The 57,671-nt window shown below is 54.5% G+C and carries 50 protein-coding genes (2 of these 50 cut by a window edge); 22 read left to right on the plus strand and 28 right to left on the minus strand.

What is annotated here, in order from left to right; translation table 11 throughout:
* Window positions 1-23: the 5' portion of a GGDEF domain-containing protein gene (locus CQ011_RS04005; protein WP_105674812.1), read on the minus strand. The gene continues 955 nt to the left of window position 1, outside the view; only the first 23 of its 978 coding nucleotides appear in the window; the start codon lies at window positions 21-23; the stop codon falls past the left edge of the window.
* 1,658 nt (window positions 24-1,681) lie between these two features.
* Here CQ011_RS04005 and CQ011_RS04010 point away from each other — a divergent pair.
* Window positions 1,682-1,891, plus strand: coding sequence for a hypothetical protein (locus CQ011_RS04010; protein ID WP_105674814.1), 210 nt, complete (start codon window positions 1,682-1,684; stop codon window positions 1,889-1,891).
* Between the two features lie 1,433 nt (window positions 1,892-3,324).
* The gene (locus tag CQ011_RS04020; protein WP_105674818.1) at window positions 3,325-3,765 is read left to right on the plus strand and encodes a hypothetical protein; all 441 of its coding nucleotides are present in this window, start codon (window positions 3,325-3,327) and stop codon (window positions 3,763-3,765) included.
* Between the two features lie 141 nt (window positions 3,766-3,906).
* On the opposite strand, the gene CQ011_RS04025 is transcribed toward CQ011_RS04020, so the two are convergent.
* Window positions 3,907-4,185 (minus strand): hypothetical protein, encoded by a 279-nt coding sequence (locus CQ011_RS04025; protein ID WP_105674820.1) that lies wholly within the window; start codon window positions 4,183-4,185, stop codon window positions 3,907-3,909.
* 1,003 nt (window positions 4,186-5,188) lie between these two features.
* On the opposite strand from CQ011_RS04025, the gene CQ011_RS04030 reads away from it, so the two are divergent.
* From CQ011_RS04030 to CQ011_RS04050, 5 genes are all read left to right on the plus strand, one after another.
* Window positions 5,189-6,355, plus strand: a complete 1,167-nt coding sequence (locus CQ011_RS04030) for a YihY/virulence factor BrkB family protein (protein WP_105674822.1) — start codon at window positions 5,189-5,191, stop codon at window positions 6,353-6,355.
* A gap of 946 nt (window positions 6,356-7,301) precedes the next feature.
* Window positions 7,302-8,153 carry a hypothetical protein gene (locus CQ011_RS04035; protein WP_105674824.1) on the plus strand — a complete coding sequence of 284 codons (852 nt, stop codon included), beginning with the start codon at window positions 7,302-7,304 and terminating at the stop codon, window positions 8,151-8,153.
* A 9-nt stretch (window positions 8,154-8,162) separates the two neighbouring features.
* Complete coding sequence (locus CQ011_RS04040; RefSeq protein WP_105674826.1) at window positions 8,163-8,591, plus strand: phage holin family protein; 429 nt, start codon at window positions 8,163-8,165, stop codon at window positions 8,589-8,591.
* On the plus strand, window positions 8,588-9,160 hold the full coding sequence (locus CQ011_RS04045; protein WP_105674828.1) for a DUF3618 domain-containing protein: 573 nt from the start codon (window positions 8,588-8,590) through the stop codon (window positions 9,158-9,160). Before CQ011_RS04040 ends, CQ011_RS04045 begins: the two co-directional genes overlap by 4 nt.
* Before the next feature lie 433 nt (window positions 9,161-9,593).
* Window positions 9,594-10,097 (plus strand): DUF3253 domain-containing protein, encoded by a 504-nt coding sequence (locus CQ011_RS04050; protein ID WP_105674830.1) that lies wholly within the window; start codon window positions 9,594-9,596, stop codon window positions 10,095-10,097.
* Window positions 10,098-11,838: 1,741 nt separating this feature from the next.
* Here CQ011_RS04050 and CQ011_RS04055 read toward each other — a convergent pair.
* From CQ011_RS04055 to CQ011_RS04070, 4 genes are all read right to left on the minus strand, one after another.
* The gene (locus tag CQ011_RS04055) at window positions 11,839-12,564 is read right to left on the minus strand and encodes a glycosyltransferase family 2 protein (protein ID WP_105674832.1); all 726 of its coding nucleotides are present in this window, start codon (window positions 12,562-12,564) and stop codon (window positions 11,839-11,841) included.
* A 2-nt stretch (window positions 12,565-12,566) separates the two neighbouring features.
* Window positions 12,567-13,046: a DUF2238 domain-containing protein gene (locus tag CQ011_RS04060; RefSeq protein WP_146112558.1), complete on the minus strand. Its 480-nt coding sequence runs from the start codon at window positions 13,044-13,046 to the stop codon at window positions 12,567-12,569.
* Window positions 13,047-13,277: 231 nt separating this feature from the next.
* Entirely contained in the window at window positions 13,278-14,399 is a 1,122-nt protein-coding gene (locus tag CQ011_RS04065) for a ferrochelatase (RefSeq protein ID WP_353616156.1), read from the minus strand.
* A 745-nt stretch (window positions 14,400-15,144) separates the two neighbouring features.
* Window positions 15,145-15,345 (minus strand): helix-turn-helix domain-containing protein, encoded by a 201-nt coding sequence (locus CQ011_RS04070; protein WP_105674837.1) that lies wholly within the window; start codon window positions 15,343-15,345, stop codon window positions 15,145-15,147.
* Between the two features lie 487 nt (window positions 15,346-15,832).
* Here CQ011_RS04070 and CQ011_RS04075 point away from each other — a divergent pair, with 487 nt between their 5' ends.
* The 5 genes from CQ011_RS04075 (at window position 15,833) to CQ011_RS04095 (ending at window position 21,464) form a co-directional block, all read left to right on the plus strand.
* Entirely contained in the window at window positions 15,833-17,335 is a 1,503-nt protein-coding gene (locus CQ011_RS04075; RefSeq protein ID WP_105674839.1) for a fumarylacetoacetate hydrolase family protein, read from the plus strand.
* On the plus strand, window positions 17,335-17,994 hold the full coding sequence (locus CQ011_RS04080; RefSeq protein WP_105674841.1) for a GntR family transcriptional regulator: 660 nt from the start codon (window positions 17,335-17,337) through the stop codon (window positions 17,992-17,994). The genes CQ011_RS04075 and CQ011_RS04080 overlap by 1 nt, the downstream gene beginning before the upstream one ends.
* 64 nt (window positions 17,995-18,058) lie before the next feature.
* On the plus strand, window positions 18,059-19,546 hold the full coding sequence (hpaE, locus tag CQ011_RS04085; RefSeq protein WP_105674843.1) for a 5-carboxymethyl-2-hydroxymuconate semialdehyde dehydrogenase: 1,488 nt from the start codon (window positions 18,059-18,061) through the stop codon (window positions 19,544-19,546).
* A 46-nt stretch (window positions 19,547-19,592) separates the two neighbouring features.
* Entirely contained in the window at window positions 19,593-20,690 is a 1,098-nt protein-coding gene (gene hpaD / locus CQ011_RS04090) for a 3,4-dihydroxyphenylacetate 2,3-dioxygenase (protein ID WP_105675059.1), read from the plus strand.
* A 189-nt stretch (window positions 20,691-20,879) separates the two neighbouring features.
* Window positions 20,880-21,464: a GNAT family N-acetyltransferase gene (locus CQ011_RS04095; protein ID WP_105674846.1), complete on the plus strand. Its 585-nt coding sequence runs from the start codon at window positions 20,880-20,882 to the stop codon at window positions 21,462-21,464.
* 214 nt (window positions 21,465-21,678) lie between these two features.
* Here the strand turns inward: CQ011_RS04095 and CQ011_RS04100 are convergent, their stop codons facing one another.
* Complete coding sequence (locus CQ011_RS04100) at window positions 21,679-22,392, minus strand: FadR/GntR family transcriptional regulator (RefSeq protein ID WP_286161082.1); 714 nt, start codon at window positions 22,390-22,392, stop codon at window positions 21,679-21,681.
* Between the two features lie 153 nt (window positions 22,393-22,545).
* Between CQ011_RS04100 and CQ011_RS04105 the strand changes: the two genes are divergently transcribed.
* From CQ011_RS04105 to CQ011_RS04130, 5 genes are all read left to right on the plus strand, one after another.
* Complete coding sequence (locus CQ011_RS04105; protein ID WP_105674848.1) at window positions 22,546-23,907, plus strand: SLC13 family permease; 1,362 nt, start codon at window positions 22,546-22,548, stop codon at window positions 23,905-23,907.
* A 73-nt stretch (window positions 23,908-23,980) separates the two neighbouring features.
* Entirely contained in the window at window positions 23,981-25,174 is a 1,194-nt protein-coding gene (locus CQ011_RS04110) for a CaiB/BaiF CoA transferase family protein (protein ID WP_105674850.1), read from the plus strand.
* A gap of 2 nt (window positions 25,175-25,176) precedes the next feature.
* Window positions 25,177-26,685: a carboxyl transferase domain-containing protein gene (locus CQ011_RS04115; RefSeq protein WP_105674852.1), complete on the plus strand. Its 1,509-nt coding sequence runs from the start codon at window positions 25,177-25,179 to the stop codon at window positions 26,683-26,685.
* Between the two features lie 713 nt (window positions 26,686-27,398).
* On the plus strand, window positions 27,399-29,039 hold the full coding sequence (locus tag CQ011_RS04125) for an ABC-F family ATP-binding cassette domain-containing protein (protein WP_105674856.1): 1,641 nt from the start codon (window positions 27,399-27,401) through the stop codon (window positions 29,037-29,039).
* A gap of 175 nt (window positions 29,040-29,214) precedes the next feature.
* Complete coding sequence (locus CQ011_RS04130; RefSeq protein ID WP_105674858.1) at window positions 29,215-30,312, plus strand: fatty acid desaturase family protein; 1,098 nt, start codon at window positions 29,215-29,217, stop codon at window positions 30,310-30,312.
* A gap of 80 nt (window positions 30,313-30,392) precedes the next feature.
* On the opposite strand, the gene CQ011_RS04135 is transcribed toward CQ011_RS04130, so the two are convergent.
* The 7 genes from CQ011_RS04135 to CQ011_RS04165 all read right to left on the minus strand — a co-directional run bounded on the left by CQ011_RS04135 (window position 30,393) and on the right by CQ011_RS04165 (window position 38,156).
* Window positions 30,393-30,758 carry an META domain-containing protein gene (locus CQ011_RS04135; protein ID WP_286161083.1) on the minus strand — a complete coding sequence of 122 codons (366 nt, stop codon included), beginning with the start codon at window positions 30,756-30,758 and terminating at the stop codon, window positions 30,393-30,395.
* Window positions 30,759-30,871: 113 nt separating this feature from the next.
* Entirely contained in the window at window positions 30,872-32,314 is a 1,443-nt protein-coding gene (locus CQ011_RS04140; protein WP_105674860.1) for an MFS transporter, read from the minus strand.
* Between the two features lie 113 nt (window positions 32,315-32,427).
* Window positions 32,428-33,159, minus strand: coding sequence for a TetR/AcrR family transcriptional regulator (locus CQ011_RS04145; RefSeq protein ID WP_105674862.1), 732 nt, complete (start codon window positions 33,157-33,159; stop codon window positions 32,428-32,430).
* 87 nt (window positions 33,160-33,246) lie between these two features.
* The gene (locus tag CQ011_RS04150; protein WP_146112559.1) at window positions 33,247-34,218 is read right to left on the minus strand and encodes a DUF1700 domain-containing protein; all 972 of its coding nucleotides are present in this window, start codon (window positions 34,216-34,218) and stop codon (window positions 33,247-33,249) included.
* Between the two features lie 105 nt (window positions 34,219-34,323).
* Entirely contained in the window at window positions 34,324-35,217 is an 894-nt protein-coding gene (locus tag CQ011_RS04155) for a sugar ABC transporter permease (RefSeq protein WP_105674866.1), read from the minus strand.
* The gene (locus tag CQ011_RS04160; RefSeq protein WP_105674868.1) at window positions 35,217-36,797 is read right to left on the minus strand and encodes an ABC transporter permease subunit; all 1,581 of its coding nucleotides are present in this window, start codon (window positions 36,795-36,797) and stop codon (window positions 35,217-35,219) included. Before CQ011_RS04160 ends, CQ011_RS04155 begins: the two co-directional genes overlap by 1 nt.
* Before the next feature lie 90 nt (window positions 36,798-36,887).
* Entirely contained in the window at window positions 36,888-38,156 is a 1,269-nt protein-coding gene (locus CQ011_RS04165) for a sugar ABC transporter substrate-binding protein (protein WP_105674870.1), read from the minus strand.
* 232 nt (window positions 38,157-38,388) lie between these two features.
* On the opposite strand from CQ011_RS04165, the gene CQ011_RS04170 reads away from it, so the two are divergent.
* Window positions 38,389-40,077 carry a glycoside hydrolase family 13 protein gene (locus tag CQ011_RS04170; RefSeq protein WP_219844179.1) on the plus strand — a complete coding sequence of 563 codons (1,689 nt, stop codon included), beginning with the start codon at window positions 38,389-38,391 and terminating at the stop codon, window positions 40,075-40,077.
* Window positions 40,078-40,158: 81 nt separating this feature from the next.
* Window positions 40,159-41,166 carry a LacI family DNA-binding transcriptional regulator gene (locus CQ011_RS04175; protein ID WP_105675068.1) on the plus strand — a complete coding sequence of 336 codons (1,008 nt, stop codon included), beginning with the start codon at window positions 40,159-40,161 and terminating at the stop codon, window positions 41,164-41,166.
* Window positions 41,167-41,213: 47 nt separating this feature from the next.
* Here CQ011_RS04175 and CQ011_RS04180 read toward each other — a convergent pair whose 3' ends face one another.
* Complete coding sequence (locus CQ011_RS04180; protein WP_105674872.1) at window positions 41,214-42,548, minus strand: MFS transporter; 1,335 nt, start codon at window positions 42,546-42,548, stop codon at window positions 41,214-41,216.
* Between the two features lie 242 nt (window positions 42,549-42,790).
* Here CQ011_RS04180 and CQ011_RS04185 point away from each other — a divergent pair, with 242 nt between their 5' ends.
* A complete protein-coding gene (locus tag CQ011_RS04185) occupies window positions 42,791-43,483 on the plus strand; it encodes an IclR family transcriptional regulator (RefSeq protein ID WP_105675070.1) in 693 nt (230 codons plus the stop codon).
* A 78-nt stretch (window positions 43,484-43,561) separates the two neighbouring features.
* Here CQ011_RS04185 and CQ011_RS04190 read toward each other — a convergent pair whose 3' ends face one another.
* The 3 genes from CQ011_RS04190 to CQ011_RS04200 form a co-directional block, all read right to left on the minus strand.
* On the minus strand, window positions 43,562-44,761 hold the full coding sequence (locus CQ011_RS04190; protein WP_286161084.1) for an MFS transporter: 1,200 nt from the start codon (window positions 44,759-44,761) through the stop codon (window positions 43,562-43,564).
* A 187-nt stretch (window positions 44,762-44,948) separates the two neighbouring features.
* Window positions 44,949-48,014: an AAA family ATPase gene (locus CQ011_RS04195; protein WP_105674876.1), complete on the minus strand. Its 3,066-nt coding sequence runs from the start codon at window positions 48,012-48,014 to the stop codon at window positions 44,949-44,951.
* Complete coding sequence (locus tag CQ011_RS04200) at window positions 48,011-49,174, minus strand: exonuclease SbcCD subunit D (RefSeq protein WP_105674878.1); 1,164 nt, start codon at window positions 49,172-49,174, stop codon at window positions 48,011-48,013. The genes CQ011_RS04195 and CQ011_RS04200 overlap by 4 nt, the downstream gene beginning before the upstream one ends.
* A gap of 50 nt (window positions 49,175-49,224) precedes the next feature.
* On the opposite strand from CQ011_RS04200, the gene CQ011_RS04205 reads away from it, so the two are divergent.
* Window positions 49,225-50,166: a hypothetical protein gene (locus CQ011_RS04205; RefSeq protein ID WP_105674880.1), complete on the plus strand. Its 942-nt coding sequence runs from the start codon at window positions 49,225-49,227 to the stop codon at window positions 50,164-50,166.
* Window positions 50,167-50,272: 106 nt separating this feature from the next.
* On the opposite strand, the gene CQ011_RS04210 is transcribed toward CQ011_RS04205, so the two are convergent.
* The 5 genes from CQ011_RS04210 to CQ011_RS04230 all read right to left on the minus strand — a co-directional run bounded on the left by CQ011_RS04210 (window position 50,273) and on the right by CQ011_RS04230 (window position 54,104).
* Window positions 50,273-50,737, minus strand: a complete 465-nt coding sequence (locus CQ011_RS04210; RefSeq protein ID WP_181147980.1) for a GtrA family protein — start codon at window positions 50,735-50,737, stop codon at window positions 50,273-50,275.
* A gap of 82 nt (window positions 50,738-50,819) precedes the next feature.
* Complete coding sequence (locus CQ011_RS04215; RefSeq protein ID WP_105674884.1) at window positions 50,820-51,827, minus strand: 3'-5' exonuclease; 1,008 nt, start codon at window positions 51,825-51,827, stop codon at window positions 50,820-50,822.
* A gap of 276 nt (window positions 51,828-52,103) precedes the next feature.
* Entirely contained in the window at window positions 52,104-52,802 is a 699-nt protein-coding gene (locus tag CQ011_RS04220; RefSeq protein WP_105674886.1) for a hypothetical protein, read from the minus strand.
* Window positions 52,790-53,719, minus strand: coding sequence for an ABC transporter ATP-binding protein (locus tag CQ011_RS04225; protein ID WP_105674888.1), 930 nt, complete (start codon window positions 53,717-53,719; stop codon window positions 52,790-52,792). Before CQ011_RS04225 ends, CQ011_RS04220 begins: the two co-directional genes overlap by 13 nt.
* Window positions 53,712-54,104 carry a GntR family transcriptional regulator gene (locus tag CQ011_RS04230; protein ID WP_105674890.1) on the minus strand — a complete coding sequence of 131 codons (393 nt, stop codon included), beginning with the start codon at window positions 54,102-54,104 and terminating at the stop codon, window positions 53,712-53,714. The genes CQ011_RS04225 and CQ011_RS04230 overlap by 8 nt, the downstream gene beginning before the upstream one ends.
* Before the next feature lie 317 nt (window positions 54,105-54,421).
* Between CQ011_RS04230 and CQ011_RS04235 the strand changes: the two genes are divergently transcribed.
* A complete protein-coding gene (locus CQ011_RS04235; RefSeq protein WP_105674892.1) occupies window positions 54,422-54,730 on the plus strand; it encodes a hypothetical protein in 309 nt (102 codons plus the stop codon).
* Between the two features lie 112 nt (window positions 54,731-54,842).
* Here the strand turns inward: CQ011_RS04235 and rdgB are convergent, their stop codons facing one another.
* The 5 genes from rdgB to CQ011_RS04260 form a co-directional block, all read right to left on the minus strand.
* The gene (gene rdgB, locus CQ011_RS04240) at window positions 54,843-55,478 is read right to left on the minus strand and encodes an RdgB/HAM1 family non-canonical purine NTP pyrophosphatase (protein WP_105674894.1); all 636 of its coding nucleotides are present in this window, start codon (window positions 55,476-55,478) and stop codon (window positions 54,843-54,845) included.
* On the minus strand, window positions 55,475-56,209 hold the full coding sequence (gene rph, locus CQ011_RS04245) for a ribonuclease PH (protein WP_105674896.1): 735 nt from the start codon (window positions 56,207-56,209) through the stop codon (window positions 55,475-55,477). Before rph ends, rdgB begins: the two co-directional genes overlap by 4 nt.
* Before the next feature lie 107 nt (window positions 56,210-56,316).
* Window positions 56,317-56,757 carry a PACE efflux transporter gene (locus CQ011_RS04250; RefSeq protein WP_105674898.1) on the minus strand — a complete coding sequence of 147 codons (441 nt, stop codon included), beginning with the start codon at window positions 56,755-56,757 and terminating at the stop codon, window positions 56,317-56,319.
* 195 nt (window positions 56,758-56,952) lie between these two features.
* Window positions 56,953-57,405, minus strand: a complete 453-nt coding sequence (locus CQ011_RS04255; protein ID WP_105674900.1) for a carboxymuconolactone decarboxylase family protein — start codon at window positions 57,403-57,405, stop codon at window positions 56,953-56,955.
* Window positions 57,406-57,487: 82 nt separating this feature from the next.
* Window positions 57,488-57,671, minus strand: partial view of a cupin domain-containing protein gene (locus CQ011_RS04260; RefSeq protein WP_353616157.1) — the final stretch only. Its footprint extends 236 nt past the window's final position; only the last 184 of its 420 coding nucleotides appear in the window; the start codon falls outside the window, past its right edge — the gene reads right to left on this strand; it ends in the stop codon at window positions 57,488-57,490.

Genomic DNA, 57,671 nt, shown 5'->3' on the forward strand with positions numbered 1-57,671 from the left:
GTATCTTCCGCGATGAGTGTCATCTTAGGCTTTATCCTCCATACGGCTCTGACGAGAACATGCAATTAGGGTCATGAATTGAATCCAACATACCCTCTGCTTGGGAAAGGGATTCGGGTGCTATACCCAATCCAACTACCCGAATAGCAATTATTAGGATTTTACTCGATGGTGACCGTTGGATTGGCGAAAATTCCCATACGCCGATACGTTCCCGTTCACGGTTGACGAGGCAGATCTGTTGCCCCCCAAAAAAATACCTAATATGCAGATTGACCCGCTGAGATAATTTTGTGAAGAGAGTAGGCGAGCCAGAGATAAATGTATGAGTTTCAACGGTAGCTCGCTTCGCAGGATGTATCTGAGCTGGCCGTCGCAGTCGGCCCAACAACGGTTGGCGTCCTTGCAAGGCTAATAATAGGGTTGCGTACTTCGCCTGCGCCGGGACCGCAAACACCATAGTAGTGAGCGTTAGATGTCTGAAGAGGAAGTAGTCGACCTCGGGCCAGAAACTGGTCCAGGAAACACTAAACGATCCGGTGACCTCGCCGACTCGGACCGTGGGCAGCCTTGGCATCAACTTCCGAACACCGGTGTTGAGTCTCTTTCCGACTTACCGGCCAATATAGGCCGCATATTCCTGCGCGCTGCCGTATTGTTCATGAGAATTTCCTGAATTTATAAACTCCTTTGCACATGCGAAGTCCACCCTGTGTGATCGGTCAGAGTTATGACAGCGCTTCACCTGTCCGCTCTACCAATGCTTCGACAATAAATTTGACGATTTCACGGCACCATGTAATTCCCAGAAATCACCTATGTAGTGGCACTCTTTCTTGTTCAAGCTGACGATTGAGCGTGTCGGACGGTTATTGCATTCGTTGCAACTTGACCTCTGTCATTCCCCTGAGCTGCATAGAGCACGCCTTTTTGTTCCAGATGCTCGGTTTATGATCGAGATGTGAACTCATACGGCGTACATAGTTGAATAACCTTTTCGCGAGGTAGAGTAAAGCGTTCCGGGGATTCCCCGGAACGCTTTCTCACAATTTCAGCCATCTAGGCCCAAAAACTAGCTGGATTTATGAAGTTGGCGGTTATCTGGTCGCTCGTGCTTTGTGGTGGTGCCTACCGGATTCAGAGCACCCCATTTCACTTGACTGACTCTGGGTCGACTCGGCGAGCCCCAATCCAGGCTCAATCGCAGGTGACCTGGTTCGTGCCGGAAATTCTGCATTCCTCGCGGCGGGAATCCTTTCGCTCCCGGACTTGAACATGGATGCGCCGCAAACTGGAAAGAAGACCCGACGCCGTTACCGCGGTCCGATGGTGCATTCACGCAGCAGCCTCGGCGCGACGTTCGGCTGAGGTTCAAGCCCGCGGATGATGACACAGTTCTAAAAGTGTTTGCCACCGTCGCTCATTGAATCCTTGTCATCAACACCCAAAGGGACCTTACCGAACTGGGCACGGTAGCCAGCCTGGTGATGATCTCTAGTTTTACCAGAGTCTTCCCGGCAAGCGAGAGATGTGGCGGCTAGCGTAGAACGACTAGGAAGAATGCGTCGGGTTCATCATTGCCTCCCGCAGCGCATACAGCACTAGCGTAAGTTATCTCGGCGTCAGTCCGAAGTACCACGGGCAAGACCTGGTAGATGATCTTCTCGCAGAGATCACGATCATGCACTTTGACGATGGTGATTCACAGATTGCCGGAACGACAGATACCACCAATGCCCCTATGGTCGCGCCCTTTCGGCGTGCCGGATACAAACTGACCGTGACCGGCGTTGTCGTGTTCGCACAGACCAACGATCCACCCGCGTTCTTATTGGTGGACGTTGAAAACTCCATATGGCTAAAGACGCTCAAATGCTGGGGAGGTTTCTGACTATTCGCCAGTTCTAACAGCCTAAACAACTCAACGGGCGGTCCGAAGCAGGATGCTAACAGGATAAAAACCACCGGCGTAGGCCGAAAAACTTTCGCGGCCTTCTGGCTGACGCAGTAAAATGCTTGCCCTCCGCATCGGAAAAGTGGAGGGCAAGCACTATCAATAATTTGGTGAAGCCAACAGAAAGAACTGCTCCCAGCTATTAGGAGTCCCTGGTCTCCGAGTTCGCACGATCACCTGTTTTATCGCCGCCGCCGTAAGATTGCTGAATGTCGGTGGCATCCTCCGAAGTTTCCACGTCGCCTGTGGCATTTGAAGAGTCTTCTTGGTTGTTAGATCCCTCCGCGCCGTAAGATTGCTGGATGTCGGTAGGCTTTCCAATGTTCTCTGAACCATTGGAGTCCTCTCCATCGCCGGACCGTTTCGTTTCTTGACTTTCAGCATTGCCGAAATTCCCGAGTTGCTTATTGGCGTCGTGCTCAGATATGGTGTCCTCCCTTGATCGTTGGTTCCTAACGTGGTCAACGCTAGGTATGCCCTGTAGGAGATACAAGGTGCCAATCAATACTCCTAGCAAAGGCTGAGGAATGACCTTTCACCGGACCTTTGCACTTCAGCATGATTGATCACCGTCTAAAGGTCGCACAAGGCACACGGATGAACGTCCGCGGCCCGAGTGCAGCGAAGAATCAGACTCCATTCCTCTAGCAGTCAGTGCTGCCTCGTGCCTGCTGCGTATTTCTTGTCATCTGAAAATGATGGAGGTTGGCGGCGCATTGCCAATGACATAGATCTGATACTTCGCGCATGGTAAGTCCAGCGGTATACATCATGTTCTATTCGGGATACCTCGACACTTCCCATCCAGCCGCAGCATCAAAGCTACTCTGGCGCTACACGACACTGAAGAGGCTAGAGCTGCGTGCTTGTGTGGACAGAAAAGCATAAATTGGCCCACTACCGTGCACTCAACCGTTTGTGACAACCAGACTTAACTAGTTTTGAAATTATTTAGCGCCGTGGCGAGACATCACATCTTTAAGACAAGGATTGCAAATGTAAAACCAGTGGTCGTAACCCTGCTTGGCAACTAGTTAGAGCATGCTTCCGTGTCGGTTCACTTGGAAGATCCCTGCCCGTTAAATAGTTAGAGCGAGGGAGATCTTCCACACACCTTCTACACCAATTAAATAGCACCTTTCCGTGTTGATTAGGTCATTCGTAGGAATCTACTTCAACACGGCCTAGTTCCTCGCCAAAATTTGCGAGGCATGAGACTTTATTAGATTTCGCCGGGAACATATCCTTAGTAGATCACTCCACGAAGATCACCGAGCGCCTGAGGCGACACACGGGGAACGCGCCTGAATAGGTTTCAGGAAAGCTCGTGGTCCAGCAGCTATCGATAGCTGCTGTCAACGGAGGAAGATATGAACACACCTGAACTACATGCAAATACCATCCAGCGCTTCAATGGGCTCATGCAGTGTCCCGAGACCAAGCGACATCTCATCGCCTATGGATGGGTCGAAGGCATGCCAGCAGTCTTCGCGCACAGCGCTGAGCTGGTAGAAGATGTCATGGGTTTTGTTTCCGTTCATGGACGGGCCGTGATTCTGGTTCTCACCGGTACTCCATCTGAGGAACTTCAGCTTTGGCATATCACGGTCCCCAGCCCTATCTTCGCGAAAGTAGCTCCGGTGCCGGTCGGGACTACGCTTTCAGAGCTCTGTGTCAGGCACAGCGAAAACAGGCTTACGACTTTCCGGGTTGCTTTTTGGGCTCACAGCGCCGGCATCCACCAGATCCCCCTATACGTCAGTAGCGATAACTCTGGTTCAGAGCATCCACTGACACCCCGCAATCGCTAAATTCAAATGTCGACCCGATAGGTCTACTTTAAACTCTCCAAGATTCTTGACCAATTGCCAGCTACCCTCATGGCATTTACAGCCTAAAAACCTAATCCGGCGCAGTTACTAGGTCGAGGTACAGTATCCCAAGGGTACAGATTACGAGCTTGGATTCTCGTGTGACTCGGGAGGTAGATTCTGCAGGTCTTGCTTCACCGCGTCGGGATTTTCTCCTGCCGCGAGGCGATGCACTGCCTCTAGCAGGTCTTGGACCTCTACGACGCGGTGAGACCAATAAGCGGTGTCTAAACCGAAACCGTTAACCGACTCCAGGGCGAACTGCTGCAACCTGTCGCGGTGGGTTTCCAAAGCGCTGGTCAGGTCATCATACTGGTCATACGAGAGCGACAGATGAATGTTTTTACGGTGAGTGTTCAAAGTGAATTCCTGGGTTGTCCGATAGCCCTGCGGTTGATTGACACTACTGCCGGGTAATAGGTATACGTCAAGTCCGGAGTTGATTCCTCAGCAGCCCCACAAAATCCGACACCAGCTAGGCTAAAGTACACCATGCTCAATAACAGTCCCCGCGCCGGGAAACGCATGAAATGAGATTGTACTGGGCAAGTCTAAACGAAAGTCTTCCGGCTTCACCATGACGCAGGTCTCCCAGGGAGAAAAATTCCCCGAGCCAGCCTCGCTGTTACTGAAGTCAAGGTAGGCAAAAACGTTGCATGGCTTGCAAGCAGTTTGCACGCCTAGAAGACTCTTCAACCAGTTTCGACGCCTATGCCTTGCACGGCATGGGGTATTTCAACGAATAGTTTTCCTCCGAGTTAGTCATCCTCACGCTGAGGATGAAGCACACCTAAAAACTACACGCGAAGGTGACTGCTGTTGGAACGAGCTTTACCTGCAATGAACGGATAAAAGGCAGAACAGTTCACGAGCAACTGCACTCGAAAAATGCACTCTGTCCGAGAAAATGGCGGTTCTGTAGCTGGTTTCTAGGATCCCGAGAACCTACAAATTTTCTGCTCCTAGTCAGCACATGAACGGATCCGTGTATTCCATAAACGTTCGATATCTAATGTTCACGCGGCAGTTAATGGTCGTGAGGATGCAGTTTGTAAGGTGGTTCTGTGTTTCGGAATGCCGCGTAGCTGTGTACTGCATCAAGGTGAGGCTGGGCCAACATTCCCGAGTATTTCAGTATCATCTCGGGAAGCAAGAAACTGGCAACCATCCGCCCTGTTGACTTTAGCTTTGATCGGAAGCGATCGAGATGGACTTATGGAGAGTGCCGGTACGCTACCTGGCTTCAACGAGTGGTTTTGTACTACCTGAGCATTCCAGCTAAACCATTGATACGGTTCTCTTGCATCTGTTTGAATATTGAAAAATCGACATGTGCTAGTAACGACGTTGCGGAGGTATTGGAATGTCCAGGTCAGATTCGGCAAAGCGACGTCCGACGGAGGATCATCCTCAAATCAATGAAGGGACCGCCGTCGATACCCGCAGAAAATATGAGTATGCGCCGGACCCGGAAGACGATTCAAAAACCGATTCACCGACGCAACTGCACGCTAGCTCGTGGAAATACATTTTCAAGCGGTCGGTACACGAGTTTTCACGCAACAAGTGCACGGACCTTGCAGCATCGCTAACCTACTTCGCAATGCTGTCCATCTTCCCGGGGCTCTTGGCTATGGTCTCTCTGCTGGGAATTGCAGGTCAGGCGGAAACCACCACACGGAATATGGTCAGTATCTTGGATCGGTTCGCCAGCGATCAGGTAGTCGACACACTTAAACAGCCAATTGAGCAACTCTCTTCTGCCCCGTCCGCAGGTCTCGCTCTGGCCGTAGGTCTGATTGGCGCACTGTGGAGCGCTTCCGGTTACGTAGGAGCTTTCGGTCGCTCAATCAACCAGATCTACGATGTTCAAGAAGGTCGATCAGCGTTTAAACTGAAGCCGTTGATGCTACTCATTACGCTGGTGTTACTTCTATGTGCTGCGCTCTTGGTGGTTCTACTTGTCGTCTCGGGACCGCTAGCGCGCACCTTGGGCGATCTCATAGGCCTCGGTGAAACGGCAATCCTGATTTGGAATATCGCTAAGTGGCCGGTCATTGTCTTAGCCGCGGTCTTCATGATCGCTCTGCTCTACTACGGCACACCCAATGTTCGGCAACCCAAAATCCGCTGGATTAGCCTCGGCTCAGCGATCGCTCTGCTGATCCTTGGCGTAGCGACCCTTGGGTTCTTCTTTTACGTCTCGAACTTCTCGAACTACAACAAAACCTACGGCGCTATTGGTGGTGTCATCGTTCTGCTCTTGTGGATCTGGATCGGAAATCTTTCGTTGCTCTTCGGTGTTGTCTTCGACGCGGAAGTTGAACGTGCACGCCAACTGCAATCAGGCATCCCCGCTGAAAGTTCAATTCAGTTACCACCTCGCGACATCAAGGCGAGTGAGAAACAACTTGCCAAGGAAGAAAAAGATGTCCGACAAGGCAAGGAATTACGCATTTCAGCAGAGCTCCAACATGAGGAAGACGAAGACAAGGAGCAGGCTAGGGACAAACCCGACACCAGAAAGTAAGGATGAGCTGAGATTGCCATACTCCTACGCCGACTATCGTTTGCGGCAGTACCTTGGCTGCGCAGGTGTCACCTCGCTTCGAGGTATGCAATCACTCTGGATAAGACACAACAGGTCAGCTTAGCTCGATGCAGTCTTTAGGGCCGGGACGCACCGAAACGGGACGATATTGGTTTTCACCGGTAATGCTTAGCCAGGTGGAACATGCGCCCCAGCAAGAGATTCCGTCAGTAAACAGCGAATACGTGCTCTAAATGACTCGGTGCGGTGATGCCACTTGAGAAAACTATTAAATTCCTGAAAGCAAAGGAAAATCGTGTCTTTGAGACATAACCTGATCACTAGGTTCCGCGGTTGACCGACGAGCGTGGGGACGTTCAGGAACGTAGGTTACCTTCGTGTTCGACGGTGGTTACGTTCAGACCGCTTGCAGGAGCCCTATCGCAGAAATGTGAAAGGGCTCCTGCAATTTTCCATCTAAACCTCTGTCGTTTGGCAGTCGACCTTTTCGTTTTCTATAGCGCCAGCGAACTCGTGGTAAACACGAAAAAACGATATAGACCCAGCTCTTTCTTACTGACGTTCTTCGAGCAGGTTAGTGGGGAGATAAGAGGCAACGCCGACGACTGATGCGTTCTAGAAATATATGTTTGAGGATCTGGAATAACCTTAGTCAAAACCCCATTTAATTCACTTGATTAGCTTTGCATATCGAGCGATAACGCTCCTTAGCAAGCTACAACTCTGTGTCGTCTGGCCTTTTTTGTGTTGCAATTTCGCTCGTACATTACGCATTGCCTCGGCTTTTGAGATCAATGATCGACGTTGCCCAGATCTCGAAGCTGAGAGAATCCTTACGATTTCGAATAACACCTTTCTGGATAATCAGAGGTCTCTAGTCTTGCTCACGTAAGGGCAAGTTCTGGACACTAGTGGAAGGCACGAAATGAGCAACGACAATTTTTCAAGCTCCAGCCCATCACCATATTTGCCGGAGCCGGCATCTGGGCAAGAAGCTCTCCCATCAGCCACACCCATCCTGCGCAATGATCAGTTCCTCCCGGAACATGTGGACATCTCCGATGATCTAGACATGCAGGATTCGACGTCACAGTCGAACCAAAACAATGTCACTGACACGGCTAAGGATCTTGCACAGGAAGGTCAGCACTCAGCTACCGAGGTCCTAGATACCGCCAAGCAAGAAGCATCCCTCATCGGTGGACAGGCCAAAGAGCAAGCCGCGGACCTATTTGAGGAGCTCAGCTCGGATCTGCGCGAACAAGCATCGCTTCAGCAACAGAAAGTCGCAACAAATCTACGCGACATTAGTGATGAGTTCCGCTCCATGCTGGATCAGTCCCAAGCTTCCGGAACTGCAGCCACCCTCGTTGACCAGGCCTCCAATCACAGTGGACAGATCGCGAATTGGCTCGATCAGCGAGAACCTGGCGACGTAGTCGACGAGGTCAAACAGTTCGCGCGTAAACGCCCGGGAGCCTTCCTAGGTATTGCCCTAGGCGCAGGGCTCTTAGCAGGACGAATCACGCGCAATGCTAGCGCCTCGAAGCAAGGTGACCGTGGCAGTGAAAACACTTCAGCGAACAGCTTGAAAACCCCGCAGGGTTCCAACCCCGCTACGGGCTCGCCTACAGGAACTGCCGGGAACCTATCTCAAGCGACAACACCACAGTCAGTCCCAACAGAGCCACAGTCGCAGGCCCCTGACGAAACAATCGACGTCGATCCACTGCGCTCCTATCCCCGTGAAGATCCACGCTCCGAAGACTACAAATAGGAGGAACTGATGACTCATTCGTCTTCAGATTTCGAATCAGACGATTCGCGTAACGAAGAGCAACACACGCTTGGCGCTCTCTTTAGCGATCTCACGCAAAATGTTTCGGTTTTGGTTCGGCAAGAGATTGAGCTTGCGAAAACCGAACTGAAAGAATCAGCGAGCAAGGGTGGCCAAGGCGCAGGGATGTTGGCTGGAGCCGGAATCGCAGCGCACTTCGTATTGCTTTTCCTCTCCTTAGCAGCCTGGGTGGGAGTAGCGCAGTGGCTTGGTTACGGATGGTCGGCACTGATTATCGCTGTTATCTGGGCACTTATTGCTGGGATCCTGTCCGTCTTAGGACGCAAAAAGATCAAAGAGATCAAAGGGTTGCCTGAGACGGCTGGCACAGTAAAGAAAATTCCTTCAGCTTTTACTCCGAAAGAGGAAAACTCATGAACAAGGACGCAGATGAACTCAGGGCCGAGATTGCTCAGACCCGAGAAGAACTACGCAATGACGTTGATGCCATTGTGGATAGGGCAAGTCCAACTCGCATTGCCCACCGACAAAGCGAGAAGTTCAAAAACTCTGTGACCAAGGTGAAGGAGTCAGTGATGGGAAGCGGCGAAAGCGTAAGCGATCATACCCAGCGTTTGACGCACGAAACGTCGGAAGCAGTGCATGATGCGCCGCATAAAGTCGCTGATCGAACTCGCGGAAACCCGCTGGCCGCGGGATTGATGGCTTTCGGTGCCGGTCTACTTGCGTCCTCACTGATTCCCGCGACTCAAGCCGAGGAGGAACTGGTTCAAAAAGCTAAGGATAAGGCCGAACCGCTGGCCGCCGAACTCAGCGAGGCAGCCAAGAAAATTGCCAGTGATCTGAAAGAACCAGTAACTGCCGCAGCCGAAGAGTTGAAAAACTCGTCAATGCAGTCCATGGAACGAGTCAAATCCGAGGCTTCTGATGAGACGGAGCGTCTTCGGCAAGAGGCCAAAGGCAGCACGGACGAATATAAAAACTAAAGATAGCTAGCCATCTTTAGAATGCCGGCCGGTGAACGCAAGTGGGTTCAACGGCCGACCTATGGAATAACGCGATCTTTATTGGTCCCGCTCGCCACTTGTTGCGATGGTAAATGACGCTCGTTAGACGCAGTTCAACGATTTCAGCGCAAATAAGTGCTGGTGGTCCCAATCACCTGCGGCGGACAAAGATCCTCAACTTCAGAATTTCGATCGTTTCTTGGTTATGTCTTAAATCAAGAATCCAGTCTGCCCGCGCCCGCTGCTCCACGACGATTGGTAGCATCCGGATTTGGTCGGTGTTGCCAGAGAAACTGTTAATCAGAACGACCATACTCGTACATTATAGTGCTGACAATTGCTTCCAAGTAGCATGGAGCACACCTAAAATCGGCATCTTCACCGATGAACGAATCTGATAAAGGGGAACTAGATGGCACCGCCGGAGAACTCAACTGAAACCACAACCGACGGACGTTACCTCATCATCAAAGGGAGGAAATGGCGGGCTAGTAATCCATCAATTCCTCCAAAGCTTCGCCAAGAACTGGTCGATGAACTAATGTCCGCCCGCCGGGCCGTCAAGGACGGAAAACCTGGCGCCAGAAAACGAGTTAACGACGCAAAAGTCGCCCTTGGAGAACGTGGCCAACCCTGGTGGGAAGATCCCGATCCGACAGCACTGAGTGAACGTATTAGGGCGACAATTCGCGCCTTACTGAGTAAACGAGCCGGTGCTTCAATCTGTCCTAGCGATGTGGCACGCGTAGTAGGTGGACCGGAAGATGCTTGGCGCAAATATATGAACAATGTACGTCAGATTACTGCAGAAATGGCCGCCGCGGGTGAGGTCACGGCCACCCAAAAAGGCAAAACAGTAGAAGCCGACAACGTTCGCGGACCAATTCGAATCAACCGCACAAACCCAGAAATATGAGCGGCTGGCGAAATCTAAAAACCTACACAGTCAATCACGCCAATCCGGCAGTTACTCAACAATTCGAAACCGCTTTCATAGATCTCATTCTCTGAATCGATCAATCTGTAAGTAATGTGACGGGGTCGGCGTGTGACTGATGATGGAACATCATTTCTCTCGATTATCGATTGATACTTGCGAGTCACGGTTGTGTCCCTTTTCGAGTTTATGTATTGAACGCCGCGAGAAATTGGATACCTGCCAAATTTGACTGCGTGGCGACGAATTTTTCCTGAAGCTACGCCACTCGTTGTGGCCGTCTATATCAGCCATAAAGATCAATAAGGATGAACCCTGACAGAGAACCGGATCCTCGCAACTTTCGAACGACATTCTACGAGTTTCCTGAGTATTCTCTACCCTTACTATCGGGGCTCCAATTCTTCAGATTATTATGAAAAAGCGAACTCACAAAGCGCACCTAACTAAAAAACCTTTTCGCGAGGTCGAGCTAAGCGTCCCGGGACACCCCGGGGCGCTTACTCATTTCTTGCGCCAACATTGTCGGTCGTGGGAATAGTAAAAGATCCAGAGAGGAACCAATGCACCCCATTGAAATCAGTACTAATGGGCAAACATGGGACGTAAGCCTCGACGGTTGGTTCCAAGGCACTTTCAAATCACTGCAAGACGCTTATCAAGCTGCATGCGATCTTAGCCTCGAGCACGAAAACACTGAGATCGTGGTGCACGGCGAAATACCGTGAACCGAAAACGAGGGCACTCAAAAATCGGCCTCTGAGGATGGAACACCACGTGCCATATAGGCATTTCCATTGGACACTCGGCGTCCGACAAAGGGTCTAGCGCATCTGGACAACATTGAAATAAATTGGTGTTTTTCCACAACTAGTGCATTTGGAGAACAGCATGTGCCACTGCACTGTATCGCTAATGCCGATTCTGACATCGCACCCGCAACCCAGGTTGTACACGCTCAAAGGCGAACTGTTTTGCGCCTTAGCGCGTTGTGTGAGCCATTACCGGAAAAGTCGGCCAATGTAGGGTCCAATTCGCATCACGCGCAGACCATAGACTCAACCTGCGAGCCACCCTGACGACAATAGAAGCTATGTTCTGCGCCCATTATCTTTGTCGTCAGCTGAACGCTCCAGATCCCCCAAAATACAATCCATCAGGCCGGCGAAACTACTGAACGATATGTAGCCAGACAAGCCGTTGTCAACGACTTGAGCGAGAGACCGTAGTCCCCCAATGTGCGGTGCGCCGTCCTGCCTTCATCCACGGATCTTGCTTGACCTAGTATGTGCGAACGGGAACGCTTCTTGCTACGGAAAAGAAAGGCTTCTAGTTTCTTCAGCTCAAGACCTCTTCACTTTCAAATAATTTGGCCATTTTGAACCGCAATGCGGAGGAATGAACCCGACGCTTGCTTGTGAAATTCACACAACTCACACGTTCCGAATGCCTTCAACTTTTTGATCCTTCTCAAGCCGTCGTTGTAATTCAAGGAGTGGGTTCCGATAATTTCCAGCGGTTCTCAGGACACTAGACATCCATCAGGTGTGATCAGTACCTAAGGGGCTGGGAGTGTTCGACACCGTAGCTGGCGGCTGGGTAGGTTTAAACAACAAAGTAAAGGCACCTACGTGCTGCAATCGTGAATTCCGATGGTGAGCGAAAACTCTTGGCTCTACCGAATCTGGCCTGGGTTTTGAGCTTCCGCCACTTTTTGGCATTACTTCAACCCTAAAACAGACTGCCAGCGATTGAATATCCCATTCATACCTCCATGCCTCGCCAATGTATTCAGGGCAAGACGACTGGACCTTCGAAAGCCCCGTGGCCGGAGGAAAACGCGTCCAGCCGCGCCCACACGAAGTGTCGGCAGGAATTTCAAGACAAAGCTCTGCTGCGCGGCGCAGCTCAGATCCAGGTCATCATGAATTTTGGTTCCGGTACGGCTGACTCGTTCTCTTACTCCATTCCAGAGTGCGCTTCGAAACGCCATGTTGGATCCCCATAGTGGAATCGTGGCCAGAGCAGAACCGAGCAAGAAGAAATACCCCAGAGCGTAAAGAGCTGAACCTATCCAGCGAGTTCCTAGGGGTAAATCATAAAAGAAACCGGGACCGGTCAGCGCACTGGTAGCCGGATCCTCCACGAATTTCTTATCGATTTTCTCAAGCCAGTCCCCCGGTGGCCGAGAATCAGCATCGCAACGCACAATGATCTCGCCAGTGGCATGGTCATATCCCCTGGCTACGGCTGCAGGAATGCCGATATTTTTCTCGACAATGACTACAGCGCCGGCAGATCTCGCGATTTCGGCGCTGCCATCTGTGCACCCATTGTCCACCACGATAATCTCGTCTGCCGGTACGGTCTGATGTGCGAGATTATCCAGAAGAACTTTCAAATACTCCTCATCGTTCAGCACAGGAATCACAATACTGATGCGCATAGTTACTGAGACTTTCTGTTCGAACTGATCCAAAATACGGTACCGAGGATGCCTAAAATTCCGGCGATAAAATCAGTGAAACTGTCTAAAATCCCCACGCCAATCTCGGGTGAAATTAAGAAATAACCGCCCCATTCCCCCAACTCCCAGAGCACCGCGGCTAAAGACCCGTACGTGAGAAGCTCACGGGCTACATGTCGCTGCTGGACCCGGCTAGCCACCTGGGTGAGGCTTCTTCGCCGCATGAGGATTTCGTAGATCAATGCGGTGATTACTGCCATGAGGATCAGATGCACTACGAGATCCAACCACCAGACAGCTTGGTAGAGTCCAATTGAGCTAAAAATCCCAGCGGAGATGAAGGCTAGCTGGCCGGTCACGTCTTGCACACGAGATCTTGCATAGTAGCGAAGCAACCACGTGCCACCGAAAACCAGGGCCATTGCGGCAGCGGCAGCGGGGCCTGCATCTATCCATGCCAAGGGCACCAAAAATAGCGCGATAAATCTCAAAAGATCACTCGCGTGAAATCTGAAAGTAGCTTCGTAAGCAGAAACGACCACGCTTGGTACACCGCCCCTTCCCTGCTGTTGCACCGTGGAAAATTGTTGCGATCCTCCTGAATAAGGATCACTTGTAATCTGCGCGGTATTACTTATCGCAGAGATTTTTCGACGGGCGTCCGCACACAAGGAAGTAGCCACGCTGATGGCTCATTCTTGAGGTACAGACCGGCTCCAATTTGGAACCGTATTTTTCCACTTTGCTCCCTCGCAGCATGTCAACGAACATGCTCCGCTACCCGGACTCAGTGCCGTCCCAGCATTGATGACTGCCGGATCAACCTGTTCTCCTCTGACCTGCGCTACTCGTTCAATTACCAAATCAACTAGTCCACTAACAAACAGTGAAGAAGTCCCCACGCTTTCAGCGCGAAGAAAGGACATACCTAGCTCTTGGGCTGTTTCGGCAGCCTCGGTATCCAAATCGAATTTGACTTCCATATGATCAGAGACAAACCCGATAGGGACTACGAGTACACCCTCTATACCTTCGTCGGAAAGCTCACGCATACGATCATTGATGTCTGGTTCCAACCAAGGAGTATGTGGAGAGCCCGAACGGGAACAGAAGACCAGTTCGGCATCAAGCTTTTCGCCACCGTCGAGTTCCTGTCCGATCCACTTGATCAGTTCCTCGTGCTGCGCTTGGTAACCCTGCGTAAAACGTTCTGAGGTACTTTGCATTGTGGAAGGGATCGAGTGGGTAACGTACAGGATCTTATGACGGGTCGGATCCAGCTCGCCGACTATTTCCTTAAAACGTGACAGTCCGTCGCGCACGCATTTAAGCTCTGCACCAGCGAATCCGGGGTGGTTGTAGTATTGCCGAATCTTTTCGAAGGTGATCTTTAGCCCCTCGCTGTCTAGGGTGTCCACCGTTTCAGCAAAGTCTTCACGATATTGTCGGCATGACGAGTAGGAGGAGTATGCCGAAGTATCAATGGCTAAGAAATTCCGCGCACCAGTGCTAGTAGCATGCTCCCGAATAACGTCGGTAAGATATGGGTTCCAATTTCGATTTCCCCATAATATCGGCGTGAGAATTCCGCGAGAGCCGAATTCGCTCTTCAGCGCCTCTAGCAGGGCTTGATTCTGTTCGTTTATGGGTGATTTGCCGCCAAAAAGGTAATAATGCTCCCCGACTTCCTTCAGACGTTCATCGGGGATTCCGCGTCCACGAGTGACGTTTTGCAGGAACGGAAGAACGTCTTCCGGCTTTTCCGGGCCTCCAAACGACATCAGTACAACGGCGTCAAAAGGCTGTAGATCCATATTTTCCATCGGCTTCACTCACTGATTCGTCGTCTGAATTTGGTATTACCTTCATAAATTTCGAGGTCATGTTGCAGTATGCAATCAATGTGGACAGACGCTCCGAAAGTCTGAATCCTTCGTGTCCGACTGTTTTCCGCAGAAATTTATCAAGCTCATCAAAGTATCTTACCAAGCTAACAATACACTCAGTGAACAAAACCAACGTCGACTGTCATTTCACAGGAAACTTCAAGAGGACTAAAAGGGACTCTGCGCTCAGGTACTTCGTTTGAGTCGACAGTTTTCTCTACGTAGCCCTTCGAAGGATATGTCGGAACCGCTAGAGCCACTCGAACTACTCGAACTACCGAGTCGGAAATGCCAGGTGCAGCGCATGGGCAACATGCCACCCCGCGCGCAGTAAATTCCTTGCCGATGAGAACCGACTTGAGGATGTGCGTCTAGATGGCGCCGTCAGTTAGGTTGGCTCGACCGTGGTCCAGTCGGCAAATAATTAACAACTAAACGACCGATGAGGATACTCCACCTTCGACCAATCCCATGTGGAGGAGTATATTTCGGTTGAGCGAGTCTTCAACAACTCCTCTGCCTCCAATTACCGCTCGTTCGCTGGGACAGATCTCCCCATAGACCCAATTCCGGAATATTCAAGTCCACAAACAGACCCGTGATAGCAAGCGCGACCAGGGCAGAGGTTTCATTCCTTCCATCTAGGTAAAAACCGTGGAGGTCGATTGGAAACTTAGTCATCGCGCACTTTAAAACCAAGTTCAATTCCGAGCTGGTCGAGCACATCTAATGTGCGAGTATTTAGGCTGCTCGTTTTGCCGTTTTCAAGTTCGGAAACATAGCGTTGCGTCAGCCCGAGTTCAATTGCCATTTGGGTTTGGGTGTATCCCAACTGCCGGCGGCGCGCGGCCACCACCCGACCGATATCAGTCATGGACGTTATTGCTCCGTGCACTGCAACCTCCCGAGATCCCCTTGTTTATCGGATTCTATCCAACCTATTACATTTTTCGGATACGGAGTCAGCTATACGAAAAATGGAATAATTCAGCGCTAAGGCAGGGCTCCGTCAATAATCCCCAAGCGGCTGAAACCCACTACCCCGCGCGACCAATGCCCGGTGTAGACCCGTAGTGCCCCTCACCAAAACCGTCGAATCGTATATACGATCTCGCAACTTCAGCCTCCGACAGGGAGCTATTTCTCCCACCAATTCGGATTCAGAATAATGGTTGTTTATCTTGTCCGGCAGGGGAAGAGTCAGGGGTAAGTTCCCCGGAATGGCGGGATATTTGCGCTTACCGAAAGCCCCAACATGAATCCTGAGAAGCAATCCACTTCAATGACTTGACAGTGATTGAGATTGAGAGCACACTAGATCGTATACGATTTGATGTACGACGAAAGTGGGAAAATCAAAGATGAGTAATCCGATTCCGGTTAGCGAAGAAACTTTCGCTCAGGCTGGCAAGGTTCTTGCAGTTCACCTCAGCTACTCCTCGCGAGCAGCACAGCGTGGACGCACTCCTAAATTCCCGAGCTACTTCATGAAGGCTTCTAGCTCACTGGCAACCACCGGCTCCACCGTGGAACGCCCAGCGGGTACCGAATTGCTCGCCTTCGAAGGCGAAATCGCACTGATCATCGGCAAGGCCGCCCGCCGCGTTTCCGTTGAAGAAGCCTGGAGCTACGTCGGTTCGGTCACCGCCTCCAACGACTTGGGTGTCCATGACATCAGGTACGCGGATAAGGGATCAAATATCCGCTCGAAGTCCGGCGACGGTTACACCCCGATGGGTCCAACCGCTCTCGCGGCAGCGGATCTGGATCCTGCCAAGCTACGCGTTCAGACCTGGGTCAACGGCCGAATCGCCCAGGATGCAGATACCTCGGAACTGCTCTTCACCTTCGCGCAGATCGTTGCAGATCTTTCGCAGCAGATGACCTTGCAGCCAGGCGACGTGATCCTCACCGGTACCCCAGCAGGCTCCTCCGTATTCTTCCCAGGCGACGTCGTCGAGGTTGAGGTCACCGACCTCCTCACCGGCGCTACCACCGGACGATTGAAGACCACCGCAATGGAAGGCACTTCCACTTTCGCGGACTTCGGCAACCAGCCAAAGGTCACCGACAAGGATAAGGAAGACGCTTACGGCGACCGCGAAACCGCAGGTATGCCAGCACTGGTCACCGGCAAGTCGGTACTCACCGATGAAGTCCGCGAACAGCTTGCTACCGTAGCTACCGCAACCTTGTCAGCTACCTTGCGCAAGCGCGGACTGAACAACGTCAACATTGAAGTACCAGGTGCTACCAAGGGCATGAAGCGTGTCATCGGTACCGCCCGCACACTGCGCTACATCCCAAACCGCGAAGACCTGTTCAAGGCTCACGGCGCCGGATACAACATGCAGAAGCAGTCAATTGATTCCTTGAAGGATGGCGAAATCCTGGTCATGGAAGCCCGCGGGGAAACCGGCTCGGCAACCTTGGGTGACATCTTGGCACTGCGTAGCCAGCAGCTTGGTGCCGCCGGCATCATCTCCGACGGTGGAGTACGTGACCTTGACGCGGTCTCCGGCCTGGAAATCCCAGTCTTCTACAACGGTGCCCACCCAGCAGTCTTGGGTCGCAAGCACGTGGCATGGGACAAGGACATCACCGTGGCTTGCGGCGGCGTCTCCGTCCAGCCGGGGGACGTCATCGTTGCAGACTCTGATGGCATCGTAGTGATCCCACCGGCAATGGTCGCCGAGGTCGCCGCGGAAGCCATGGTCACCGAGTCCAATGACGAATTCATCTTCGCCATGGTTCAGCGTGGCCACGGCATCGAGGGCTTGTTCCCAATGAATGCCGAGTGGAAGACTAAGTACAACGCCTGGAAGGACGCCGGATCCCCGGATCTGGCCACCTGGGAGCTGTAATGACCACCTCCAAGTCAGAGGTCGCCTACGCGCTGGTCTCCGAACGAATCGTCAACGGGGCGTACTCCCCCGGATATCGACTCGTTCTGGGAACCATCGCCGATGAACTGGGCTGCTCCGTAGTCCCGGTTCGCGAGGCGATCCGACGCTTGGAGGCCGAAGGTCTGGTGCACTTCACCCGCAACGTAGGTGCCACCGTGGCGCAGGTAGATTCAACTCTCTACCTGCACACCATGCAGACCCTCGCGGTCATCGAACCAGCGGCCACCGCGTTGGCCGCGTCCGCCATGGACGAGGCTTGGTTGGCCAAAGCGCAGGATCTCAATGATCAAATGCGTCAGTGCTTGGAAGCGTTTGACCCGGTGGCCTTCACCGAGTTGAACAACGAATTCCACCAGCAGCTCTACAGCCAGTGCCCTAACCCGCACATCTTGGATCTGGTTCAGCGTGGATGGCGCCGACTCGCAGCTATGCGAGCCAGCTCTTTCACCCACATCCCGCACCGCGCCAGGCAGTCAGTGGAAGAGCACCAGCATTTGCTGGAACTCATCCGGGTCCACGCTTCTCCTCGGGAAATCGAAGAGGCGGCCCGAGCTCACCGCACCAACACGCTTAATGCCTACCTGGCTCAGGCCAATATGGATCCCAGCGTTATCTAGTTCCCATAAATTTTCATCAGTTCAAGACTTTCATTGTTGAAAGCCACGCGAAAGGAAAACATCCATGAGCAACGTTCCGGAAAATCTCCCAACACACCTGCAGCACTACATCGATGGAAAGTTCGTCGATTCCATCTCGGGTAAAACCTTTGATGTACAGGAGCCTGTCAAGAACGAAAACTACGCCACCGTAGCTTCGGCCCAGCCCGAAGATGTGGATCTGGCAGTTATCGCCGCCAATAAGGCCTTCAAGGAAGGCCCATGGTCCAAGATGTTGCCACGTGAGCGTTCCCGCGTGCTGCACAAAATTGCTGACATTGTTGAGTCCCGTGACGAAGAGCTGGCATTGCTGGAGTCCTGGGACTCCGGTCTGCCAATCACCCAGGCCAAGGGCCAGGCTCGCCGTGCAGCTGAGAACTTCCGTTTCTTCGCTGACCTGATCGTCGCCCAGGTGGATAACACCTTCCGCGTTCCAGGTCGCCAGATGAACTACGTGAACCGCAAGCCAATTGGCGTGGCAGCACTGATCACCCCATGGAACGTTCCGTTCATGCAGGAATCATGGAAGCTGGCTCCTGCCATCGCTACCGGCAACTCGGTAGTACTAAAGCCTGCCAGCTACACCCCACTGTCGGCAGTACTGTGGCCAGAGATCTTCCGCGAAGCTGGCCTGCCAGAAGGCGTCTTCAACTTGATCTTCGGGTCCGGCGGCGTAGCCGGCGATTACCTGGTCAAGCACCCGGATGTGCCACTGGTGTCCTTCACTGGCGACAGCTCCACCGGCGCTACCATCTCCACCGCAGCAGCCCCACAGTTCAAGGGCTTGTCCCTGGAACTGGGTGGCAAGTCCCCAGCCATCGTCTTCGCAGACGCTGACCTAGACGCAGCCCTGGATGCCACCGTGTTCGGTGTGTTCTCGCTGAACGGCGAGCGTTGCACCGCAGGCTCCCGCGTACTGGTACAGCGAGAGATCTACGATGACTTTGTTGCCAAGTTCGCAGAACGTGCAAAGAACATCCGCGTTGGTTTGCCAAGCGATCCAAAGACCGAGGTCGGCTCGCTGGTCCACCCGAACCACTTCGACAAGGTCATGAGCTACATCGAAATCGGCAAGAAGGAAGGCCGTTTGCTCGCCGGTGGCGGCCGCGCAGAAGGCTTCGAGACGGGCAACTACGTTGCTCCGACCGTCTTCGCCGATGTTGCTCCAGAAGCACAGATCTTCCAAGACGAAATCTTCGGCCCAGTCGTAGCGATCACCCCGTTCGACACCGATGAAGAGGCACTGGAACTAGCCAACAACACCAAGTACGGCCTAGCCGCTTACGTGTGGACCACCAACCTGAAGCGTGCGCACAACTTCGCTCACGCAATCGATTCGGGCATGGTCTGGCTGAACTCAAACAACGTCCGTGACCTGCGCACCCCATTCGGTGGCGTGAAGGCTTCGGGTCTGGGCCGTGAGGGAGGCTACCGTTCGGTGGACTTCTACACCACTCAGCAGTCGATTCAGATCACCCTGAACGAGTCCCACTCCCCTAAGTTCGGCGTCTAACCCACCTTCTCGCTTTTGCAAAGGAGCAAACATCATGGCTAAAGAAATCAACAACCCAATCCCCACCCCATCGGTTCCAGCGCCGGATATTCTGCGCTGCGCCTACGCGGAACTGGTCGTCACCGACCTGGCCGCATCGCGTAAGTTCTACGTCGACGTTTTGGGCCTGCACGTCTCCTACGAGGATGACAAGCAGATCTACCTGCGTTCTTTCGAAGAGTTCATCCACCACAACCTGGTGCTGACCCTTGGCCCGGTTGCTGCACTGAAGGCTATGGCTTTCCGTGTTCGCTCCACCGACGAGGTAGACGCTGCTGAGGCGTACTACAAGGAATTGGGCTGCCGCACCGAGCGCCGCAAGGAAGGCTTTGTGCGCGGTATCGGCGATTCGGTTCGCGTAGAAGATCCATTGGGCTTCCCATACGAGTTCTTCTTTGAAACCGAGCACGTGGAACGTCTGCACATGCGCTATGACCTGTACTCGGCTGGCGAACTGGTTCGTCTGGACCACTTCAACCAGGTCACCCCGGACGTTCCACGCGGACGTAAGTACCTGGAAAACTTGGGCTTCACCGTCACCGAGGACATCCAGGACGAAGAAGGCACCACCTACGCAGCATGGATGCAGCGCAAGGGCACCGTGCACGACACCGCACTGACCGGTGGCGACGGCCCACGCCTGCACCACGTAGCTTTCTCCACCCACGAGAAGCACAACATCATCCAGATCTGCGACAAGATGGGCGCACTGCGCATCTCGGACCGTATCGAGCGCGGCCCAGGCCGTCACGGTGTATCCAACGCGTTCTACCTGTACATCCTGGATCCAGATGATCACCGCATCGAGATCTACACCCAGGATTACTACACCGGCGACCCGGACAACCCGGTCATCACCTGGGACGTGCACGATAACCAGCGTCGTGACTGGTGGGGCAACCCAGTTGTTCCATCGTGGTACACCGAAGCTTCGAAAGTCTTGGACCTAGACGGCAACGTGCAGGAAGTTATCACCCGCACCGACAGCTCCGAAATGGATGTCACCGTCGGCGCCGATGGCTTCTCCTACACCCGCGAGAAGGACGACAACGGCACCTACCGTGGCGAGCCTTCCAAGGGCTTCAAGCTCGGAAACCAGGTCTAAACCACCTACCGGCTTCTAGCCACCAGCACGTAGCCCGGTGTGATTCACAGATTTCTTCCCTGATTTCCTGTGAACCACACCGGGCTTTGTTGTAAGCAGAATCAGGTCCTTACCTTCATGGTTGCCACGGTGAAAGGTATTCAGTGTCTAAACGTTCTGAACTTTGGGCCGTAGGATTATTTCGGGTTGATGCTGAATCAATGTCAGTACGTTCTTGACCATTCATTTTTTCATCTAAGGATCCGTGCATTGGAAATTCAAACCGACATTACTCGCATTCTTCGGACGGAAGATGTTGTGGAACTTACCGACCTACTTTGTCGCAATAGGTCGTTTCTTAGCCCATGGGACCCGGAACGAGACGACGACTTTTTCACCGTGACCAAACAGCACGACATCGCCCGAGCCTCCTTGGACACCTATTCGGACGGAAGCATGGTGCCGTTGGTTATCACGGATGCGAAGGGGACTATCGTTGGCCGGCTAAATATCAACGGCATAGTTCGCGGAGCTTTTCAATCAGCAGCCATCGGATATTGGGTGAGTGAACGCGTCAACGGATTAGGTTTTGCTTCCGCAGCTGTTGCTGAAGCCATAAAAATTTCTACTTCCCTTGGCCTTCATCGCCTGCAGGCCGAAACGCTCATCCATAATAAATCCTCGCAACGCGTATTGGAGAAGAACGGATTCACGCTATATGGCCTCGCTCCCAAATACCTGAAGATTGCTGGCACTTGGCAGGATCATCTCCTGTTTCAACGCATCAACGAATAAGCGCAGGTCACGTTCTTCTTTAGTCGGTAGCTAATGGAATGGCTTTTAGGGAACAGCCATACAGGTCCTGATGGTTTTCGACCGTCCGCTCGGATTTCGATACAACGAACCATGTCGAGCCTGGCAAGACGAGCAGGGACGATTAGATGGAGTGGAATCCGGCAATTCTTGAAGGGACACCATAGAATTTTTTGAAAGACCTTGGGATGACCTTCTAGTCCAGGTCCTCTTTCAGCAACGCGACATCCGAAACCAACTCGATATGCTCACCCATCGCATTTGCAGCTCCCGCAGAGTCGCCACGACGGATGGCATCAGCAATCTTCTTGTGAGATTCCAAGGACCGCTCCGGGCGTCCCGGCTGTCCCAAGGACTCGATACGCGTTTCTAGCACCATTTCGGCAATGAACGTCATCAATTTCTGCAAAACGGCCGATTTGGCTGCTGCCGTCACCGCTTCGTGGAAGAGCTCATCTCCATGCGCGCCGCGGCCGCCCTCTTGGATTTCTTCAGTCATCACCAACAGCGCATGATCAATTTTTTTCAAATCTTCTTCGGTACGTCGCTCAGCGGCAAGACCTGCAAGTTTCACTTCCAGAGTGCTACGTGCCTCGACTATTTCGGGCAATCGCGATTCATGTTCCCGTAATTCTCGCAACACTGTGGCAACCGATGGTCGGTAGCGCAAAACCGCGCCTGTGCCGTGTTGAACATCAATTACGCCTAGCACTTCAAGTGCAACCAGGGCCTGGGCGAGGGTAGCGCGAGAGACGCCAAGCTGTTCTGCCAGTTCGCGTTCGGCAGGCAAGTGATCCCCGGGGCCCAGTTTTTCTTCCTCTACGTAAGCGAGGATTTGTGTCATTAACTGCTCGTATAACCGCGGACGTTGCACCTTTGCAAACTGCCGGGGCTTTTTCACCTCAGCCACGATTACTCCTTCATAAAAAATGTGTCTTGGATCAAACCTACACCGAAAATTCGCTTGACAAGACACTCAGAGTCTAGGAGGCTAGGCCAGTAGGCCAGTGATTTGAATCACAGGCCAAATTCAATCACACGGCCTTCAAGAAAAGGACTCCCCATGTCTGTAGCGCTTGTCTCCATCATCGTTCTGGCGGTGATGTTCATAATTGCCACGATGTTCCCAATCAACATGGGTGCTCTGGCATTCGTAGGTGCCTTCCTACTTGGCACCATATTCCTAGGCATGGACGCCAAAGATATTCTCGCGAATTTCCCCGGCGGGCTGTTCCTGACCTTGGTCGGGGTGACTTATCTATTCGCCATCGCTCAAAATAACGGGACGATCGATATCTTGGTCGAGAAAGCGGTCAAGCTTGTCGACAACCGAATTTCTCTGATCCCCTGGGTTATGTTCGTCATTACCGCCGCCATCACTTCCATCGGCGCGCTAGGCCCGGCAGCGGTAGCAATCATCGCGCCTATCGCTTTGACCTTCGCACAGAAGTACAAGATCAATCCTCTGATGATGGGCATGCTGGTAGTCCACGGCGCCCAAGCCGGTGGCTTCTCCCCCATCGCCGTCTACGGCGTCATCGTCAACGGCCTCATCGATGATGCTGGATTCCCATTCAGCCCCACCGCACTATTCCTCACCAGCTTTGTCTTCAACCTAGTTATCGCAGTCGTGTTGTACCTTGTACTGGGCGGCAAAAAGCTGGCTGGACAGCGCGCCGGCGCAATCGCCGAACGCGTTGCTGAAGCACGTCTCTCGGTATCGGTAGGCGCACGCTCCTCCGATGTCGATTTCAAGGGCAGCGGTTCAGGAACTTACGGACCACGTGATCCTGCCGGTGACGGAGCAGCACCGAAGGTTCCAGGCCAGCGCTTCGGCCAGATCATGACCATCGTTGGCCTAATCGCTCTCGCAGTTATCGCGTTGGGCTTCAAGGTTGACGTTGGATTTGTATCCATCACCATCGCAGTGTTCCTGGCACTAGTGAACCCCGCCGGCCAAAAAGGTGCGGTCAACAAGATTAGCTGGTCCACCGTACTTCTCATTTGCGGCATGCTGACCTTCGTCGGAGTGCTGGAAGAAGCTGGCACCATCGAATACGCTTCCAATGCGGTAGCCACCTTGGGCGCACCGCTTCTGGCTGCTCTGCTGATTTGCTACATCGGTGCACTCGTCTCCGCCTTCGCCTCATCGACCGCTATCCTTGCAGCGCTCATCCCACTGGCCATCCCGTTCTTGAACTCAGGTTCAATCAGCGCTGTCGGTCTGATCTGTGCACTGGCAATTGCCTCCACCGTGGTAGACGTATCTCCGTTCTCCACCAATGGCGCGCTGGTCTTGGCCAATGCTCCCGAAGGCACCGACAAGGACCGCTTCTACAAGCAGGTACTTGGCTACGGAGGCATCGTGGTGCTGGTTGGCCCGCTATTGGCCTGGGCCACTCTGGTCCTGCCCGGCTGGCTATAACCCACCACATAATCATTAAATCTGAGATTTCCTAGGAGGAACGTTGAGTTCTATTACAGCTGTCGCCAGCAAGATGCAGGCAGACACCGCCGGACCATTAAATGGATACGTTGTTCTGGATCTGACCCGCGCGCTAGCCGGACCACATGCGGCGATGATGATGGGTGATTTAGGTGCCAAGGTCATCAAGGTGGAAGCCATGGAAGTCGGAGATGACACCCGTGGTTGGGGTCCTCCCTTCGTTGGCCCAGACGATAAACCGCAGGCCACCTACTTTCTTTCCTGCAATCGAAACAAGGAATCCCTGTCGCTGAACCTCAAAGATTCTGCACACAAGGAAAAATTGGTGGAGTTGGTCAAAAGCTCGGACGTGTTGATGGAGAATTTCCGTACCGGAGTATTGGACCGTCTCGGCTTCAGCATGCAACGACTGCATGAGCTCAACCCCCGCTTGGTAATCATGTCCATCACCGGTTTTGGCCACGACGGTCCTGAAGCCCACCGCAGCGGTTATGACCAGATCCTGCAGGGCGAAGCAGGGCTAATGTCCATCACTGGTTCCGGACCGGATGATCCGCAGAAGGTGGGCGTTCCGATTGCCGATCTGCTCTCCGGAATGTACGGGGCCTATGGTGCGCTTGCAGCATTACTAGAACGCGAGAAAACCGGACGCGGACAGGTAGTGCGCACCTCATTATTGGCTTCAATCGTTGGGGTCCACGCCTTCCAGGGAACTCGCGCCACCGTAGCCGGGCAGAACCCACAAGCAATCGGAAACCACCACCCTTCCATTTCCCCCTATGGGCTCTACGGGTGCGGTGATGGCAAGGTGCAAATCAGCATTGGCAGCGAAAAGCTCTGGGCTAAATTCGCCGGCACCTTCGGTCTTCCAGCAGAAGATCCTCGGTTCGCTTCAAATGCTTCGCGGGTCGAATACCGTGTACAGCTCAATGGCCTAATTGAAGAGGCATTCAGCAGCTATGGTGCCCAAGAGCTATTGAAACTACTAGACGAAGCTGGCATTCCCTCTGGCAAAGTTCGCACTATCGAAGAGGTCTACCAATGGGATCAGGTCAAATCTCAAGGATTGGTAGTAGAGGTAGAACATGAGGTCTTAGGCAAGATCGATTTGCCTGGCCCACCCCTACGTTTCTTCGATCCTGTCACCGAGCAGGAACTGACCAAAACCCAGCACAGTGCGCCACCGGTACTCAACGCGGATGCTGAGGCTATCGAACAGTGGCTGCACAGCGTCAAGGAGAATTAGTCATGAGCACCAAAACCGCCCGCATCGGTGCCGCCGAACTGCTCGACACCGTGCTGGATCAAGGCTCCTTTGAATCTTGGGACACCACACCTCAACAGCCACCACTGAGCGAAAGCTACGCAACGGATCTGGAAGCCGCCCGGATGAAGAGTGGCGCTGATGAATCGGTACTCACCGGCAAAGGCCTCATCCAAGGGCGCCCCGTGGCGATCATTGTTTCGGAATTCAGTTTCCTTGCCGGTTCTATCGGGCAGGCCGCGGTGAAGCGAATCGTCGCTGCAATCACCAAAGCGACCGCACAAGGATTACCCTTGCTCGCTGGCCCCGCTTCTGGCGGTACCCGCATGCAAGAGGGCACCCTCGCTTTTCTGGGCATGATCGCAATCACCGACGCGGTGCGGAGGCACAAGGAAGCCGGTCTGCCTTATCTGGTGTACTTGCGTCACCCCACCACCGGCGGAGTCATGGCCTCTTGGGGATCGCTGGGCCACATCACAGTGGCCGAACCCGGAGCCCTGCTCGGCTTCCTAGGCCCGCGAGTTTATGAGGCGCTGTACGGGCAGAAGTTCCCGGATGGGGTGCAAGTCTCGGAAAACCTGTTCCGCAAGGGTCTCATTGACGCTGTAGTTACCCCTCAAGAATTAGCTGACTTAGTAGTGCGAGCCTTAGGTATCTTGCAGCCCACTGAACAGTCGAGCAGCTTCCCGGCGCCTACCGGGTTGCCTGCCGTGCATCCCGATACGGACGTTTGGGAGTCGGTAGAGATCAGCCGACATCCCCGGCGCCCGGATACCCGGATGATTTTAGCTAGCGCCGATGACGTGCTTCCACTCAATGGGACAGGGCAGGGTGAAAACGATCCGGGACTGATCCTCGCGTTAGCCCGCTTCGGAGATCAATCCGCAGTAGTTCTTGGCCAGCAACGTCCACGACACCCTGACACGGTGAGCATGGGTCCGGCATCCTTACGTGAGGCCCGTCGAGGCATGCAATTGGCCGAAGAATTGGGACTGCCCTTGGTGACCATCATCGATACCACCGGAGCCGAACTTTCGGTAGAGGCTGAAGAAGGCGGACTCGCCGGAGAAATCGCCCGGTCACTAAGTGACTTGATCGGGCTACGCTCCCCCTCGGTGTCCGTATTGCTGGGCCAAGGAACTGGCGGGGCTGCACTGGCACTACTCCCGGCGGACCGAACCATTGCAGCGCAGCATTCGTGGCTTTCTCCGCTCCCACCGGAAGGGGCCAGCGCCATCATGCACCGCAGCGTGGAATTTGCCCCACAGATGGCACGAAGCCAACGCATCGGAGTGGATTCACTGTGCCAGTTCGGATTGATTGACCACGTGGTTCAAGAGTTCGAGGAAGCAGCTGCACACCCTAGGGCTTTCGGCCAACGACTCAGCGCCGCCATCGCCGCGGAAATCTCGCTAGCGCGGGTCATTACAGAATCTGACCGGCTTGACCGCAGGAGGCGTAAGTTCCAGAACCTAGGGAATGTCGACGCCTAGCTGTCTTCCACCGTAGACTCAGAAATCGCTGAATCTGAACTCGTTGCCCGCACAGATACTGTGTGGGCAACGAGCTGCGCACACAACCATGGGCCACGGCTAAGCCATTGCCAAGAATGGCATCTGCTTGGAATCCAACCGCCCAGTTGTCCGGCTTTCCTAGCAATACCCAACGAGACTTCTTCCCGCCTCAGTTCCGGCGCAAATTAGAACCCACCAGATTGTCCGCGTAGATCCCGGATGACATATTAGGTTGGATTGAACGGTTGTCTCCTAGGCGGACTATTCGGAAGGTCAGAGTACTAATCACACCAGAGTAGATAACACTGGAACTGTCCTGTGGCGTCTACGTCCGCAACTCTCGCAAACGGGGTTGGCAATGACTCGCAGTGTAGCGAAATGACTCCCAAAATGTCGTCGATTGCCGAACTGACGGACACCACCGGAAGAACGTTCGATAGTGCAGATAAAGATGCCCACGTCCAAGATTGCGAACTAGCCGCTGCAAAGATCCAAAGGAATTCGGTAATTGCACAAGTTGAACTCCATTCCTTCCGTCTTCCGTTCTTTGTTTCGCTCGTAGTTCGTTAGATCCCAGCACCCAAAGCGCTACAGCCAATACGCAGACACCAGCAAGTCCCCCACCAAACATCACACCCGAGCTGGCAGAGAAGGCGAAGTTCTACCGGCCTAAACCCCCTAGAATTGAGACTATGACTGCAACGCTGGTGGCCAAGGACCTTTCCGGGGGCCATGCCGATCGAACTCTCTTCTCCAAACTGAGCTTCACCCTCTCTCCAAGGGATGTATATGGAATCGTAGGGGCCAACGGCGCCGGAAAAACCACGTTGCTTCGTCTCCTCGCCGGCGTTGATGAACCTATGGGTGGCACCGTTTCCACCGCACCTGATGGTGCATTCATCGGTTGGATGCCCCAGGAACACGACCGCCTTGAAGGCGAAACTATCGCCGAGTATCTAGCTCGCCGCACCGGTTGCGCGCAGGCCACGGCGGCCATGGAAGCGACCGCCGAGGCTCTGGGCTCTGGAGCTCCGGGCGCAGATGACGCTTACGCGTTGGCCTTTGACCACTGGATGGCCTCGGGCGCCATGGACTTGGATGACCGCGCTCCGGAAGTACTTGCGGAACTTGGCTTTGAGCTTCCCACCGATTCATTGATGACTGCACTCTCCGGCGGCCAGGTAGCGCGCATCGCTTTGGCCGCACTATTGCTGAGCCGATTTGATATCGTCCTGCTTGATGAGCCAACTAATGACCTGGATTTGGCCGGACTAGAAAGACTCGAAACCTTTATCAATTCATTGCGCGCCGGCGTGGTTCTGGTATCTCACGACCGTGAATTCTTGGCTCGCTGTACTACCGGGATTGTGGAGCTGGATCTAGCGCAGAACCAAGTCGCAGTTTACGAAGGCGGCTATGATTCCTACCTTGAGGAACGGGACATCAACCGTCGTCATGCGCGTGAAGCCTATGACGAATACTCGGACAAAAAAGCGGATCTAGTCTCCCGGGCCCGCACCCAGCGTGAATGGTCTTCCCAGGGCGTTCGTAATGCCATGAAGAAGAGTCCAGATAATGACAAGCTGCGCCGCAAAGCATTCAATGAGTCCTCAGAAAAACAGGCGCAAAAGGTCCGCCAAATGGAGTCGCGGATTAAGCGTCTGGACGAGGTCGTTGAACCGCGTAAAGAATGGGTGTTGCAGTTTGAAATCGCTGCGGCCCCACGTTCTTCCACCGTGGTGTCAACGCTCAATGAGGTGGCGCTGAACCGCGTACACTTTAGCTTCGGCCCACTGTCAATACAGCTAAACGCCGGAGAGCGCATCGGCATCACCGGTCCCAACGGCGCCGGAAAATCGACATTGCTCAACCTGTTGCTGGGCAAGATCACCGCTGATTCGGGAAGTGCCTCACTGGGCGCCTCGGTGAAGATTGGTGAAATCGATCAGGCCCGCAGCTACCTCCCGGCCGATCTTCCCCTAGGAGAAGCATTCGAGCTGGAACTACCGGAAATGACTTCAGCGGACGCCCGGACCTTGCTCGCAAAATTTGGCTTGAAAGCCAACCAAAGCGCCTCGCTGGTCTCCGCGCTCTCCCCCGGTGAACGTACCCGTGCAGGTTTAGCTCTCTTGCAAGCACGCGGTGTCAACCTGTTGGTACTTGATGAGCCAACTAACCACTTGGACCTCCCAGCAATTGAGCAGCTTGAAGAAGCTTTAGAATCCTATGAGGGTGCGTTACTGCTAGTAACTCACGACCGACGGATGCTTGAAAATGTGCGACTCGACGCACGCTGGGAACTTGCAGATGGGCAGTTGACGGTACGGCACTAAATAGCACTTGGCTTGGGAGGAAAAAGTTGACTATCTTCTTTTACTCACTATTACAAGTTTTTGTCCCTACCGGACAGTTACTTCACAGTTATTCAAAGTAAGCTGTAGGTATGGGAGCCGAGTTTTTCAGTTCTTTCGACTGTAAAGTCGACGCCTATCACCCGAGGATGTTTTCTTGAGCAGTAGCTCCGTGCTGGACCCCGCAGGCCCGTCGGTCAAACCGGGAGATCCTAAAAGCTTTTTCCACGTCAAAAAATTGGTCGGCGATGCAGGACTAATCCAGCGCCGTCGAGGACACTACCTTGGCATAGCCATCGTATTGACGGTCCTTCTGGCCGGCACCATCGCAGGATTCATACTTCTCGGTGACAGCTGGTTCCAGCTACTCATGGCTGGCGCATTGGGTCTCTTGCTGACACAGTTCGCGTTCTTGGCTCACGAGGCGGCCCACCGCCAAATCCTTGCCTCACACAAGCGCAACGACAAGCTTGGTCAGTTCTTGGCAAATATTGTTGTCGGCATCAGCTACCAATGGTGGATGAACAAGCACAATAAGCACCACGCGACACCAAACACCGTCGGCAAAGATCCGGATATCGAGTGGGATACCATCTCGTTCCAGACCGAAGATGCTAAACGTCAGCGCGGTTTCCTGAAGTGGATCACCCACCGTCAGGGCTACCTGTTCTTCCCGCTGCTTACGCTTGAAGGCTTGAACCTTCATATGCACTCGATCAAGTACCTCTTCAAAGCAACCCGCGTGAAGAACCGTAAGCGTGAAATGGTTGGCATTGCGTTGCGTATCGCAATTTACTTGGCCATCATCTTCTACTTCTTGCCATTAGGTATGGCTTTCGCCTTCCTTGGTGTGCAGCTGGCAGTCTTCGGCGTTTACATGGGTGCTTCATTCGCACCGAACCACAAGGGTATGCCTATGGTTCCGGAGAATGCCCGGATCGATTTCTTCTCCCGACAGGTACTGACCGGACGTAACGTCATGGCCAAGTCCAACTGGGGAAATCGCATCTTGTCCCACGTATACGGCGGTCTGAACTACCAGGTGGAGCACCACCTGTTCCCTTCGATGCCACGTGCCAATTTGGCCGCAGTGTCCACCATCGTTCGCCAGTACTGCGACGAACACCAGATCCCATACACCATTGCCAGTGTGCGTGAATCCTACTCACAGGTCATCACCTACCTGAACAAGGTCGGTCTTTCGGCTCGCGATCCATTCGATTGCCCGATGATCAGCGGATACCGCACCATCTAGTTCCACAGACTAAAACAAAAGACTTCGGCGATGAACCATATGGTTCATCGCCGAAGTCTTTTTGGTTGTTCTACGGCCGATTACCGAACGCGTTTGAGTGTGCCAAGCTCCGCATTTTCTGCATCCAATACCAGCATGCTGTCACCACTAATTTGGGCAGTATCTGCTGAGGAGAGCCACGGGTCGATTCCAAGACAGTACATCTTGGTGCTACTCAACTGGTCAAAGTGGATCTCTCCGTCTTTGTCAGCCCACCGCCCCGCAATACGGTTACATCCATCGTTGCCCGACACTTTCCCATCTGCTGAAAGTTCAATCCAGGGTTTGCCGCCGGCTTGCTCTCCCCACACGCCCTCGGGCGCTGACGCGTCACCGGAAGACGAGGCGCAGGAGGCCAAGGCAAACATAAGTAGTGGGATGGTGAGGACCACGGTAAGGCGCTTCATATCTCCAGCGTAGAGGGATCCGAAGATTCTTCCAACGCATTAACTCAGATTCGCCGGTACTACCCGGTGCGTCCCAATACTCCACCCAGCTTCAGGGTAGATACCGGCTAGCGCTAGCTCAGGGAGACCAGGTCCCGGTGTCCCCTGCGTAGATCAGCAATGGCCACGCACATGGTGATCAGTACCAGCACTGCGATGGCGACAAAGGACAAACTCATCGCGTTAGTCCAGCCCGACAGGTGATTGACTCCGTAAAAGATCGCGGTAATCACCGCAATACCTACCGCCGTACCAATACGTTGAGAGGTCTGCATCAGCCCACCGGCGCTGCCGGAGTTTTCCACGGGTACCTCCATCAACGTCAGCGTCTGGTTGGGCGAAATAATGAAACCTTGGGCCACCCCAATAAATGACAGTGCCAGCATCATCCACCAGATATTCAACCCTGCGCGTGATTCCAGCTCCACTACGGCCACCGTGGCCAGCAGTCCAAAGAGTGCACTGGCGGTACCGAACACAATCATCTTGCGCCCGATACTCATCACGTAATTTCCGGCCAATTGCGAGCTCACCGCAGAGAGCAGTGCCGCCGGAAGACAGATCAGTCCGGCTTCCAGCGCGCTGAAGTCCAGTGCGCTCTGGACATAGATGGCCACGAGCACCCATACGCTGCTGACACCCATGAAATACAGCCCGGCAATCAGTGAGCCGTTGGTAAAGCTGGAAATTTTGAAAAGGGCCAGTTCCACCATCGGGGCACGTCCACGCGCCTTATATTTCTTCTCCCAGTAAACCCAGAAAACCAAGATCGCCAGCCCCACTACCAGCAGTGCCCACAACGCAGGATTTTCGCGTCCTTGGACGAATGGAAGCAGGAAGGCCAGCAACCCCACCGCCAGTAAGACCCCTCCTACGGGGTCGAGGTCCAGTTTTCCAGTGCCGCGGATCAACAATGGGCGAGGCAACCACAACAAGGCCAGGAGTACCGCGATGATTCCGACTGGAACATTGATCAAAAAGGTCCAACGCCAGCCGGCATCTGGGCCGAGCCAGCCGATCAAGAAACCGCCAAGTACCGGGCCGATAGCCACCGAAACGCCGATGACCGTGCCCAACAGCCCGTAAGCGCGTCCGCGCTCATGACCTTTAAAGTGCTGTTGAATCATGCCCATAACCTGCGGGTTCAACAGGCCAGAACCAAATCCCATAATGAAACGTGCGATATTCAGGCTGGTGGGATCCGGAGCTAGGCCGGCGTAGATTGAGGAGAGGGTAAAGATGATCACTCCGGCCACAAACATCACCCCGCGCCCCAGCACATCTCCGGCGCGTCCGGCGGCAACGAGCACCACACCGAAGGTTAGCGCGTATCCGGCGAGCACCCACTGCATATCGGCTTCGGTGGCGCCGAGGGTGGACTCAATGGATGGCAACACCACGTTGACGATGCTAACCGAAACCAAAGACATAAACATCGTCGCTAGGAGCACCCCCAGCAAGCGCCACCGTGCCGCGGAGGATAAGGGCTCGGGCAGCTTGTGATCGTGCTGTGGCATGGTCCAACTTTCAACTGGTAGGCCGATACCTGACGAACTTTGCAGGAGGTCCAAAAATTTATGGCAACAAGTACTCAAGCGTCCTAGGCGAGGAAGTTATTCCCTAATGACCGTCAGTTTCTCGCAAGAATCGCTTCGATGGAGAGGATTCGCATCTCCACTAGTTCAGCGAAGATCTCGTCGCTGGTCTGTTCGGGGAGCTCAAGCGATGCCCGGCACAGGGGCGCATCCACCTCTGGGTAGTTATCTAGCCAGCGTTCGGCCACCACTCTGGTGACTACGTCGCGGTATTGCTCCGGAGCGCGGTCATAGGGGTAGTCATACTTCAGTGCGAAGCCAAGCACATCCTGCTCTAAGCAACGTGACAGACTGACCGCATTTTTTAGTGGCAGACCAATGTCTACAAAAAACTTCAGTAAACGTTCGAGCAACTCGGTGTGCCTGGGCCCAATATCGGCGGTCACACTTTCTTCCATTCCCACCAAGGTGGCACGTGGGAACATCCGATAGACCGCGCGTGAGCGGTTGTAGGCTTCGCCCACGGATTCACGCCAGTTCTCCGGATCAAAATCGATAAACGGAGCCTGTTCCACAAACTGCGCTACCGCGAGGTTGATAATCTCTTGTCGGTCAGCCACGTAGTTATACAGTGCCCGCGGGGTCACGGAGAACTCTGTTGCCAACCGGTGCATAGTCACCGCGGAGAATCCTTCACTTCCGGCGATGTGCAGGGCACGGGTAGCTAATTCGTCACGTGAGAACGTCGCCCAATTTGAGTCTTTTCGGGGTCGGCCTCGCCCACGCTTAGCTGGCGGTGTCGGCGGAAAATTTGGGGCGTCGCTCATAGATCCATTCTAAGCAGTCGTGCACTTATATTCCGGAACCTACTTGGCTGTTCGTCCTACTGTCGTTCCTCAGTTTCGAGAACAGATCTAATACAGGGCCAGCAGCTTGCGTACCCGCTCGTGCCACAGTCCACCGGCGAGCGCTAAATGCCCGACGGCGAATGCCAGTCCCCCAACGACCCAGGTGTCGATTAATGCTGGTTGGCCTAGATTGCCAAAAGCGACAGCTAGTCCGGTGGCAATGACTAAGATCCCGAAGGTAATCAATGCTATTTGGACCCAGAATTTGCGGGTGGGCAGGAGAACTGCCAATAGCCCCAAGACAATCGCGGGTGCAATGATCAGCCAGATGTTACTGGTGCTCTCCTCTAAGGCTGGACGCACCGCCCATACCAGTCCTAATAGCACCAGCAAGGCACCTGAAATTAACCAGAGCGCTCCGGGATGAGCCATCGAGCCACGCATCATGATCATCGGGGTAAGTACCTGCGCCCAAAGCAACACGGTGATCGGGATGAAATACAGCCCAATGCCGGCGGCACCAAGGATCACTACGAGCGTGAAGAGTACCGCACCGAGTACTCCAAGAATCCACGTGATCTTATTTTGCGCCCAGAGCCGCAGTGCGCTGAACAACACTGGAAGCACCGCAAGCCAGATGATCTGAGCACCCACTTTGGCTTCCCACGTGGTCAACATAGTTTCTGCCAACGCTGTGCCCGCTGACTCGGCAGTGGCAATCGGACCGAAGTACAGCACCACTGCAGTCAGCAGAGCAAAGGCAAGGATCGGCCAGCCAAGAATTCGATTCAAGAATTCTTTGCCACTACGTACCGCTAAAGCTTCGGGTTCGGTCCGCCGGAACTTTTCGGCTCGCATAGCTGCGGTACCGAGTTGCTCAAATAGCTCTACCTGATTGCGGCCGCGTCCTGGCAGTTGACGGATCTTCGCGTCGGATTGTTCAATGATCCTGTTTCGCTCTTCAGCGTTCAGGTGTCCCAATTCGAGGCGCAATTGATCCAAGTATTTGCGTGCTGCGCGTGGGAGGCGTGACTTCATGAGGCTTACTTTAGCCGGTGCGCTGCCCAGTTTGGCGGATGCCAACGTTGCATCTGACACAGGGTGTCTGATGACGTGGTGTCCGCTTTTCCTGTTTCGAAAAAGCTATTTGCCGGCTCCTGCGGTCAGACCGCCCACAATGTATTTCTGCAAGAACAAGAACAGTGCCATGACCGGGATGGCTGCGAGCACCGCGCCAGCGGCAAACACCGACCAGTTTGAGGTGAATTCTTCAGAGACGTAGGAGTACAGCCCCACCGCGAGCGTTTGATTCTCCGGGCTGACCAACACCACGGAGGCGATCACAAAGTCACTGGTGGTGGAGATGAATGACAGCAATCCCACCACTGCAAGGATTGGTGCCACCAGCCGCAGGATCATGGTGAAGAAGATTCGCGCATGCCCGGCCCCATCAATCTTGGCAGCCTCATCAATTTCTATCGGCACGGTATTGAAGAACCCGTACATTAGGTAGGTGTTTACACCCAGTGCGCCACCGAGATACACCATGATCAATGCAATCTGATTGTCGATACCCAATGCTGGGTACACATCGCCCAGCGTGGTGAGCAGAATAAAGATTGCCACCACCGCCAGCAGCTGCGGGAAAATCTGGACTACCAACAAGGACACCAGGCCAAAGCGGCGTCCTTTAAAGCGCATCCGGCTAAAGCTGTAGGCGGCTAGTGCACCGAGCAGTACGGAGGCGGCCGCGGTAGTTAGTCCGATAAACATCGTGTTAGCAAACCAGGCGGCGAAGGGACGCTGCTGGTTAGCGAAAAGCTTCTCGTAACTTTCAAACCCGACGGTGCTGAAGAATCCGTTGGAGGAAAGCAGCGTGCCGTTGGGATTGAGTGATGCAGAGAGAACATAGAGCAGTGGGAAGGCCGCGTAAATGCACAGTGCCACACCAATGAGGTGGCGCCAGCCGGTGGCTGCGAACCACTGACCGAAAGTCTTTTTTGGTGCCTTGGATGAGATTGAGGTTGCAGTGCTCATTAGTTCAATTCCTCCAGAGCTTTGGTCTGCTTAAAGCTGATAACCGCGATCAGCGAAACGATCAAGAAGATGATGATGGAGAACGCGCTAGCCAGCCCATAGTCGCGTTGTGAGCCAACGAACGCCACCTTGTAGACCATCGAAATAAGGATGTCCGTGGAACCCACGTTCATGGCTCCACCCTCCAAGCGTGGTCCGCCCTCGGTGAGCATGTAGATGATGTTGAAGTTGTTGAAATTGAATGCGAAGGAAGAAATCAGTAGTGGTGCTACCGAGACAAGCAACAGTGGCATCTTGATCAATCGGAAGATCTGGAACGGTTTCGCACCGTCAATCTTCGCCGCTTCGGAGAGCTCTTCTGGAATCGACTGCAAGGCACCAGTGCAGACAAGGAACATATACGGGAATCCAAGCCAAAGGTTGACCCAGAGCACGGAGAACTTTGCCAACCACGGGTCGGTTAGCCAGGGAATCGAAGCTCCGTTGAAAAGTACCTGGTTAACAAAACCGAAGTCTTTGTTCAGCATGCCTGCCCAGACCAAGCCGCCAAGGAATGCCGGGAACGCGTAAGGCAGGATCGAGATGACTCGGTAAATCTTGCGTCCCTTCATTCGCAGGTCGTTGAACACTATTGCGAGGAATAATCCAAGGAAGAAGGTCGTGGCAACCGAGAGGAACGCGAAGACGAAGGTCCATACGGTGACCGAGATCAGTGAGCTGCGAATCGACGAGTCGGTGATAGCCCGAGTGAAGTTATCAAAACCTACGTTGATGGACCAGCCCGGCATCAGCTGTTCACCATCCGGTGCGCTGTAGGCGCCCACGCCGGTGTCGCTATATACCGTGCCGGTGATCGAGTCGGTCATCGTATCGGCACCCTTGTCATAGACCAGGGTGGAAGTGTACTGGTAGGCGGTCCGTCCATCAGAGGTGCGAAGCGTTCCCTGAGTCGGGTCTTCATTCATGGGAACCGCTAGGGACGTGACTTCCTGTTGCCTGCCGAGTAGATCAGCGAAGTTCAGTTGCGTATATTTGCCAAGTTCTGCCGGGTCAATAGGTGCCAGTGGGTCATCGGAGTCCCCCACCAGCTGTTGGCCTTCACGCTCCACCAGGAGCGCTAGCCCGTCGGCGCCATCGAGTACCGTCACCGGGTAGCTTGCCGAATCAGGCACCCGTTGCTGATTGGTTTGCAACAGCGACATGATCGCGTCGTCTTGATCCGAGTTATGCCCGGATCCATAGTTGGTAAAGGCGATATAACCGGTGTACCCAATGACAAAAACTTGGAAAATCAACAGGAATACGGCGCCAGGTGCCAGATACTTAGCCGGCAGCCACCCTCGCTTGAGATAGATGACGTTGATCAATAAGGTAATGACCCCGATGATGCTGGCAATAAGCACCGCGTCTTTGGCTATCGCGAGGAAAATTGCAAAAACTGCGGTGGCATCTAGGATCGCCAGCGCCAAAATCTTGAAGAGCATCGTGCCCAGTCCGCCGCTAAATTGGAGCGAAGTACTTTTTTCCCTCGAAGAACGTTCGGGGGCGTCTTCTGGTGGCGCGGTGGTTTTGAGATTCATCTACGTGGTCCTTGAACGATTCTGCCAGCGGTTGTCGGAGTGGTTAAGCCGGGGTGTGAGTCCAAAACTTACACCCCGACCAACGCAGAACTACTTGGAAATTGCTGCTTCGATGTCGTTAGCCATCTTGTCCCAGCGCTTGACAGGGTCCTTGGCCTTACCGGAGATGATGTCAGCTTCGGCAACACCCCAGAATTCCCATACCGCAGCCATTTCTGGAACGTTAGGCATCGGAACACCATTGGCGCCAACTTCACCGAAGGCCGCAACCACTTCATCAGACTTCGCTGCTTCGAAAGCTGCCTTGTTTGCTGGTGGTCGGTCGCCAACCTTGTATAGCTCGGTCTGAACCGCTTCGGTACCAATGTAGTTGGTCAAAAATTCGGTAGCTGCCAGCAGATTTTCGGTCTTCGAAGAGACGAAGAATCCCTGGACTGCTACGAAAGGTTGTGCAGGCTCGCCGCCGGCGCTTGGGATTGGGTCAATGGACAACTCAATCTTGGCTTTTTCGGCCGCTTCAACGTTCCATGGGCCGGTAATCAAGAATGGTGAATCGCCGGAAACAAACTTTTCCTTGGCAATATCGGAGTCCACCGAGGTTTTCAGTGTTCCTTCTTTGCCCTGCTCAGCCATCCACTTAGCGAATTTCTCGCCGCCTGCGTTATTCAGTTCCAGCTTGCTTGCGTCATAGCCGCCATCGGCATCAGTGCCGAAGACCGGTGCCCCGAACGAGGTCTGGAATGGGTAAAGATGGAATGGATCACCAGTTTCGGAGACCTGCACCAAGAATGGGAAGTCTGCCCCTGACTTTTCACCGGCGGTGATCATGTCGTCAAAGGTGGCTGGTGCTTTATCGGCCAGTTTGGTGTTGCGTAGTAGTGCCAAGTTTTCGGTGGCGTAAGGGACACCGTAGGCTTTTCCTTCATAGCTCATCGCGTTGACCGCAACGTCTTGGAAGTCTGCAGCTTTGTCGCCCAGCTCTACCGGCTGAACCACACCGTTATTGACGAGGTTGCCCAACCAGTCATGGGCGCCGATGGTGATATCAGGACCCTTGCCCGTAGGTACCTGACGCAGGAAATCTTCTTGAATCTTCGAGAAATCCTTGATCACCAGATCTACCTTCACGCCGCTGGCGGCTTGGAAGTCCTTGGCAGCCTGTTTCAGTACTGGCTCTCGGTTTGCGTCAACCCATACGGTCAACGATCCGGCTTCAGCTGGCGCGGAGGCAGAAGCCGCAGGCGAGCTGGAAGTGGTGGGTTCGGTCGTAGTGCCGGATCCGCCGCAGGCGGTCAGCGAGAGTGCGGCGATGGCCGTCATGGCCCCGCCGACAATCAGGGAGCGAGCGTTCACCTTCATTGGTGTACCTTTCGTGACAACCTCGGTCCAATGGGTTGGACCGGGCGGATCTGAGCGTCGAAGGATTTCGACAGATATGTAAGCGTTTCCAGAGTGACATAGATCATTGAAGTTTGCAACACTCTGCAAGGAATCAATCATTCTTAGCGGGGACTATTGGCTACCTTTATCGGAAGGTTACGAATTACTGGAAGCGTTTACAAACACTTCCTCATCGCCTATCGTTACCGTCATGACTCAAACGCGCGCGCTCTCGACCATGCCATCAACCGAGCCCGGCTCGGAATGGTGGCGCACCTCGGTGATCTACCAGATCTATCCACGCTCCTTCGCAGATGCAAACGGAGACGGAATCGGAGATTTGCAAGGCATTACCTCCCGCCTGGAATCGCTGGCCCAAATGGATATAGACGCAATCTGGCTCTCCCCCTTTTTCACCTCACCCCAAAAAGATGGTGGCTACGACGTCTCGAACTATGTGGACGTGGACCCGCTCTTTGGCACCTTGGCCGACTACGACGCAATGGTGGCCCGCGCCCATGAGCTTGGATTACGCGTCATCATTGATCTCGTTCCAAACCACTGCTCCGATCAGCATCCTTGGTTCCAGGAAGCCTTAAACTCCCCGGCTGGCTCCCCCGAACGCGACCGCTTTATCTTCCGCGACGCCGAAGAAGGAACTGTGCCCAATAACTGGGAATCGGTGTTCGGAGGACCTATGTGGACCCGGACCACCAACGAAGACGGCACCCCGGGCCAGGTCTACCTGCATATCTTTGATTCCTCACAACCGGACTTCAACTGGCACAACGAGGAAGTCCGTGCGATGTTCCGCGATGTACTGCGCTTCTGGCTAGATCGCGGCACCGATGGTTTCCGTGTGGACGTTGCCCACGGCATGATCAAGGCAGAAGGGCTTCCAGATTTCACCCCAGATCCCAAGGGCGCATCCATGGGTGGAACCGAGGAGCTTGCCCCGTGGTGGGGTCAGGACGGCGTGCATGAAATCTACCGTGACTGGCGAACCGTCATGAATGAATATGAGGGCCAGCGCGTGCTCTGCGCCGAAGCCTGGGTCAACCCACTAGATCTGATGGCCAAGTGGGTGCGTGAAGATGAAATGCATCAAGCCTTCAATTTCCCTTATCTCAGCACCGGCTGGGATGCCACGGCACTGCGTGAAGTAATCAATGAGTCAATCTCAGCCTTCGGCGCGGTCGGCGCACCGAGCACCTGGGTACTGTCCAACCACGATGTGGTGCGCCACGCCTCACGGTTAGCACTCACCGCAGACAACCCGCAGGGTGAAGGCATCGGTCCACTGACCCCAAACCATCCAGATCCGGTCATCGGTTTGCGTCGCGCCCGGGCCGCCTCCACGCTCATGCTTGCACTACCCGGTGGCGCCTACCTCTATCAGGGTGAAGAGCTCGGCTTACCCGAAGCCATGGAGCTACCGGACGAGGCACGCCAAGACCCGACCTGGTTCCGCACCAATCACGAGCGCTACGGCCGAGACGGCTGCCGTGTCCCGCTTCCTTGGGAAGCCGACGCCCCGGCCTACGGATTTAACACCACCGGAGAAAGCTGGCTACCCCAGCCCGAACAGTGGGCCGGTTATGCGCGTTCATTGCAGGAAAACGACGCCGACTCAACGCTGCACCTCTACCAAGAACTTCTACGTTTGCGCCGCGAACATGCACTGGGTTCCGGAGACGTGCAGTGGTTGGCTAGCAATGATGAGAAGCTACTGACTCTGAAAAATGGCTCGGTTATTATCGTGATGAATTTTTGTGCGGACCCGGTGCGCTTGCCGGAAGAGCTAGCGAAACTACCGCGTCTGGTCGCCAGTGCCTTGCAGAGCTCGGACGCGAGCATTGAAGGCGAAACTGCACTGTGGCTTGACGCAACGCGTAGCTAGCGTCCGGTAAGCTCAAAAAGTAGCTGTGGCGTCCACTAGGTGGTCGCCACAGCACTAGACATACTTCGTGAAAGGGTCATCTTGGCCAGCATCAAAGACGTGGCTGAGGCCGCAGGCGTCTCCATCGCCACCGTCTCTAGGGCCCTGTCGGGTCGCGGAAACGTCTCGGCCACCACCCTCGCCGCGGTCCGCCGGGCAGCACACGAGCTGGACTACGTGGTTTCCGCCAGCGCCTCAGGTCTGGCCTCGGGCCGTACCCGGAATATCGGCGTGCTGGTACCAATGATTAACCGCTGGTATTACGGGTCGGTGCTTGAAGGCATTAGCGCGGCACTGATGCGTGAAGGTTATGACACCACCTTGTATCAGCTGAGCAAGGAAGTAGACCAACGCGAAAAGGTATTCTCTGACTTCCTGCTACGCCAACGGGTAGACGCGGTCATCGCAGTCAACGTGGAGTTAGGCGAGGCGGAGATGAAAGCCCTGCACGCACTGGATAAACCACTGGTAGGAGTAGGCGGACCATTACCCGGCGCTCCCACCCTTTTCTGGGATGAAGAAGCGGTGGCGGCCTTAGCCACCGAGCACCTCATCGCGCTGGGCCACACACGTATCGCACACATTGGTGGCAGCCAAGAAACCGATCAGGACTTCCACTTACCTACCCGCCGCCGAGCAGGGTACGAACGCGCCATGCGTGAGGCTTCGCTGACCGTAGATGACCGCCTCTACCTGGGCGCCGACTTCAGTATGGCCCAGGGCTATCAGGCGGCAAAGCAGTTGCTCGGCCACCCGGTGAATCGTCCCACCGCCATTTTTGCTGCCAGCGATGAAATGGCCATCGGTGCGATGCTCGCCGCCCGGGACTTAGGCCTGCAGCTGCCCCATGATCTGTCGGTGATCGGTATCGATAACCACGAACTTGCAGACATGTTCGGGTTGACCACCATTGAGCAGCGACCCCACCAGCAGGGGGAAACTGCGGTAGCCATGTTGTTGCGCACCATTCGCGGTTTAGAGCCAGCTCAGGGCCATCCCATTGAACATCGGCTGATTGTGCGTTCATCAACAACGCGCCCACCGGCATAATGCCAGCGAGCGCGTTGTTGTTGTTATTCAGTTCTACCTGCCATTAGTTAGCGAACGGTAGGAACTTCTTCGTCCTCAACTTCTTCGAGGTGCAGGTTACGTCCCTGTGTTTCGCCCACCCAAAGTACCGCGGCGACGGAGATGATGGTCAACACCATAATGTAGATCGCGATGGAACCGGACCATCCGGTGGAGGTCAGCAAGACCTGCGCCACGGTAGCGGCGAAGGCGCCACCGAGAATCGAACCCAGTGCGTAACCAATCGAGATACCCGAGTAGCGGATACGAGCCGGGAACATCTCTGCGTACATGGCCGACTGTGGACCGTAGGACAGACCCAGGCCAATGGTGAGCACGAAGATACCCACGGTGTAAAGCACGATATTTCCGGTGTCCACCAACATGAACATTGGAATCATCCAGACAAATACGATGCCGTAACCGAGCAAGAAGGTGTTCCGGCGTCCAAACTTATCCGAGAGCCAGCCACCGACCAGCGTGAAGATCAGCCAGCCGACTGAGCCAACGGTGGTAGCCAGCAAGACTGGAGCCAGTTCCATCTTCAGCACCTTGGTGGTGTAGGAGATGAAGAAGGCGATCACCAGGTAACCGGCGGCATTGTTCGAAACGAAGATCAAAGCAGCTTGCATTACCGGCTTCAGGTGCCCGGTCATCAGTTCCTTCAGCGGCGTATGCTCGGAGGCCTTACGCTGAGCCATAGCCTTGAATACTGGGGATTCTTCCACTGCACGGCGGATCATGTAACCAACCAAGATCAGCACTACCGACAGGAGGAATGGAATACGCCAGCCCCAAGCGAGGAACTGCTCTGGAGTCATCGAGACACGCAGGATGTAGAGCAGACCGGTTGCCAAGATCATGCCGATAGGCACACCGATTTGCGGGAAGGCTCCGAAGTAACCGCGACGGGCATCCGGTGCGTGCTCCACTGCCATCAATGCTGCGCCGCCCCATTCGCCGCCTGCAGAGAAGCCCTGGATCACACGCAGTAGTACCAGCAAGATGGGTGCTCCGACGCCAATGGCGGCGTAGGTTGGCAGCACACCGATCAATGCGGTGGCCGCACCCATGAGGATCAAGGTCAGCACCAGAATCTTCTTACGTCCGTAGCGGTCACCTAAGTGTCCTGCCACGATGGCGCCCAAGGGGCGGAAGAAGAAAGAGATGCCAATCATGGCAAAGGACAGGATCTGGGCTACCGCTGGATTTGATTCACCGAGCGGTTCTAGGAACAGCGGGGTCAACAGCGTCGCGGTGAGCTGAGCGAAAATGAAGAAGTCGTACCACTCGATGGTGGTACCTACCAGGGTGCCGGCCAGAACGCGCCGTTCTTCCTGGGTACGTGATGCAGTTGTAGACATGTGCGAGTGTCCTCAGATGAAGATGCGGATAATTACCGACCGTTCGGACGGGTAATAGATACATAGTAAACTAGTAGTGACTGTCCTCACAAGTTGCAGTATTCACAATCTCATACAACAGTTCAAAAAAAGAATTCGCTGTTCGGATAAAGAACCCCTAGACTCGAATTAAGTACACCCAGCGTCGAGTCTAAGGCTGCCTGTGCACCGAAGAAATCGGGGCCAGCGCCGGAATGAAGAAGATGTCATCCTCGCAAACCCTATCTCGCGGAATTCAAGCCTTAGAGATTGTTGCCGAGTCCCCGGTCAACCTCACCATCGCGGAAATCGCTGAGCGGCTCGACGTCCATCGCTCCATCGCCTACCGCATCCTGCGTACGCTCGAAGAACACCGCCTGCTCAGCCGCGATGAATCCGGCAGGATTCGTTCAGCCTCAGGGCTAGCAGTCCTTGCCCGCTCCGTGCAGCGCGACCTGCAATCTGCCGCGTTGCCCGAGCTCACTAGGCTTGCCAACGAACTGTCCATGACGGCGTTCTTGGCCGTCTGGGAACACGATATGTGCACCACCTTGCAGTCGGTCGAACCGGTACATTCAGGCAGCGCCATTGTGCACCGTCCCGGCTCCGTGCACGGGATGGATATTGGCGCGCCAGGTATCGCCATCCAATCCCAATACACGCGCAGCCAATGGGACGCGATGGAGACCGGCATTGAGTACCGCGAGCCTGCGCGCACCGCACGGATTGAGGGCTATTCCACCAGTGAGGACGAGGTGATCCAAGGCGTCACCGCCATAGCGGTACCGATTACCCACACCGGACCCACCCCGGCAGCCATTGCGGTCATCTTCGCTACCAGCACCGTCGATACCCGTGAACACATTATCCGTGCGCTGAAGGAAGCGGCACTAAACGTAGGCGACGAACTCAGCTAAAAACTTAGCCCCCTCAGATTTAAGCACCGAAGGCTCCTTTCCCACAGGGAAAGGAGACTTCGATTTAACGCTCTTTAGTTAGCGTACGCGTCGCAAGGACGGAGCCTTTGCAACGATCAGCTTCATCAGCAGAGCCGCGAGCAAGATCAGGAACGCCGCAGCGGTAGAGACCCAGTAGGCCCCGAGATAACCGGAAGATTCTGCCAACACTCCGGCCAAACCGTTACCGACTGATGTGCCCACCACGATTCCTGCTGACAGCAGCGTCATCACTGTGGACAATAGCTTCGGCGGAGCAACCTCGCCGCCCAAGGTCATCCCCGTGACGATCACCGGACCGACAGCAAAACCTGCCACGAACAGTGCGAACAGCATCCAGGGCACGGAGCTGGCATAGTGCAATCCAAAGCTGGCAATAGTCAGCGCCACACCGCAGGTGATCCAGCGGTTGATTTGACTAAATCCCTGTGGCCATGAGGCCACAGATATCGCTGCCAACGCACTGGAAAGACCCATTGCGCCGTAGAGCAAGCCACCCTGATTGGAGTTACCCAGTGCGCCGGCAAATGCCAACGTGCCGGCGGCGGATGAGCCAAAGACCGTGCCTAAACCAATCATGCCAAGTACTAGCGCACCGATGGCGGCCACTTGCGCCTTAGAGATGCGCACCTTCACTTCGTGTTCGCCACTACCGTGAGGTTTCACCTCGTCGACAGTGCGGTGTTTGGCAAAGGTAGGAACCAACACCACGGTGAGTACCGCAGCGATCAGCAGCGGCAAAGTTGGGTGTACCAACGAGGCTAAAAGACCTACGGCCACCGGCCCGAAGACGAAGCCAAGCTCGTCCAGCATCGATTCTAGGCTCAACGCAGCGGTAAGTACCTTAGGATTCTTTTGCTGCCTGCGCGTCATTGAAATCCAGCGCACTCGCGACATTGGTCCGACCTGCGGACCACTGGCTCCCGCAAGCAAGGAGATCAGGACGAGCACACCGACCAGCATGTTCGAACCGCTATTGCCGTACCAGGTCAACAGCAGAAGCAAAATGGTATGCAAGATTGAGGCTGGAATTAGCACCGGACGCTGACCGAAGCGGTCCGCGAGCATTCCGATACTCGGCCCGCCAACGGCAGAACCAAGTCCCACCATGGCAGCGCTTAAACCACCGAGCGCATAGGATCCGGAGCTTGCAGTCACCAGGGTCATCGACCCAATGGTGAGCATTGCCAGGGGCAATCTAGCAAAGAAAGATAGCGGAACGTAAGCCGTTCCAACCATAGGAACCAGTGAAGAGAACCCTGGTTTAGGTTCTATTTTTTGGTTCGGTTCATTGGACAACATATGTTGAGTCAACAATTCTCCACAACAAAGCGTGTGTCGTCCCACGCCCCCCGACACACAAAATTTCCCAGACATGCCTAATGGCACTACCTTCAAGATACCAGCGTCTTGGTCAATGTCTAGTTCAGATGGTGAGCATCACTTCTGGGGTCATATCAATTGTGGAACCGTGCTGGGTTTTGATAACCGTGACTCGGTTAGTAATTCGCTGTTTCATCTCCGAAACGTGGGACACCAAACCGATCATCCGTCCGCCTGCACGCAGTGATTCCAGCGCTTCCATCACCTGTTCTAGAGTCTCGGCATCAAGGGAACCAAACCCTTCATCCACGAAGAGGGTCTGCATATCTACCGCACCACTGTGATGGGAGATTACGTCCGCCAGTCCCAGTGCCAGAGCCAGTGAAGCCATGAACGTTTCACCGCCGGACAGCGTCTGGGTGTCACGTTCCTTGCCGGTCCATGAGTCCCGCACGCGTAATCCCAGACCAGATTTTGAATTGCCGCGGGTGGAATCATCATGATGCAACGAATAACGTTCGGAGGACATGATTTTCAGTCGCTCGGTGGCAGCCTGTGCAACTTCTTCCAAACGCGCCGCCAACACATAGGTGCTCAGCGTCATCTTGTATTTGTTCTCTCCCCCGCCACGAATCACGTCGGCCAAATCTCGCAGCCTCCGATACGCGTCAATGACCGGCCCAGAATCGGCACGGTACTCACTCAAAGCCTTCACGGAGGTACGCAGGCGTTCCAGTTGTGTCTGCGCTAGGACCTCATCCTGACGCGCGGACTCATACCGTTGCTCGGTCGCTTCAACGTGTTCGTTGACCCGAAGTGTTTCTTCCTCGGTGGGTGCGTCAATTCCTTGGGCCGTCAGATCCTTGGCCCGAAGGTAATCCGCAGATGCTTTGAGCGTCGTGATGGCGCTGGCACGCACCGTGTCCTGGTGTTGCAGTTGCTGATATTCTTCACGCTTCTGTTCGTTGAGCAGAGCCGAAGCGTAGTCTTGGTCAGTTTCAAAGCCGGCTTCATCGCGTTGTTTGATCCACGTAGCCTCCGCTTTGTTTGCGTCGGCGATGGCAGATAAATGATCTGTCAGTGCGTTGTAGGCCCGGTTGAAGATCGTGAACTCGGCTCGCACGTTCGTCACCAGCTTGTTGAGCCCTAGATCGCTCCCCTCGCGTAGCTGCGCAAGTTTGACGTCAAGCTCGGCAATTTGGCCGCTCAACGATTCAACTTGCTTGCTGCTCGTAGCGTGGGCAAGAGTAGCCTGCGCAACCTTAGCGGTTTCCTTTTCGATACCGGTACGCAGCAACTCTAATTTCTGCACCAGCTTGGTCACTTCCGCCTGGTTGGCGGTAGATTCATCCAGCTTTACCTGCGCTGCCTGGACATGCGATTGTCCGGTGGCAAGATCTGCATCTTTCGCAGACTCGGCTGCCGTATCAAATTTGGTAGTCGCGACATCCCGAATTTTGGCCTTCGCACCCTGAAGTTCGCGTTCTGAGTGCACGACCTTCTCCAACGCCACAATCTGCTCGTCATCAATGAGCTCAGCAGTATCCTCAGCCTGTGCCGGCTGCGGATGTTCAAGCGAGCCACAAACCAGACACGGCGCGCCGTCCTCTAAAGCAGCAGCAAGACGCAAGGCGGTCTGTTCTAACTGCAGGCGTTGCGCTGAGATCAACGCAGACTCGGCAGCATTGAGTTTCAGACTTTGTTCCGCATACGCAATATCCGCTGCGGTCAATGATTTCTGTAGCTTCTCGCGTTGATTGATCTGCGCCACTAGTTCCTGGGCAGCTTTGAGCTCCTCGGTAGCTTGTTGCTTGAGCTCAGCGGCGGCGACAACATCTAGCTTTTGTGGATCGGCAGATAGTTCTTCACGCTCGCTACGTAGCGTCTGAAGAGTTTGCTCCGCATCTTCGCGGATTTCCTGCTGTTTGCTAACTTGTAGCTGTGTCTCTTTGAGTTCTTCTTGCAGTTTCTGCTGCTTAGTCTCATCTGCCAGCGCTGCCTTGAGCACCACGAGACGGGTATTGAGTTTCACCGCTCGCGCTCGAAGAACTTCCAAATCGTCGCTGTTTGCCTGCGTCTGCAAGTCGTAGCTGTTCGCTACGCTGAGCTGCGACTCGTGCCAGTCTTTAACCGTGGCTTCGAGGCTGCTTTTTGTCTCTTTGACCTGTGCCTCATAGCCTCGGATTCCGGAGGCTTTGGCGTTTAGGTCAAGTGCCGTTCCGGCGCGCAGAGCAGCCGCGTGGTTCTTAGCGTGTTCGGCTTCTAATTCGCTCAATTCGGCACGGCGCGCAAAAACTCGGCGACGTTCTTCCACGGATTTTTGGTTCTTCAGCGATTGATCTCGCCGTTGGCGCAACGTTGAGGTCTCTTCCTGACGGAAGGAATACATAGCGAAAATTCGGGTCTCATAGTCCGCGAATTCAGCTGCCAGGTCCGCTGGTGGCGCGACATCTTCTAACGCTTCGTCGGGATCCACGGTCTCGTGACTAGAAAGATAGGCTGTGGCGTCCTGACGGATACTATCTTCACGGGCACTGAGATTAGCCTCAATTTCTGCGGCTTTTTTGCGTTCTTCGGCAAGACGCAGGTTGAACTCGTCCTCAATCTTCCCGTAGTCACTAGTATCGAACAGGTTGCTGAGCAGGTCTTCACGTGCGGTGGCCTTGGCACGCAAGAAATCCGCGAACCCACCTTGCGGGAGCATAACCACCTTGGTGAACTGATCACGGTCTAGACCTAGCAAGCCACCGAGGATCTGCCCTACTTCATCATTACGGGTCGACAAGGCCTCCCACTGTCCTTTGACCAGTTCGCGCAGGGTACTAGAAGCTTTCTGCTCGGTGACCCCGTTTTTACCACGCTTGCTTGGACGCATCCATACTGGGGAACGAGTCACCTCAAAACGACGGTCTCCCACGGTAAGTTCGCAGATGATCTGTGGTTCGATTCCTTCTGCCGCATGATCCGAGCGGATCTGCCGGCTACCGGTTCGATTTCCAGGCAAGGAACCATATATGCCGTAGCAAATTGCGTCGAGAATGCTAGATTTGCCGGCACCCGTGGGGCCATCAAGTAAAAACAATCCGCCAGCGGACAGTTCATCGAAGTCGACTTCTTCGACTCCGGCGAAAGGACCAAAGGCCTGGATACGAAGCTTATGAATTCTCATGTGCTCACCTGTGCTTCACGCGTGCTGCGGATGACCGAGTCGAGCAGTTCCCGTTCAAGTTCATCGGCCTGCCGGTCTCTGACATGTTCAATAAAGTCCGTACAGACCTGGGCGGTACTTGTTGCTCTAGCCATCCTGTCTGAATACGTCGACTTTTCCTTGGCCTTGCCACCTTGCGGGTCAAAGGCGAGCACCACGGTGTCGGGAAAGCGAGTCCTCACCTTGCTCATCGCATCTGCCGGGCGCTCCGGATCGGTCAGCGTCACCTGACACCAAGCATCCTCGGCGAAGGACAGTTCCTTATCGACAAGAAGATCTTCGAGATTTCCGCGCAGGATGGCGAGTTTTTTCGGTACCGAAAGCAGTACTTCTTCGTAACCAGTAATTCCCTGCGCATCGGTATCGATCAGCCAGGCCCCCTTGCGCTGGTTCACTTCCGAGAAGGAGTAGGCCAAAGGAGAACCCGAGTAACGGATCTTCTCGGCGATGCGCTGGCGTCCATGGAGGTGACCTAACGCGGTGTAGTCAAAATTCTCAAAGAGCCGCGCAGGAACCACATCCAAGTTGCCGGTACTTAGCTCACGTTCCGAGTCGCTGCCTTCACCGCCGGCGGCAAAAAGATGTGCCATTGCCACGGACACCACCGGGGTGCCGCTCTTTCGTAGTTCTCCCAGGTGCCCGTCGATCAGGTTTATGGCCGCTGCCACCACTGCCTCATGACTGGCTTTTTCCACCTGAAGCTCGTCCATTACCATCCGTGGCTCCAAATATGGGATCCCATACACGGCCACGCGGTGCGCATCTGCTTCGAGAACTACCGGTTCGAGCATGCGTGAGGTATCTGCGAAAATATGTACTCCGGCAGAATCCAGGAGTTCTGAGGCAAATCCTAGCCGGGAGGCGGAATCGTGGTTGCCGCTCGTTAAGATCAGGGTGGCTCCGGTTTTGCGAAGCTCGGCCAACACCCAGTTGCACAAACGCACCGCATCCACGTGGGGCAGTGCACGGTCATAAATGTCACCGGCCACCAACACCACGTCCACTTGGCGTTCGCGGGTGATATCGATGATTTCTTGCAGTACGTTGCGCTGGGCATCGAGTAACGACGCACCATGGAAGGTACGGCCCAAATGCCAGTCTGAGGTGTGAAGCAATCGCATGATCCCACCTTATGCAATACCTCGGACAGTTTGCGCACTAGAATGTACTTGTGAATGAAACCGGTGAAATTGCACTCCTGCCAGAGAACTACTCAGACAAGGTGTTCGCGATCCTGCTCGGCCTAGCCGACGGCGCAACCCACGCCCGGGACGATATCGATCCCGGTGCCACCGAACTACTCCCGCTCTATATGGTCGATGGGCTGCTTGAAGCCCTCGAATGGGCCAAAGATGGTGTAGGCAGCGACGAGTTGGCCTGCATATGGCTCGCTTCGCTTCGCGCCTACTCTCAGCTAACCGGGTCCTTCCCGACCGGTGCGCCCGAACCATTAAAGCGTTGGATTGATCTTGAAATGAAGAAGGTCGAGATTCATGACGGCCTGATGGCTGGCGACCCGCTGAACATGTCGGGCCTGAAATCCAAAGATATGGGCCAACGCGGACGCCCTAACGGTGTGAATGCGGATTCCACTGGCGTGCTTCCACGTGCTGCTGCGGTAGCGCTGCTCTCCCGTGTCCCAGAATCCACTACCGAGGCGCTGTCCCGTGCCGCCGCATACCTGACTCATGATGAGCAGGCTGCAAAAACCACGGTAGCCGCCGCCCGTATTGTCCGCTCCGCGATTGAACGCTCGCAGGCATCTGGCAATGAATGGGAAGCTATGCTCGAAGGACTTGAAGGTCCCTCGGCAGATGCCCTGCGTCAGGTTGTGACCGTGGTGCGCGATTCGTTGCACCTGTCCCCTACCGATGCCTACGCCGCGTATTTCAACGCCAGTGGCACAGCCGAGGTAGAGGAAGAATCGGATATCGAGGCAGCAGATGCCCCAGTAGCTGAGGAAGACGACAGCCGTGATCCAGAAACCGACGCCTACGCGGTAGCCCTGCTGGCTGCAGTGTATGGTTCTGATGCTGTAGGTGACCGTCCAGCATCAGCGTTGGATGACATCATCTCCGAGCTTCACGACCGATGGATGGCCCTGGTGGACTAACCCTCCCAAACGTTTTAAATGACTCGGCCCGGAACCAAATTTTTGGTTCCGGGCCGAGTCATTTGTACAAGGTGAGAGGTACTGCTAGAAAACTGCTGGTTCTCGCTTATCCCTTGGAAGAGACCAGTACTTCCTGTGGTTCCTCGGGCAAGTCAATTTTCTGTGAATCTGGGAAAACGAACTTATGCAGTGCCCACCAACGGAATACCATCGCTAGCAATGTGCCAATAATCGGCCCGGAGATAAAGTCCGCTACTTCTTGGCTGAGAAAAGAGACCTGCGGGTAGTGGAATCCCAGGACCCAGCGCGAAACATAGAGCGGAGCGGAGTTGATACCAATGCCGATCAACGACACGGTAAAGAAGCCAATGGCTTGAATGCGCTTACGGTACGCGTCGTTTTGATTTTGGAACGTGTACTGCCGGGTCAGCACGAAGGAGACCACAGTTGCAACAGCATTAGCAATGATAAATGCAGTGGTTGGATGCGCTTCGAGCACCGTGAATTTCAACCCGTAGTTGACGACCAAAGTAACTACGAAGCAGAATCCGCCAACTCCAATAAATCGCATGAGTCTAGTGAGCATGCCATTTTTGTTGTTCACGTATACCTCGTGGTGTTTAGTAGATAAAAATTATTCGGACGGTCAGGATTCAGCCTTGAACAGCCATTCCAAAGCCCTCGACTAGCTGCATAAATTCACCCTCCGAGATGATTTCCACACGCTGGCCCTTGTCACGGAGCTTCAGCACCTGCTTGGCTTTGTTGGTCAAACGTCCGTTGGCCAGATCCTGCGGAACAAATCCATCACCAACCACCAATGCGGTGGTAGCTCGGGTGACTCGCGAGGCGGTCTGTGCGCCGTAGTTAGCCGCCCACTGTTTAGCCTTGGGCCGCGGTACCGAGAGGTTTCCGGTGAACACCATAACCTGGCCGAATAACGGGTGCGTACGATCGGCATCCATATTTGGTTCGGGGTTCTCCCCCTCCTGTGGCCAGGAGCCAAAGGAATCTGAGGCAGGCATCGGGTGGCCATTGGCCATCCAACCTTGCGCGTCTCGGGTGGCGCGGGAGAATTCTTCGCCCGGCTTCCATGACGCGGTGAGCCCCAACCCGACGTTGTAGTGATCTGCCGCGTGCAAGACGGACTGAGCATCACTTCGTTGAGCGATATCGATCATTGCCCACGCGCAGGCTTCAGCGTCGGCGAGCGCCTGGTGGTGATTCTCGATGGGGTGGCCGGCTTCTTCTGCCACGAACGGCAGCGAGTAGCTGGGTAAGTCATAGGCCTTGCGGGCAAGTTTGACCGTGCAAAGATGTGCGATTTCGGGAACAGCGAGTTCGCTGGCTTCCGAGGCGGCACGAATGACTCCGGAGTCGAAGGCCGAGTTATGCGCTACAAGCACGTCGGATCCGACAAATTTGAGCAGATCACCGAGCTTCTCCCCCACGCGTGGTGCGTCGGTGACCATGTCTTCGGTGATGTGGTGGATCGAGACGTTTCGCGGGTCGAAGTGATCAAAACCTGCCGGCGGTCGAAGTAACCACTGTTCGGTTTCGACGATGCGTCCGGAACGGACCTTGATCAGGCCTACCGAGCAGGCCGATCCGATAAATCCGTTTGCAGTTTCAAAATCTAATGCTGTGAAGTCCAATGCCACGCATGACAGTTTACTCGTTAATGCTCAAAGGCCAGCATCCGAAGTCTAATGTGTGGATAATCCCTCCTCCTGAGTTGCGCATTTCTCAAGGCTGATATTCGACGATTAAATGCCGGATGACCTGCGATTTTGCGACACAGTCTTGATGTTGAATACGTGCGGCAACACAGACTTGTCACACTCACGCTTTACAAGCACCGAAAGCGAGTCCGTGGTGCATGCTCAAATGCCCTTGCCACGTCTAAACGTGACAAGGGCATTTGAGCCGAAGGGCTTCTAGGCTACGGTCGCTTTGCGCAAGGTCAGGTACGAACCGCCAGCCATCACTACCGCCACGACACCGCCCCACAAGGTCACGCCTGCGGCGGTCCATGTCAGTGCCCAGGTCCAGAAGTTACCCCAGAGCTGGTTGAAGGTCAGCAGTGCAATAACTCCGAGCAACAGCACTCCCAAAGCTATGAAGAATACGAGCAGTCCAGTGGTGCGCCAGCGCATGTAAATAGTAGCGATCAGGAAGCCAACCATGAACAGCAGCACCATCAGCACAAAGTAGAAGCCAATCTGTACCGCGACATTATTGTCGGCCACCCATTCCAAGGCGAAGAACCGCGCATCCAACCCCCATCCACCGGTGGCCTTTTCGAGAAGACCCATCAGGTAGTAGAAGACGGACAAGGCTAGGGCACACACTCCAAAGAGCAGCACTGTGCCAAGGTAAAAACTTCGGCGCGAAACGCTCATCGCTTGAGAGAACGGGAAGGTTAGGGTCAAGGCTTGGATTCCCAGTGCGAGGAAATACCACATCGGTGCCTGCGCGCCGCCGCCGTACATTGTTCCTTCGCCACCGTTCTCGCGAACAATCCAGAAGATCACTAATGAGAAGACAAACGCGCAGCCGAGAATCAGCAGTGGCAAGCCAATAAAGACCCACTTGTTGATTAGCTGCATCCGAGCAACTTTGATTACGCGTTCCATGATGCCCTCTCCTTCGTCTGCTCCTGAGGTGTTGCAAGGACGTTGCGTCCCATGGCGGTTCGGACCACGAGTTGCTGCAACGACATTGGCGACAGCTCAAGACCGAGCTCTCTGGCTTCGGCTTGCTGGGCCGGGGTCAATCGCTGCTGGATACTCACACTTGCCAGTGCACCCAGCGAATCGCGATGGATCACCGGATAGTTAGCAATAAACTCTGCGACCACATCTGCCTTGCCGCTAATCGTGACCGCGGCTCCCTGCAGTGATTCTGCGTCCTCATCCATCACGATGCGTCCCGAGTCGATGATGATCACGTGTTCCAGCAGATTGGCTACCTCGTCAATCAGGTGACTTGAGAGCACGATGGTTCTCGGGTACTCAGCGAAGTCTTCAACCAGTCGGTCGTAGAAGATCTGCCTAGCTACCGCATCAAGGCCCAGATATGGTTCGTCGAAAAATGTGACTTCGGCACGAGAAGCCAACCCGATGACTACACCTACCGCGGAGAGCTGACCACGTGAGAGCTTCTTGATCTTGCGTTTGAGCGGAAGATTAAAGTCGGCGATCAGTTCCTGGGCCAACTGCTCATCCCAGTTTTCAAAGAAGAGAGCTGCGGCTTTGAACGCCTGGAAGGCCTTGTACTCATCGGGGTATTTCTGCGATTCCCTGATGAAGCAGATCCGTGAGAGTGTCCCGTCATGCTCAAAGGGCGTATGGCCGAAGACCTTGACCTCGCCAGCGTCGGGGAACCCTTGCCCAGTCAAGATCGACATGAGTGTGGTTTTACCCGCTCCGTTGCGTCCGAGCAGACCGTAGATTTTGTGAGAATCCAGTTGCAAGTCCACGTCGTCCAAGGCCTTAACATCTTTGAACGTCTTGCTGACGTTACGTACTACAACTGGGGTTTGCTCAGACATGGCGAGATCCTCCTGGTCCTACATCGATGATGGGTTGCGCCGACTTGATCATGTCCATGAGTTCTTCGACTCCGATGCCGAGCTTTCCTGCTTCGGTTGCCAAGGGCTGGACGTATTGGTCGTTGAATTTTTGTCTGCGCTTCTGCCGTAGACGTTCCGGCGCGCCTTGGGCTACGAACATTCCGATTCCCCGCTTCTTGTAGAGCAAACCCTCTTCTACGAGTTTGTTTATTCCTTTAGCCGCGGTTGCCGGGTTAATCCGATAGAAGGCGGCAAATTCATTGGTGGATGGCACCTGACCTTCTTCGGCCAGGACGCCAGAGAAGATGTCGTTTTCGATCAGCTCAGCGATCTGAATGAAAATTGGTTTTGAATCGTCGATCACACCACGCACCTCCTGCCTTTACTTGGAACCAACTAAAGAACCTCAGTTCGTTGGTTCGTTACTCACGTAACTAACCATAGAACCACGTCGACTCTTTGGCAAGCAATAGGCCGGGAAGTAACTTCAGGAAATACGAACTTAGCGCGTCTGCGATCAGCTAAATATTGATGCTGACCAGCAAGGACAAGGTCTGAGGCGAGCAAGGAATACTCAGAATAAAGCTGGCTCCCCACCTGCGCAATGGATCTCCACAGGCTGGTGACGAAACATGAAAATGTAGGTATCGGAATTTCGATAACAAGCTAGGAGGCGTCACGATGTCCCTCAATCCTTTTCAGCCCGACTCATTTGACGGGCGAAGGCGTGAATCGCAGAAACTCATGATGATGATCTCGTCGCTAACCCTCGTCGCAGCGGCACTAGCCGGCGCCCCGAGTAGCTCCACGGCAACTGCTTCCCAGCCTCACCTCACCAATAACGTCCAGAGCAGGAATACCATCGCACTGACATCCGCTTCAGGCGCCGAGCCCATTGCTATAGGCAGCAACGCACAGCTCGCACTGCCCACCGCAGAAGCAGCCAAGAAACTTCGCGGCGAGAACTCAGATCTAGTCGATCCCAGCTGAGTATTCCCACGCTCTCAGCGCCCCTTCCCAGTTATTCGAACTACAGCTAGACGCAAAAAATCCGGACGTTGCTAAGGCAACGTCCGGATTTAAATGTACTGAAAAAGACTTGCTAGTTTGAGCTCAGCACCTTAGTGACCTCGGCGATAATCACCGGAAGCAACTGTGCGAAGGCCTGCGCGCGATGTGAGATCGCGTTCTTTTCCTCGGCAGTGTACTGAGCCAGCGAACGATTCGATTCTGCCGGTTGGAAGACCGGGTCATAACCAAATCCGCCGTCCCCCGCACGCTCGGTACGCAAACTGCCCAACAGCTTACCCAGCTGAACATGTTCGGTGCCCTGCGGTGTCGCAAGTGCCGCGGCGCAAACAAATGCACCGGTGCGGTGTTCGGCGGCGATATCCCCCAGCTGCGCAAGCAACAGGTCAATGTTCGCTTCGTCGTTTCCGTGCACACCAGACCAGCGAGCGGAGAAGATCCCTGGCGCCCCGCCAAGTACATCGATGCTCAGACCCGAATCGTCGGCGAGCGCAATCAGCCCGGTCGCCGCACTGATTTCTCGCGCCTTCTTCAAAGCATTGCCTTCGAAAGTCACCTGATCCTCTACCGGATCCGGGGCTCCTGCGGTAGCTGCGTCGATCACCTGAGTGTCGACGTCCAGACCGGGCACCTGGCCGCGCAGCAACTCACGCAGTTCGCGTAGTTTGCCTTGATTACGTGAGGCTAGGACAAGAACCGGCTGGCTCATTTGGAATTCTTCAGGGTTTCGGTCTGGATCTGCGCCAATTCGGTGGTGCCGATCAAGGCGAGATCTAGTAGTGCATCAAGTTCGTCGCGCTTGAATGGTGCGCCCTCGGCGGTGCCCTGTACCTCGACGAAGTCACCGCTACCGGTCACCACAACGTTCATGTCGGTTTCCGCGCGAACGTCTTCTTCGTACGGTAGATCCAGCATCGGGGTGCCATCGATGATGCCCACAGAGATCGCTGCCACCGAGTCGGTCAGTACCTTTGCATTGGCCTTCAGGATTTTTTCGCCCCGAGCCCACTCGATAGCCTCGGCCAACGCTACATAGGCGCCGGTGATGGCTGCGGTACGAGTTCCACCGTCGGCCTGTAGGACATCACAGTCCAGCACGATGGTGTTTTCGCCCAGCTGCTTGGTATCAACTACCGCACGCAGGGAACGTCCGATCAGCCGGGAGATCTCGTGGGTGCGACCCGAAACCTTTCCCTTCACTGCTTCGCGGGAGTTACGGGTGTTGGTAGCACGTGGCAGCATCGCGTATTCGGCGGTGACCCAGCCGGTACCTTCGCCCTTGAGCCAGCGCGGCACGCCCTGGGTGAAGGAAGCGGTACAGAGTACTCGGGTATTTCCGAATTCGATCAGGGCCGAACCTTCGGCTTGGGTGGACCATCCGCGGGTGATGGTGATGTCACGAAGTTGCGCGGCGCTGCGGCCGTCGGCACGTAAAGTCATACTTCCATCGTAGCGAAAACGCAGCCTCGTTTTCGCCAGTGACGACACCGAACGCTAGGGGTGTTTAGTGCAACAGGAGCCGCGCGGCGTGAGCATGCCAGCGATTTTTACCGCGTGCTGTTCTGCGCCTTGGCCGGCGTGGACCGCGCAGGCGGTACAAACCGATCGAAGAGCCAAGAGAAGGCAAAGGTGTAGAACAAGAAGAACACCAACAGCCCGGCTTCCAAGATCAAAGCATCTAACAGCGTGACCGAGAGGATCCAGGCCAGGATCGGCACAAGAATGAGCACCAGTCCGGCTTCGAAACCCACCGCGTGAACCACCCGGCGAGCCACAGATCGTGATTGATCCTCTTGGCGTTTTTCCCATGCTTCGAATGCAGAGGTCCAGGCGTAATTCCAGATCAGGGCCACGGCTGAGGACGTTACTGCGACAATCCCGGAGTTTCCTCCACCAAATCCCATCAGGATCAAGGCTACCGAGGTGAGCAAAATAGCAAATAGCTCGTAAGAAAAAACGTAAACGATACGTCGTAGAACCGGGGACACGAGGTGCTCCTTATGAATAGTCCATAGGAAGTCCTGGCGGGTTCGCGTCCATGGTGTAACAAGTTTTTAGTTCCGCAGGTCAACTGAGGAATCACTTCCAAGCTAGCACGCAAGAAATCGGCGCGCTAGGCATCGATGAGCAAACTCACCAGTTGATGGCTCCGCGTGCGCCCTTCATTTCACGGATGACGCCAATTACGGAGCAACCGGGTAGTGGCTTTGAATGGCGATTCGGTTCCATCCGTTCATCACAATCGCCAACCAGCTAATCGCTGACACCTGCTCGTCGCTCAGCACCCCGGTGTTCCACGATTTATGTTGCGGTACCGGCAACTGAGTAATTTCCTCAGCCAACGCCATCGCTGCCTGCTCTACCTCGGAGAAGTACTGCGATTCCCACCAAGCTGCTACGACAGCGAGGCGATCCATGCTCTCACCTAGTTTGATCGCGTCTCGCTGATGCATGCGCAAGCAGAAAGCACAGCCATTAAGTTGCGACACCCGAATTTTGATGAGTTCGGCTATCAACGGGTCAAGTCCCGAAGCCTTAAATGCGCTATCGGCCTGTTGATTAAACTGGATCATGGCCTGATAAACCTCGGGATGTACTTTGCCCAGATTAACCGCGGTATTTGATGTTGCTGACATAGCGCCCGTCTCTCTTCAGTACTCAGTGGAGGTGTTCCCCACTTTCAGCTTAGCCATCTAGGCCACCTAAACGGGGAAAATCTCAGACTAGATCTGCTTCCACCTCGGACACCCCCGGGCGGCCCAACTTCGCCACGCTGAGCAACACTGCGCAATCTTCGATGGCGCTCAGCTGAGAACGTCCGGCCGGCATCAACAGCAGGTCCCCCGTGCGGGCCTCCCACGAATCACCATTCGAAGTGAGCGTGATCCGCCCGGACAGCACC

Origin of the sequence: Arthrobacter sp. MYb213, assembly GCF_002979915.1 — a bacterium.
Classification (GTDB): Bacteria; Actinomycetota; Actinomycetes; order Actinomycetales; family Micrococcaceae; genus Glutamicibacter.

What these genes read in the sequence shown, in the direction of transcription:
- CQ011_RS04105 (WP_105674848.1), top strand. Translation starts at nt 22,546, where the DNA reads ATGTCTGTAGCGCTTGTCTCCATCATCGTTCTGGCGGTGATGTTCATA.
- rph (WP_105674896.1), bottom strand. Translation starts at nt 56,209, where the DNA reads ATGACTTTACGTGCCGACGGCCGCAGCGCCGCGCAACTTCGTGACATC.
- CQ011_RS04180 (WP_105674872.1), bottom strand. Translation starts at nt 42,548, where the DNA reads ATGTCTACAACTGCATCACGTACCCAGGAAGAACGGCGCGTTCTGGCC.
- CQ011_RS04040 (WP_105674826.1), top strand. Translation starts at nt 8,163, where the DNA reads ATGACTCATTCGTCTTCAGATTTCGAATCAGACGATTCGCGTAACGAA.
- CQ011_RS04055 (WP_105674832.1), bottom strand. Translation starts at nt 12,564, where the DNA reads ATGCGCATCAGTATTGTGATTCCTGTGCTGAACGATGAGGAGTATTTG.
- CQ011_RS04020 (WP_105674818.1), top strand. Translation starts at nt 3,325, where the DNA reads ATGAACACACCTGAACTACATGCAAATACCATCCAGCGCTTCAATGGG.
- CQ011_RS04140 (WP_105674860.1), bottom strand. Translation starts at nt 32,314, where the DNA reads ATGCCACAGCACGATCACAAGCTGCCCGAGCCCTTATCCTCCGCGGCA.
- CQ011_RS04185 (WP_105675070.1), top strand. Translation starts at nt 42,791, where the DNA reads ATGTCATCCTCGCAAACCCTATCTCGCGGAATTCAAGCCTTAGAGATT.
- CQ011_RS04225 (WP_105674888.1), bottom strand. Translation starts at nt 53,719, where the DNA reads ATGTCTGAGCAAACCCCAGTTGTAGTACGTAACGTCAGCAAGACGTTC.
- CQ011_RS04200 (WP_105674878.1), bottom strand. Translation starts at nt 49,174, where the DNA reads ATGCGATTGCTTCACACCTCAGACTGGCATTTGGGCCGTACCTTCCAT.
- CQ011_RS04145 (WP_105674862.1), bottom strand. Translation starts at nt 33,159, where the DNA reads ATGAGCGACGCCCCAAATTTTCCGCCGACACCGCCAGCTAAGCGTGGG.
- CQ011_RS04095 (WP_105674846.1), top strand. Translation starts at nt 20,880, where the DNA reads ATGCTGAATCAATGTCAGTACGTTCTTGACCATTCATTTTTTCATCTA.
- CQ011_RS04195 (WP_105674876.1), bottom strand. Translation starts at nt 48,014, where the DNA reads ATGAGAATTCATAAGCTTCGTATCCAGGCCTTTGGTCCTTTCGCCGGA.
- CQ011_RS04030 (WP_105674822.1), top strand. Translation starts at nt 5,189, where the DNA reads ATGTCCAGGTCAGATTCGGCAAAGCGACGTCCGACGGAGGATCATCCT.
- CQ011_RS04150 (WP_146112559.1), bottom strand. Translation starts at nt 34,218, where the DNA reads ATGAAGTCACGCCTCCCACGCGCAGCACGCAAATACTTGGATCAATTG.
- CQ011_RS04220 (WP_105674886.1), bottom strand. Translation starts at nt 52,802, where the DNA reads ATGGAACGCGTAATCAAAGTTGCTCGGATGCAGCTAATCAACAAGTGG.
- rdgB (WP_105674894.1), bottom strand. Translation starts at nt 55,478, where the DNA reads ATGAGCCAGCCGGTTCTTGTCCTAGCCTCACGTAATCAAGGCAAACTA.
- CQ011_RS04155 (WP_105674866.1), bottom strand. Translation starts at nt 35,217, where the DNA reads ATGAGCACTGCAACCTCAATCTCATCCAAGGCACCAAAAAAGACTTTC.
- CQ011_RS04255 (WP_105674900.1), bottom strand. Translation starts at nt 57,405, where the DNA reads ATGTCAGCAACATCAAATACCGCGGTTAATCTGGGCAAAGTACATCCC.
- CQ011_RS04070 (WP_105674837.1), bottom strand. Translation starts at nt 15,345, where the DNA reads ATGACTGATATCGGTCGGGTGGTGGCCGCGCGCCGCCGGCAGTTGGGA.
- CQ011_RS04050 (WP_105674830.1), top strand. Translation starts at nt 9,594, where the DNA reads ATGGCACCGCCGGAGAACTCAACTGAAACCACAACCGACGGACGTTAC.
- CQ011_RS04080 (WP_105674841.1), top strand. Translation starts at nt 17,335, where the DNA reads ATGACCACCTCCAAGTCAGAGGTCGCCTACGCGCTGGTCTCCGAACGA.
- CQ011_RS04110 (WP_105674850.1), top strand. Translation starts at nt 23,981, where the DNA reads ATGCAGGCAGACACCGCCGGACCATTAAATGGATACGTTGTTCTGGAT.
- CQ011_RS04210 (WP_181147980.1), bottom strand. Translation starts at nt 50,737, where the DNA reads ATGCGATTTATTGGAGTTGGCGGATTCTGCTTCGTAGTTACTTTGGTC.
- CQ011_RS04045 (WP_105674828.1), top strand. Translation starts at nt 8,588, where the DNA reads ATGAACAAGGACGCAGATGAACTCAGGGCCGAGATTGCTCAGACCCGA.
- CQ011_RS04235 (WP_105674892.1), top strand. Translation starts at nt 54,422, where the DNA reads ATGTCCCTCAATCCTTTTCAGCCCGACTCATTTGACGGGCGAAGGCGT.
- CQ011_RS04075 (WP_105674839.1), top strand. Translation starts at nt 15,833, where the DNA reads ATGAGTAATCCGATTCCGGTTAGCGAAGAAACTTTCGCTCAGGCTGGC.
- CQ011_RS04125 (WP_105674856.1), top strand. Translation starts at nt 27,399, where the DNA reads ATGACTGCAACGCTGGTGGCCAAGGACCTTTCCGGGGGCCATGCCGAT.
- CQ011_RS04115 (WP_105674852.1), top strand. Translation starts at nt 25,177, where the DNA reads ATGAGCACCAAAACCGCCCGCATCGGTGCCGCCGAACTGCTCGACACC.
- CQ011_RS04170 (WP_219844179.1), top strand. Translation starts at nt 38,389, where the DNA reads ATGACTCAAACGCGCGCGCTCTCGACCATGCCATCAACCGAGCCCGGC.
- CQ011_RS04065 (WP_353616156.1), bottom strand. Translation starts at nt 14,399, where the DNA reads ATGGATCTACAGCCTTTTGACGCCGTTGTACTGATGTCGTTTGGAGGC.
- CQ011_RS04160 (WP_105674868.1), bottom strand. Translation starts at nt 36,797, where the DNA reads ATGAATCTCAAAACCACCGCGCCACCAGAAGACGCCCCCGAACGTTCT.
- CQ011_RS04190 (WP_286161084.1), bottom strand. Translation starts at nt 44,761, where the DNA reads ATGGTTGGAACGGCTTACGTTCCGCTATCTTTCTTTGCTAGATTGCCC.
- CQ011_RS04010 (WP_105674814.1), top strand. Translation starts at nt 1,682, where the DNA reads ATGCACTTTGACGATGGTGATTCACAGATTGCCGGAACGACAGATACC.
- CQ011_RS04135 (WP_286161083.1), bottom strand. Translation starts at nt 30,758, where the DNA reads ATGAAGCGCCTTACCGTGGTCCTCACCATCCCACTACTTATGTTTGCC.
- CQ011_RS04035 (WP_105674824.1), top strand. Translation starts at nt 7,302, where the DNA reads ATGAGCAACGACAATTTTTCAAGCTCCAGCCCATCACCATATTTGCCG.
- CQ011_RS04165 (WP_105674870.1), bottom strand. Translation starts at nt 38,156, where the DNA reads ATGAAGGTGAACGCTCGCTCCCTGATTGTCGGCGGGGCCATGACGGCC.
- hpaE (WP_105674843.1), top strand. Translation starts at nt 18,059, where the DNA reads ATGAGCAACGTTCCGGAAAATCTCCCAACACACCTGCAGCACTACATC.